Genomic DNA, 52,595 nt, shown 5'->3' on the forward strand with positions numbered 1-52,595 from the left:
TCAAGTCGGCAGTACGGCTAATGTTCACCATCAACTCACCCTTAATAAGTCTATTGCCCAGGGAGGGTATATCTACATCTACCTCTCCAATGAGAGCAACACCAATCACAATGTGTACTTCGATGACCTGAGGATTACCCACACCAAGGGCCAGATACTACAGGAAGATCATTATTATCCCTTTGGCGCTACCATCAGTGCACTAAGTTCAAGTGCGCCACTATCGAAGCCTAATCGTTATAAGCTATCAGGTAATGAAGAGCAGGTAGACTTTGATTGGAATGTCTATGATTTTAATGCAAGAATTTATGATCCACAACTTGGTCTTTTTCTACATACAGATCCATTGGCAGATGTACAGGAGAGTTGGACTCCTTATCATTATAATTATGGAAACCCTATGAGGTTTATTGACCCTACAGGTCTTTATTCTACTGAGGAATGGAAAAAGGATAATGGAATATCTGATGACGATATGGTGACTGTTTATGAGGCTTCTGAGAATGAAAATGAGCCTGATGACTGGATTAAAAATTTGTTATCAGGAGAATATGTTTGGGATAACTCAGTAAAAGGAGATGGTGACACACCAGATGGGTTTAAGTATATTGGAAAATCTATTAGAGATGTAAAAAATGACTTTGATGAGGGAACTTCATGGTTTAACTTTTGGTCAAAACCCAATATAAATTCTAAGGGCTGGCCGGGAGAGATACTTCCAGAACAAAGAAATGCCGCGGGGAGGTTAAAAGATGAAATAGAAGGATCTCCAATGATAATTAGGGTAGCAGGTGGAGCACTTTATGATGTCGCTGATAATTTTTATATCTCTTTTCTACAACTTGGAGGTAACCGATACAGTCTCGAAGGTTACGGTATGTCTAATAATGAGGTAACAGATGCTGGTGTAAATACATTTGTTACAGCAATCCCATATTCTAGAGCAGCAAGAGTAGAAAAGCTCAATGCTGCAAGCTTTAGCAGTATGTTAAAAGGTACGATCTTAAATAAGTGGCTATATAGAACAGGGAATAATATAAGAGGTAAAGTAAATCAAGCTTTCAATTATGTATATTCTCGCCAAATTGATTACTCAATTAAAGTTGTCGTTGGAGCGACTGGAGCAAATAACTAATATTTTATGTTTGATAATATCATAGGCTCAATATTACTTGAATATTTAGGGGCAATAATTAAGTGGGTTATTTCAATACCTGTTTTATTCCTTAAAGGAGAGAAGCCAATATCTTTCGGTCAATATTGGAAAAAACGTAAAAACTCAAATCCAATAGACTCAATTATGGGGGGAGTATCAAATATTTTTATTGGATTGTTGTTTTTGGTCTTATTGATCCTCTTTCTTAATAAGGTTTTATGATGAAATACTGAGAGAGTGAATTAAGATTATCAAATTTGAATCTAGTGATATATAAAACCAGAAACCAGCTTCAGAAATGGAGCTGGTTTTTTTATGCCCTACAGACTCTTAAGTTTAGCTGCTTTGATCAGATTGTCTAGGGTGTAGAAGATGTTGTTCTTGTCCTCTTCGGGCAGCCTCTCGATATCCTCCAGGCGTTGCATGGTCTTTTTGTCCAGGATCTTCAGCTCCGCATCCCCGACCAAATGGTCTAATGAAACCTCCATGGCATCGGCCAGCTTCTTGGCTGTGTCGATGGAAGGCTTCATCTCGTCCCTTTCGTACTTGCCCACGATGTCCCCGTTAACGCCAGGCCGTTTTCCGATCTCGGCCTGGGAAAGCCTCTGTTCCTTGCGACAGAACGCCAGTTTTTGTCCAAAAGTCATGCTGTATAGTTCAGGTTTAAGTAGTAAAAACAGGGTTTTTCACAATATTAGGGGAAGTATTGTTCATAGACAATCGGGATAGTTCTTGTTGAGTTTGGAAGGAAAAGGTAGTTTTACGAAGGGTCATTCAGTAAAAAATATTTTTTCCATGGAAAGAAGTTTAGACACCACCAATGCAAAACACATCACTTACAAAAAACCACCGCTAGAAATCACCATCCTTGGTGGAATACGCCTCGATGGATTAGACCGATTAAGAACCACGCTGAAAATCCAGGTGGAGCACCTGGCCATCCGCCACAACCCCCTAATCCTCGTTACAAACGAAGATTAAAGATTCAACATTTTAAAAGCGGTATTGAAGTGTAAAACCCCGGGCCTACCTCAACTATATTCTATTCGATAAAGATTTTAGATTTGTAGATGCAGGGTATAACCAGATAGGCGATGCTTTAGGTGTCCATCAGTAGCTAATGATTACCAAACCAGTAGAACAAGCCGGCTTCACCTACATCTACCTCTCCAATGAGAGCAACACCACTCACGATGTCTACTTTGATGACTTGGTAATTACCCACACCTCCGCCAATGCCACTTTGCAAGCTGATGACTACTATCCTTTTGGCCTGCCGATGGAAGGGAGCAACTCCTTTTTAGAAGCTGGGGTAGAACCTAATCGGTTCTTGTACCAAGGCAAAGAGTGGCAGACAGAGTTAGGACTGAACCTTTATGACTTCCATGCCAGACAGTTTGATCCGGCTTTGGGAAGGTTTATCTCAGTGGATGCAGCCTCTCAGTTCTCCAGTCCATACTTGGGCATGGGGAATATACCAACAATGGGAGTAGACCCTGACGGGAATATCTTCTTCATATTCCCGAGTATCAGTTTTAATGGAGAGTTTAGTATAAGCCTGACAGTAGGGTTTGGAATCCCAAAACTGTTCGACATATCAGGAACAGTAGGTTATAATTTCAATCAGGATAGGGGATTTGCCTCGGTTGGGGTGACGGCAGGCCCTTTTAGTTTCTCTTACGGTACTGGCGGGCTGAATGCAAGTGTTGGCTATGGGTTCAACCAAAGCGGTTTTAACGCAGGGGTAGGACTGAATTACAATTTCAGTGAAAAAAAGGTTGGTCTGGGCTACTTGGTAGGTTATGGGCATAGGTTTGAGTCTGGGAGGCAACCAAACTTACAAGGTGTGATTTATGAGCCAAACTACCCTGAAGTGCCCCCTGATACTGTTCAGCTAAAAGGAGTGGATGGACTCCCTAGGCTTAGGACAAAAGAATTGCCTGATATAGTAGATACTGATGCGACATACGAAACAAGGGGTTACTATTCAGTAACTATTACAGGAAGGCGTTGGTCACCGCCCTATAGGCTCCTTAACCCAACTGGGTATCATGTCAGAAATGAAGCATCGGGCAGTGGATACTATGGTGCCAGTAGAGACGGTGGTGCAAGAAGGCATTTGGGTTTAGATCTCTTGTCTGCGGTAAACCAGACCATCTCTGCACTTGCTGACGGAGAAGTGTTTTACAGATCTACTGGAAGTAGGAGGGTCAGTTTTAGGCCAGGTGATTCAGAACTTTTAATAGATAGGATGGATTTATTGTATGCAAACCCTCCAGAGGGGGCAAAGCATGGTGTCTGGCTTCCGGTACGAAGGGGACAGAACATTGGAACACAGTTGCCAATGTCTACGTTCGGTTACTCAATAAATGTGACAAGCCATATACATATCCAAATAATATCAAACGGAAACTGGGTCAATCCTTTACCTTACTTCTTTCCTTATCGTTAAATGAAAACAATGAATATGGGTGTTCCCTTTTTTTTGAGCTTTATGCTTCTTTTGACAGGCATCAATTCAAGAATCAATCCTGATCATCAGATTTTTCTGATGGGTGAGTGGCTGATGAAAACAGACTATGAATCGCCTGACTTAATCGTGATAAGGGCGGATGGTACATATTCAGTTTATAACGAAATGGATTTAGTATTCCAAAATGACTATACCACTGTTGATACTACTGCAAAGTCATGGTTCGCTTTCGATTATGGGGGACAAACCGCAAGAACTGAAATTGGTAGATGGTCTTTTAATTTAAATGATAGCACGCTTAAGTTTTTTGAAAGAGGCTTTTTGAAAAGTGAGTCAGAGTTCAATTCATTTTACGGAAAAAATCGAGATCTATTTTTCAAGGTTCAAGTTCACGGTCAAAACCGTATTAAGCTTTGTCCGTCAAATGATGCCAAACGTTGTATGGTCTATGTAAGAAACCCAGAGTATCTAAAAGCTGAAGGACAAACTTTCTATACTTCGTTTTGTAAGAATTATAGTGGCACTGGGCGGGTCACAGAGTCACTCAGTCTATCTGGTTATGAAAGTTCACTACTATTAGAGTATACTTTTTTAAGCAATAGTGGTGAGATCATTTTTACGGATAAAAAGGGCAGAACGGTAAGGACAGTAAAAGTCTCTGAAAAAGTAGAGGAACAAAAAATCGAGATTAGCCTGAGAGGTATAACCCAATTGAATTTTGAAGTTAAAACGGAAGGTTCTTGGCAAGCCAAGATAGATATTAAGTGAAACCTTCAAACCAAACCCATGGCTCAGTAGTGAGCTCTTTATGAATAAGCCTTTCTGGCCTAAGCGTCCCTGATAAATACATCCACCATACGGAAGATATACTGCCTGTCCTCTTCGGATAGTTTAGCTACCTCTTTGAGCCTGTCAAAGGTCTCTTTGTTCGGTTCGGTGTCCGTCTTGCCCACCAGGTAATCCGCCATCTTCGCAGCCACCTCTATGGAAGGCTTCATCTCATCACGCTCATAGCGGCCCTTTTATTCCCCAGAAACTGTACGAGGTCTTGCTGTGACAGCCTTCCTTCTCTTTTCCGTGCTTCCAATAACCTCCCCCTAACCCTCTTTTGTAACGAGGATTAAAGATTTTAAATTTGTAGATGCAGGGTATAATCAGGTAGGCAACACCTCAGGAGCCCATCAGCAGCTTATGATTACCAAACCAGTAGAACAAGCCGGCTTCATCTACATCTACCTCTCCAATGAGAGCAACACCTCTCACGATGTGTACTTCGATGACCTGAGGATTACCCACACCAAGGGCCAGATACTACTGGAAGATCATTATTATCCCTTTGGACTCTCGATAAGTGCACTGAGCAGCACAGCGCCATTGAGCAAGCCCAATCAGTTCAAGTATAATGGGAAGGAGCTTAATACTGAATTTGATATTGGGGTTTATGATTATGGTAAGAGGCAGTATGACCCACAATTAGGTAGGTTTATGCAGGTAGACCCACTTACTGACTTGGCGTTTAATCAAAATCCATATCACTATGTTATGAACAATCCGATGATATTCAATGATCCGAGTGGGATGGCGGCTAAGTTTTACTATGATGATGAATCAGGAGAATATATAAAGGAGAAGAAGAATGGTAAGAAAAAAGTAGTTAGTTGGCAAAGAGCTTTTGCAGCGCATGGCATTTCTACCGGTGGAAACGGTGATAATGATAATGGCAAAAACTCTCAAGAGTCTAATTATATTGATTACGAGATAGATAAAGAAAATGGAGTACATATTTTTCAGTTTACGACAACAACTTCTCGAACTGTGAACGTTCAGACAGGAGCTTATTCAGCTGTACAAAAGAGGGAAAAGACCAATAAGACTATTACAATAAAAGTTAAGGTCGTCAATGGAAAGCCAACTGTGATTTTTGAGTCCTTAACAGTTAATGCTTCAATTGATAAAGTAGGGCTATCTTTTATGGGAGTTGGTAATAAAAACCAAGATGAAGTAACAGTTGAAGCTGATGTGAGTGATAATAATTACTCAGCTTTTACAAAAGCTTTAGTTGATAAAATAAATGCTCAACTAACGTTAAAACCTGATTGGAATCCATTTGAAGAATCGGTGGATAACTCTGTGGTTCAAAATGTAGGTTTAGCATTGGGGCTGGTTACGTTATCGGGGGGTAAGAGTGGGTTGCCAGGAAAAGGTTGGTCAACAGTAGGTTGGTACTTAACAGGTTTTTTGTTGGCAGATCAAGTTGATGATTACCTAAGGCCAATTTTTAGAAATAAGGCAAGAATTTTTACTACTAATACATTGGTAAAGTAATGGAGAAACCAATTAGAGATAACAAGAAACTGTTTCAGCCATTTCTGACCTTGGTGATAGTTTTAATAGGGGTTATTGTCGAAAGTAGGGATGATTACCCTGAATTTTCAATTTGGATATTATTAGGTTGTTTTGCCATTATTAGGATCGTCTGGATTTTGACTACTAAAGAGTCCAAAGACAAAGGATAGTAACGTTTTGAGAAGTCAGATAACTTTTCGTCATACATACAAAGCCCCTTTCGAGGGGCTTTTTTATTGCGCCAGTTTTTGGATCTGTTTTTTGGTGATGAACGCATATATGGGCTTTTGACCACATCTCGGTCATCTCCCCCCCCTAACCCTAGTTACAAACGAAGATTAAAGATTCAACATTTTAAAAGCGGTATTGAAGTGTAATACCCCGGGCTTAACTCAACTACATTCTATTCGATAAAGATTTTAAATTTGTAGATGCAGGGTATAACCAGGTAGGCAACACCTCAGGAGCCCATCAGCAGCTAATGATTACCAAACCAGTAGAACAAGCCGGCTTCACCTACATCTACCTCTCCAATGAGAGCAACACCACTCACGATGTCTACTTTGATGACTTGCTAATTACCCACACCTCCGCCAATGCCACTTTGCAAGCTGATGACTACTATCCCTTTGGTCTACCGATGGAAGGTTCCAATTCCTTCTTAGGGGCTGGGGTGTCAAAGAACAGATTCCTATACCAGGGCAAAGAATGGCATACAGAGCTAGGGTTGAACCTCTATGACTTCCATGCTCGGCAGTTCGATCCGGCTATTGGAAGATGGTTAGCCATTGATCCGCAGGATCAGTTTATGAGCCCATATCTGGGGATGGGGAATGTGCCGACCTTGATGGTCGATCCCGATGGGGAGTTTGGGTTTTTGGCAGCGGTAGCGATTGGCGCATTATTAGGGAGCACAAGTTATACGGCCAGTGTTGCTCTAAGTCCTGGCGGCTTTCAGAACTGGGACTGGGGCCAATTTGGTTTGAGTGCTGGCATAGGTGCTGTCTCTGGATCTGCTGCATTTGGGGTTGGTGTGGCATTTAAGGCAGCTTATGGAGCTAGCTTGAATTTTGGGCAGACTGCTCTGCAATCTGCGGCTCACGGGGTTACTCAAGGTACTATAGGGGCGGCAACGGGCGGAGACTTTCTACATTCAGCAGCATCAGGTTTTGTGGGTTCTATGGCAGGGGCTGGACTTAATAAAGTTGGAGGAAGTCTAGGTGCAGGAGGTAAACTTGGTTTGAGTGCTTTATCTGGAGGTGTTTTAGGTGGTGCAGGATCAGCATTGACAGGCGGGAAGTTTTGGACAGGTTTTGGAAAAGGTGCTATCACCGCAACAGCTAACCATGGGTTGCATGCAGCAGCTAATGAATTAGAAAATAGTGCCCTTATAAGAAGAATTAAGAAAGAAGGGTGGAGCCCCATCGATTTGAGTGAAAACCCGCATAAAGCAACTGTTGAGGGTTATAGAGTTGCTAGACTCTATAGTAGAGGGCGATTACCTCAATTGAATGAGCAATTTCCAGATGGTTTCAGAATTCAAGACTTATTTGATATGTCCTCAATACCTGTTGGCTCAAAAGGATGGACTGATATGTCTGGTGAAAAGATTGGTTCAATCTATATGTATAAGCATAAAGATATGAGTATCAGGATTGACTCTAAATCATTTAATATAGGTGATGTGAGCACCCTGAATAATAACGAGATCAGGCTATTTGATAATTCACAGTACTGGACTGAGCATACTATTAGCTGGATCAAATACAGCTCTGGAGCTCATGGCCGTTGGTTGGGGGCGATAAACTTTATCAATGGGAAAAAATAGCGAAGAATGAAAAAAGTAATCTTATTCATCTTGTCTGTCAATGTTTTCACTGTTGCATGCAAGAACGATTCTTTTGATAGAAAAATACTGGGCTCTTGGTCTGGCTGTTTTTCTGAATCTCAATATTCTGAAATTCATTTTTATGATGATGTGTTTTTTAATTTTTTCCCAGAAGATGAAAGCCCTCAAATCAGAAGATATTCAATAAAAGATGATAGCCTATTTATGTATGAATACTTAGAGTCAGATGAAAGAAAATTCATTTACAAGATGGAATTTAAGGGCAGTGATATACTTGTTTTTAGTGACAGTTCCACATTAATTCATTTGCAGCGCTTGCCAATGCCTGATCAGATCGAAAAGGACATCTCAAAAAAACCGGATTTATTGAATGTATACCTTGGGCAACTGTCAAGACGAGCGGCTAAATTTGATTGTCGAAACTAAATTATAGTATCTCTTCATATGAAGAGGTCGTAGCCTAAATATTGAGTATATAGAGAAAACCAGCTTCGTTACCGAGGCTGGTTTTTTTATTTCGCCAGTTGCTGTTGCATGTCCTTTTGGAAGATAAAGGCCTTGAGCATGGCCTTGATGGCCTCCTTGTCGGTATCGTTAAGCTGCTGTGCTTTAGAGAACATGGAGAGCAGTTCCGAATCCTGGATCTTGGCTTTGGCCTTCTCTTGGTCAGCCCCGTAGACCAGATCGTCCACAGAAACCTCCAGTACATCCGCAAGCTTTTTGATCACATCTACGGACGGTATGGTCTGGTTGCGCTCATAACGGGAGATGTGTATGGAATGTATCCCATCAAGTCCGCAAGCTGCCCTTGCGGAATCCCCTTGCCGCTCCTGATGTCCTTTAAATGCTCGCCAAATGTGCTCATAAATATGCGCTTATGGCTTCAAAAGTATCATAAATGACTATTGAAACAAATAAATCATAACCATATTCAGCTAATTAACTGATCAGGTTAGCGATAAAAGTCTTGCAATGTATAACCATATACTGTAAGGTTGTAGTCAAATATGGTTACCCATGAAAGAAGCCGAAAAATTTAACACCACCAACCCCCAGCACCTTGTCTACGCCCCCCTTTTTTTGCAGATAGCCGTGCTTGGTGGTATAAGGTTAGATGGTCTGGATAGACTAAGAACCACCCTCAAGCTCACGATAGAACAATTAAGTCTCAGACACTCACTAGACCTTTACAACCACGGCCAGGTAATCCGCCATATTCGCAGCCACTTCAATAGAAGGCTTCATCTCATCACGCTCATAACTGCCGATGGCCAGCCCTTTTGTTCCCAGAAACTGTGCAAGGTCTTCCTGTGACAGCCTCCCTTCTTTTTCGTGCTTCCAATAACCTCCCACTAGTCCTCGTTACAAACGAAGATTAAAGATTCAGCATTTTAAAAGCGGTATTAAAGTGCAAAACTCTGAGCCTACCTCAACTATATTCTTTTCGATAAAGATTTTAAATTTGTAGATGCAGAGTATAAGCAGGTAGGCAACACCTTAGGAGTCCATCAGCAGCTTATGATTGAACAAGCCGGTTTCATCTATCTCTACCTCTCCAATGAGAGCAACACCTCTCACGATGTGTACTTCGATGACCTGAGGATTACCCACACCAAGGGCCAGATACTACAGGAAGATCATTATTATCCTTTCGGACTCGGAATAGCTGCGTTATCAAGTACTGCACCATTATCGAAACCAAATAGCTTCATGTATAATGGTAAAGAATTCGATGGAGACCTTGATTTAGGCATGTACAACTATGGGACAAGATTATACGATCCGACCATAGGAAGGTGGAACGGTGTTGATGCTTATGCTGAGAAATATGGTTCATTAAGCCCTTATCATTTTGCAGGCAACACTCCGACCAATGCATTTGATGTAGATGGCAACCTTTTCGTATTTGCAAATGGATTTATGCCTAGTCACTATTGGGCTGGTATCCAACCACAAAGGATTTCAACATTCTCAAGGACGGGTAGGTTAACTTACTTAGGGCCGAACCCCAGCTATTCTCGTTATGCCCCTGACAGAGGTTTTTATGAAGGTGGCCCTAGAAATAACGGACAACAATTTCAAGAGGATTATTGGAACGTAATAGGTGAATTCTATACGAGTACCTATGGTGAAATGGGAGAAACAGTTCTATATACTAATGGATCACATACTCCAAAATCTACGGCTAGTGCCAGGTTTAAGTCAGGGCAAAAAGCCGGTCAGGATTTGATATCACAGCTGGACAACAAGAGTATCTCTCTAAACCCTGGGGAAACGATTAAAATTATTGGGCATAGTAAGGGAGCTGCCTACGCAGCTGGAATAGCTACGGAATTGGCTAAGCATGAAAAATATGGAGACCTACTGGAGTTTGTTCACTATATATCCCCTCATCAACCCGGAGGTTTTTCACACCCAGGAGGAATCCCAGGTATGCAATTTTCTACTTTTACGGATATTGTCTCATCACTATATCATCTAGGAAGACTAGGAGACAACAATGTAATTGCTTGGTTGCAAAAACTTGTCTCTGGCAATACAGGAATGGAAAAGATAGATGGAATAAGCGATGATGATTATCATACTCGAGGGGGTTATGATAGCCCTTATAAAGGGCATGAAGTTGACACTTGGATTAGCTATTTTAGAGGATTAGGAATAAATGTGAACGTCATAGGAGGAAATTGATTAGTTCTAAATATATATATGTGATTTTGGTAGCTCTGTTATTGACAAGTTGTGGACCCAAGAAGACGGAATTCAATGGTGAAGAACTTGACTTCATAGATACCTACCAAGTTGGAGATACGCTTGTGTTTAAATCGGAACACGATGAATATAATACTATGACGATTGTTCACAAGCAAGTATATTATCCTGAGTACATACCTATTGAGGTTCATGGCAAGTATTTACCTCAAACTGCGGATATTAGATATTCTCAGCCAAGTAGAGGTTTTGACAGTTTAAAGTTCATGACCATGAGAAAAAGAAACCCTAAAGAATCCTCATTGTATTTTGGGTTTAATGGTGGCATGGAACTGTTCTTTACGAACTCCGAGATAGGCCTAGGACTTGATGAAATTCTTATAGGCGACACCTTTGTTTTTGAGATGAATGAGCAAAAGGAAGGAAGAGTTCAAACCATTTATTGGCATAAAGACAAGGGGATTGCCAAGTACATTATGGTTGATGGAACAGTCTGGAACCGAATTAACTAATAACTAGAAATAATAATAATATAAACCCAGCTTTTATTTAGGGGCTGGCTTTTTTCATGAATACGCCTGTTTAGCTTTAAAGCCCCATGCAGTGCATCAACAACCCTCCAGAGTCAGTCTTTTCCTTATTAGGAAGAGAGGAAGTATCTTCTGGTCTTTGGCTTCATCTACATCTACCTCTCCAATGAGAGCAACACCACTCACGATGTCTACTTCGATGACCTGAGGGTTACCCACACCAAGAGCAAGATTCTACAGGAAGATCATTACTATCCCTTTGGTGCGAACATATCCGCTCTAAGTAGCACGGCCCCGCTTTAGAGACCAAATAGATTTAAAGCCAATGGAGGCAGTGAGTTTAATTCTGACTTCAATCTCAATAATTATGAGACTTTGTTCCGAGGTTATGACCCGCAACTAGGGCGCTTCAATCAGGTTGACCCCTTGGCTGAACTGTTCTATGCATGGACTCCATATCAATTTGGCTTTAATGACCCTATATTTTGGAGTGATCCACTGGGGTTGAGTCCACAGGGGAATTCTTCGTATGCAATTTGTCCAACATGTCCTGATGATCCTTTTTATGATCCTTATTGTGAATCGAGCGATACATACATTTATGAAGAAGGGTTAAGCATATTTCCTTTTTTGGAGACCGTAACGGTTATTGGTCAAAGAGAGGACGAAGAAGACGATAGTGAATGGTTTGGGTATCTTGGAGATGTAGCCAATTCAGGAGGGTTGGTAGCGGCAGGACTGGCACCGACTTTTAGAGATGCTGCGTCTTTAGCCAAGCACAATCCTTCTGGCTCAGTACCGCTTTGGTTAAAGAAAAACATTTTTGAAGAAACAACGAGATTACCTAATAATAATGCTCTTAAAATAGGTAACCTGAAAGGCTCTGCAGTACTCAAAATAAATAGAGTTACGAGTGTTGCTGGCCCTGCTATGGGTGCCCTCAGTGTTGTTTCAACTGGAGCCGATATAATAAGTGATGGAGAACTGAGCGCAGGAGACGGTGTTCAAGCTTTAATAACTGGAGCACAGATTGTTTTCCCAGTGTTTGGGGTTATTTATGGTGCAATTGACTTAGGGTTTACTGTTTTTACAGATCAAAGCTTAACCTCTAGAATAAAAGAAGGGATTGACTCTAATATTAATGGGAGTATCAAACTAAAGTAGGCATGTATTTATTTAATTACTTATTTTTTAGGTTCTCGAAAAATAGGACAAGTAACCCCAGATTTTATGGGCTTATGTCAATTACTGTCATAGAAGGGTTTTTATTGTTGTCCATTTTTAAAGTAGTTATTATTGAGGTCTATGATTATTCGAAGTTTATAGAGATGCAAGAGAGCGGGCTGCTTAGAGTCCTAATTATTATACCTGTTTTAATTATAGGCTTAATCAATCACTACTATTATTCCGGAAAAAGAATCAAGAGTTTTTTACAAAGATGGGAACATGAAAGTCCTGTAATTATAAAGATTAAGGTTGTTGCTTTTTTGATTTTAGTGATAGGTCTAACCCTGTTTTTACCGACCATTTTTAATGGCATTAGGGGCTATTGGTAAAATATTCCACTAATTGTAAGGTTTGGACTCCCAATCGCTGTTTAGTGGTTGGGAGTTTTTTTTATGAGGCCAGTTTTTTGTGGGCATCGGTCATCTGTGCATCCCTGAGCAGGGAGTCCATGACCAAGAGTATGCGTTCGCGCTCCTCTTTTGAAATGCTGCCCAATACCTCAAGCCTGTAGAGCATCTTTTTGTCGATGACCATATTGGTAGAACCGATCAGGTAATCGAGCGAAACCCCAAGGGCATCGGCCAGCTTCTTGGCCGTGTCGATGGAAGGCTTCATCTCATCCCTTTCGTACTTGCCCACGATGTCCCCGTTAACGCCAGACCGTTTTCCGATCTCGGTCTGGGAAAGCCTCTGTTCCTTGCGGCAGAACGCCAGTTTTTGTCCAAAAGTCATGCTGTATAGTTCAGGTTTAAGTAGTAAAAACAGGGTTTTTCACAACATTAGGGGAAGTATTGTTCATAGACAATCGGGATAGTTCTTGTTGAGTTTAGAAGGAAAAGGTAGTTTTACGAAGGGTCATTCAGTAAAAAATATTTTTTCCATGGAAAGAAGTTTAGACACCACCAACGCAGAACACATCGCCTACAAAAAGCCACCGCTGGAAATCACCATCCTTGGTGGAATACGCCTCGATGGATTGGATAGATTAAGGACAACCCTCAAAGTCCAGGTAGAACACCTGGCCATCCGCCACAACCCCCTAACCCTCGTTACAAACGAGGATTAAAGGTTATAGTATTTTAAATGCGATGTCGAAGTGTAATACCTCAGGAGCCCATCAGCAGCTTATGATTACCAAACCAGTAGAACAAGCCGGCTTCATCTACATCTACCTCTCCAATGAGAGCAACACCACTCACGATGTATACTTCGATGACCTGAGGATTACACACACCAAGAGCAAGATTCTACAGGAAGATCATTACTATCCTTTCGGTGGGTCGATAACTGCGCTGAGTAGTACTGCTCCGTTGTCCAAACCAAACAACTTCAAATACAATGGAAATGAAGAGCAAATAGACTTCGATTTAAACTTGTATGACTTCAATGCTAGGTTCTATGATCCTGTTTTAGGAAGGTTTACTTCTGTTGATCCTCTAGCTGATCATCCACAACAGTACAATCAATCAACTTATCAATTTGGATGGAATAATCCGATATTGTTGAATGATCCTACAGGAGAATGTCCTGACTGCATTGCTCAAGTCATTGGGTGGCTGTATCGTAAAAAATCTCAATACTCAAATATTGCCAAACCAGGTTTGGAATCTGCAAATAGAGTAATCAACAATAAATCAGGAGAGTTGCCAAACTCTATTGATGTCGATTCTTATACTCGTGATATTATTAAAGTGTCTACAACCATTGATGATGTAAACACTACAACAGAATCTTTATCTGAATTGACAGATCAAATTGTCGGGGATTTTGGTGAAGGTGCTGTGAAGACAGGCGATGCGATGCAAAAAACTGGAATAGGGGCAACCTTATTAGGTGCTCCTGAAGTAGGTGTGCCGCTTTCGGCTGCGGGTACTGTTGCTGAGACAATAGGGACAGGCATACTAATTTTCCAGGATATTGCCAAAGGAGATTATAAAAATGCATTATTCAGAGGAGTGACTTTGTTTACGGACAGACAAGTTTCTAGCAAAATCAGACAGGTTATTAAGCAGCAAGAATTATCTAGTCAAGCAGGAGCTGTCTTAGATGCTAATAAGGAAGTTGTCAAAGAAGGTGTTAAAAAAGTAAAGGAAGAACTAGATAATGACAGATGATCTATTTTATGGCTTATTGTTTTTGTTAATTGGAATTGTGGGTATTCTTATTTCGGTCCGAATGGAGAACAATAAGGATGATATGTTTCTTAGTAAACCAGTTAGTTTTTCGGTTAGTATTATGATGCTAATAGGAGGTGTTTTTATACTTCTCAGAATGTTATTCTCCACATGAATAAAACTGGTTCTCTTAGTATCTTTTTTCTTTCTAGCCTTCTTATAGGGTATTTTATTTTATTTTCAACGAATCCACAGTCTATTCTTGAATTAGGGAATATGCCATTATTAGCTTTTAATTTAAGTGGGTTGACTTTGCATGCGGGGATTTCCTTTTTTCTATATGTGTTACCAGGTATTCTTCTTATCTTTTTTTCGTTCCTTTTACCAAAGAAGTTTAACAAAGGTCTTTTACCTGTAGCTTTGAAATTACTTATTCTACTTCTTGGAATAATAATGCTTTATCTAGGTTTGCAGTCATATAAGCCTGACAATGAGGATAAGTACTATCAATTGGTCATAATCATGGTAGGGTATATTTCGTTGTCTCAAATTATTTTACTTCTGTTCTTCCGCTTTTTCATAGTTTATAGCCGATTAAAATGGCCAAAGATCATCACTCTCGGTTGTTTAGTTTTGCTGGTTTTACTTTCAGTGTACCCTTCCCTTTTATGTAGCCTTCCCCGAAAACAGGACAGTTTAAAAATGAACAAATTAGTAACTTAAACTGTCAGAAATGAAACAATCACGATTTACAGAGAGCCAAATCATCAAGGCTCTGAAAGAAAACGAGCAAGGCCGAAAGGCGGAGGATATCTGTCGCGAATTGGGTATCCATAAGGGTACCTTCTACAATTGGCGGAAGAAATATTCTGGTATGGACTCCAGCCAGTTGAAAGAGTTAAAAGAACTCAAAGAGGAAAACAGGAAGCTGAAGCAGATGTATGCTGATTTGAGCCTGGATAACGTCATGCTTAAAGACGTGCTCTCAAAAAAGTTCTAAAGCCCTCTGAAAAGAAGCAACGTGCTGAATATCTTCAAAAGAACCATCAGGTGAGTATTGACAGGTCATGTAAGGTGATGAACCTCTCCAGGTCCATGTGGTACTACCAGAGCAGAAAAGATGACCGGGAGGTGATTGATAAGCTCTCAGAGCTGGCTGAACTGCTGCCTACCAGAGGTTTTGATGAGTACTATGAAAGGATCCGACAGCAGGGCTACAAGTGGAACAGAAAACGTGTTCTAAGGATCTACCGTCTAATGAAGCTGGGATTGCGCAGGAAGCATAAGAAACGACTGCCCGCCAGAGTTAAACAACCTTTGGTACAACCAGATGAATATCTACATACCTGGAGTATGGATTTTATGAGTGACGCACTAGCTGACAAGCGTAAGATCAGGATATTTAATGTGATTGATGATTACAACCGTGAAGCACTTGCTATTGAGCCTATCTTGATTGACACAGTATTTAAAGTCGGTCCAGATTCTTTGTTTGTTCATTTTGAGCACTATTGTTTGAAAGATTCCGAGTTCATTGTTCCAGCTTCTAGCTATGAGATTGCGGGAGATTTTAAAACGTACAACTTTGCTTCAAAATTAGAGGTGTCAAGTCACACAGAGGTTATCAGGAAAGAAACTTTTGATGACTTATTGTTTGAGCGTCTAAGAAATTATGGTGTACTAATGATGCCCTCAATAGCGCTGGTAAGCGAAAATGATAAAGACCTAATTAGGGTTCATTATAGTATTACCATCCCAGGGACAGACGTTGGGACAAGTGCTACTCTCTATCTGAGTCGCTTAGGAGAAAGACGAATAAGTCAATATTAAGTCAGGAAAACTGTGAAGAGCACTTATCGCATCTGGATATGATCCAAAGGAGGCAGTGAATATGACAGATGCAGACTTGATGAAGTTTGCGAATGATCATGAAGAGTCAAGTAATCTTTATTCTCTTACAACAAATACTACATTGAAAGCAGGTACCCTTCCTGCTAATAGCAACTTATCAGTTGGCTCTAGTGGTTTGTTTGAAGGAAAATTTTTGCTACGGTAAATGGAAAGAGGGTGGCTGCGACTGCTAAATTGGGCGGTTTGACAAGGTAGCACGCAAATGGGAATGTGTCGGTGCACATAGCACCAGCTCGCTTTAAAAAGGCTATCAGACTTTACATGACAGTTGGTCACGAATTGCATCATGCTATTCATTTTAGCAGTGGCGCTATCTTTTGGAGGCACGAGCTTTGCAAAAGGGATGACTGAAACTATTGTTCATGGTTGGGCTACAAGCTAGGAAAGTGTATCTTTAGTGAAGCAGGAAGGAACCTATCACGAGTGAACTTTTACAATAAAAGCCTACCTCCGATTTTCAAAATGAGATTTAAATGAAGGTATCTGGAATTTTAAATCTTACGATAATTTTACTTTTGTCGTATCCAATTCAGGCGCAACCACTGCCTTCTGAAGAAGATAGACATAAACTAATTGAAGCAGTATTGAATCCTTTGGGTCTGAAATGCCCTCGGTTGCTGGCAAAAGCCAGACCTCTCAATGATGTATTAGAAGAGGGTTTTTGGGAAAATGAAGTTGTTCTTTCAAACTTTAATGCTAGCGATATTAATTGGATGAGAAGCCAGTCAAATGAGCAATATGGGTGGGATGATGACTATTTTAAGAAAGTCAGAGTCATTAGAAAACGAGGTCTTTTATTCTTTAAAAAGAAAAGGCTAGTGTTTTCTTCCAATCCTGTTTTCTCTCTTGATGGAAGTATTGCCATTGTCCAACTTAGTGAAGTTAATAAAGGGGCTTTTTCTGAGTCGATTGACATTTACCAAAAGACATCCGAAGGTTGGAAGTTTAAAACTAACGTAAGCTCCACCCTGGGAAGCAGATGATAAAAAGGAACTCGAACCTTTGTTAGTGAGAACAACGACAAACAGAAGGAGCGAGTAATGCATGTCGGTCATAAGAGGCTGACCGAGAACTGTTCAGTCCATGAATTGAGGGGGATTAATAGTCTTGATGTCAGGTTCTTATAAGAAGCTTAGGCTGATCGAAGATTGTTTATTTGTACTAGTCCTTAAGACATAGCATTAATCAAAGCCCCCTAGTGGGGCTTTTTTCATTTACAGGCTTTTGAGCTTCACCGACTTGATCATTGCATCGAGGGTGTATAGGATATGCTCCCTGTCCTGTTCGGGGAAAGAGGCGATATCGTTTAGCCTTTTGAGCATGGCCTGGTCCTTTAAAACAGAAGTGTCCTCGGTCTCCCCGAGCAGGTAGCCCACGGTGGTGTCCAGCACAGCGGCCACCCTTTTGACCACGTCCACCGAAGGCTTCACCTCGTCCCGTTCATATCGGCCGATGGCCGGCCCCCTTTGTCCCAGGAGCTGTGTGAGGTCTTCCTGTGACAGCCTTCCTTCTCTTTTCCGTGCTTCCAATAACCTCCCACTAGTCCTCGTTACAAAAGCAGACTGAAGATTCAGCATTTTAAAAGCGGTATTAAAGTGCAAAACTCTGAGCCTACCTCAACTACATTCTTTTCGATAAAGATTTTAAATTTGTAGATGCAGGGTATAACCAGGTAGGCAACACCTCAGGAGCCCATCAGCAGCTTATGATTACCAAACCAGTAGAACAAGCCGGCTTCACCTACATCTACCTCTCCAATGAGAGCAACACCACTCACGATGTGTACTTCGATGACCTGAGAATTACACACACCAAGAGCAAGATTCTACAGGAAGATCATTACTATCCTTTCGGTGGGTCGATAACTGCACTTAGTTCTACCGCTCCTTTAAGCAAACCGAACCGTTACAAATACAATGGCTTCGAAGAACAATCAGAATTCGACCTAGGATGGTATGACTACCAGGCCAGGTTCTATGATCCACAGCTTGGCCGCTTTATGCAGGTAGACCCTGCGGCTGATCTGATGAGAAGACACTCACCTTACAACTATGCTTTTGATAACCCAATCAGGTTCATTGACCCTGATGGGATGATGCCGGAAGATGTAACTGATCCAAATGGAGGATCCAGGTCTAATAGTTTAGACTATAAGTTAGTATCGGATGATAATAATGTACATGAACTCACCCTGACTCAGTCCCATACAATTAAATCGAAGAATAAGACTGAGACAATCACCACCACGACCACCTTCACCACTACAGCAGGTAAAGATGGAAAAGTTAGTACTGCAGTCAACTTAACTAGTACACTTAAGACCACAGAAATGGTTAAAAATAAAAATGGAGATTTTGAAGCTGTGGTGACTTCTTCGGAGCTTCAAAATGAGAGCTTTGATAGTGTTGATGAATTTAAAGAGTCAGCAGGTAGCCAACTTGGAGAATCAAACATAGTAGATGATTTATATAATTATCAAGGAGGTCTAGAGGCTCAACTGTCTATCAAACCGGACTTCAATCCGTTTAATGGTAATGCTCAATTGTACCCTGATGATCTTGGTGACAATGTAGGAGCTATAGGGTTAATAGGAGTTGGAAGAGCATTAGAGAAGATCGGAGCTCCTCCTTTCATTGAGGCTTTTGGTATTGGTCAGTTAGGAGGTAACCTTTACAGAAATACAGCAGACCATTCAGGTAGATCATTCAATATAGCCAAGGATCGTCCTGACAGAAAAGGGGGCTAATACATACTCACAATAAGCATTTAAGAAGGTGAAAAATACTGCGTATATACATATTGTTCTCATCATTTTATTCAGTTTGATTACTGATAGCGATGGTGATTTCTATTCACTTGATTCGTTTTGGGTTTTGCTGGCCTTAGAGTCAGTATTTTCGGTGCTCATTTTTATCAAATTGTATTTGTACTACGATAATACTGGCTTGGCGAAAAGGGTGAGGTCAGCACGTAGTATTCTTTACATGGTGGGCATACTAATTTTATCGTTGAGTTTTATACTCGTATCAGAGAGAATTAGTATCGCAGGGATAGTGGTATTGATCGATTTACTGGTCAATGAGCTTTTTCTAGTAAAACGTCAAAATGAATCAGCCAAAAAAACCTCAATTGATGCTCATTCTTATTGAGTATTATGTTTTTTAGAACTAAAAGCCAGCTTCCTTACCGGGAGCTGGTTTTTTCATGAATACGCCTGTTTGGCTTTAAAACCCCATGCAGTGCATTAACAACCCTCCAGAGTCAGTCTTTTTCCTCATTAGGACGAGAGGAAGTCTCCCCTGGTCTTTAACCAAGTCTATTGGTGCCTTGGTGGCATCTACCAAAACCTCTAAAGAGCAATAACTGTGTGCATCGGGTGAAGAAACCTGAACAAGGGCCACAAAAAGTGGAATAACTCCCGAGCGGAACATAATAGGTACTTCGCAAGGAAGGCAAGGAATAAAATAGCCTCGACCCTGCTGGTGATTCTTGCAAACGTTGCTTCCTATGAACAAGGAATTATCGGGAGATATAATTTCATTGATTTCATTACGCTTTAAGGAATCTTGGTGATGCACAAACGTTTGCATCAAAGTTTTGTAGTACAGCAAAGTTCTGCACCGGCCATATCTGTATTTTTGATATTCCTTAAAAAGCCAGACGCATGAATTTTAAACTTAAGCATCCGTACAAATTTGGTAAAGGCTATGAGAAGCCCGTGGCCTATTTCTCTATGGAATTTGCCATCGACCAGCCCCTTAAAATTTACTCAGGAGGCCTGGGGTTTTTGGCCGGATCGCACATGCGCAGTGCCTATGATCTTAAGCAAAATATGGTGGGTATTGGTATACTTTGGAAGTACGGCTACTACGATCAGGTAAGAAAACACAACAATGAGTTGGATGTACTCTGGCAAGAACGGCACTATAATTTTCTTCAGGAGCTCGATTTCGATATTGAAATTACGGTCGACAACCACCCGGTTAAGGTCAAGGTGTATTATCTGGCGCCTGAAGTGTTTGGCACAGCCCCGTTGTTTTTGCTTTCTACCGACCACCCGCAAAACGACCACCTGGCCCACACCATCACGCATAAACTATACGACAACAATATCGCTACGCGCATTGCTCAATACATTTTGCTTGGGGTGGGGGGAGCCAAACTTCTGGAAAAGTTAGGTCATGAAGTAGAGCTTTACCATTTCAATGAAGCACACGCCCTTCCCGCAGCTTTTCGTTTGTTGGAAAAACTAGGAAGCGTAGAAAAAGTGAGGGAAAAACTGGTGTTTACTACTCACACTCCTGTTAAAGCCGGTAATGAGATAAACGACCCCAATTTCTTACATAAACTTGGGTTCTTCAACGGATTCTCTATTGGCGAAATAGATGGACTCATTGGCTTAGATGAAGGAATGTTCAACCACACTCTGGCGGCCTTGAGACTGTCTAAAATAGCTAATGCCGTATCCAAAAAACATCAGGAAGTTTCATCGGCCATGTGGGGAGGCTACACCAACATCTGCGATATTATTCCAATTACCAACGCTCAGAACAAAACTTACTGGACCGATAAAGAACTGGAAAAGGCCTATGAAAAACGAAGTGTGAAAAAGTTTACTAGCAGAAAGAGGACTTTGAAAAGCGAGCTTTTTCAACTAGTGGCCGACCAGACCGGGAAGATCTTTGACCCCAATATACTCACTATTGTATGGGCCAGACGCTTTGCAGGATACAAGAGGGCCGACCTGATTGCCCGGGATGTGGCTCGCTTTGAAGCCCTGCTCAACAATAAAAACTACCCTGTACAAATGATTTGGGCAGGAAAACCTTATCCGCTAGATCATTCGGCTGTAAGCACCTTCAACTGGCTGGTGCATTTTACACGAAAGTACCACAACGCCACAATCTTAACAGGCTACGAACTGAGCCTTTCGGCCATGATGAAAAAAGGATCCGATGTATGGTTGAACAACCCCAGAATTCCGTTGGAAGCCTCAGGAACTTCAGGTATGACAGCCGCTATGAACGGCTCGCTCAACTTTTCTACCAACGATGGCTGGATTCTGGAGTTTGGAGAGCATGGCAAAAACGCTTTCGTTATTCCGGAGGCCGATACAACCGCTCCGGAAGGCGAGCAAGACCAATGGGATGCCGACCATATGATGCACATACTTGAAGAGGAAATCGTGCCCATGTATTACAAAAACCACGAGCAATGGGTGGAAATGAACTTTCAGAGCATGGCCGATGTGAATAAGTACTTCAGGGCTTCGCGAATGGCCGATGAGTATTATAGAAAACTGTACAACCATCACTAGAAACTAAGATTATTGCTATAATTGTAAGGCAGTTGAGAGACCGTCTTTTTATTGGAGTTTCCAGGAGTACGTGCTCAAGTTGCATGGCTTGAGCTTCTCATACTGGCATTATTGGTGTCTTCACAAATGAGTCTTTTAAGACGTTAAGAAACCGTCAAGCCGGGCTTAGGCTTGCAAAAGGGGTATTAGCTCAGTTGGTTTAGAGCGCTGCCTTGACAGGGCAGAGGTCACTGGTTCGAATCCGGTATGCCCCACAAAATGGGGAGAAGCGCTTAGGCAGGAATACGTGCCCTTGCCTTGTCTAATCTGTAGCTTCTCTGACCCTTCGTTTAATTCTCTACCATACCTTCAACCCAACTTTTGGTATTCCCCAAAAATCCATTCGCAATCACCAAATGATGCCTACAGTGCTTGAGGGGAAAAATCAGGAATTGGAACTAATACAGTGCATTTGGCAAAGCCATAGTTTTAGTTCAAAACCAAGTACTTCTGTAAATAAGACTGCTCGTTTTCTGTGACCTTTTGCTAGACATTCGTCAAAAGGAAAGCTATATTAGAAAGAGAAGCGTAACCGATGAAAACAAGAAAAGCAGTATTAGGATTTCTATGGTGCGTTGTGGTTCAGGCAACCATGGGGCAGTCCAATGAAGCCATTCGAAAATATACTGAAACCATTAGTGCAGGAGTGCCTGTGCAGGTGAGAGGTGAGCTAATTCACAGTGTTCGCTTGCTGCCCGAATTTTATTTTGAAAATGAATTCAGACGGGTGTGGACCCGCCCCCTTCAGGAGTCTTTTCTCAATCTGGTGAATAAGGCCTATGATCATGGACTTACCCCGGCCGATTATCACTTTGAGGTGCTAAACCGCCTTTATGCCGATCCTGTGGAGTCGCAGAGCACCGATGCCGACTTACTGTTTACCGATGCCTTTCTTTTATACGCCAGTCATTTTCTCAATGGAAAGCTAAACCCGGAAGAAGTAGAAGGCGAATGGCAGGCGGTGCGTAGAGAGGGCAATGCAAAAACCTTTCTGAAAAAGTGCCTGCAACAAGGCAATATGGAAGAGCAATTTGAACAGTTGCAGCCCGAAAGCCAAAGCTATCGTGGCTTGGTGAGCGCACTAATGCACTACCGCGAAATAAGACAAAACGGTGGCTGGAATACCATTGAAGCTGGAGAAACATTGAAGCCGGGTATGAGCGGAAGCCGGGTACAATCGCTCAAATACCGACTTTCCATAGAAGGCTATTTTCTTATGGAAGAAGAACCCAACGATCAGTATACACAAGAGCTGGCCGAGGCAGTAAGACGTTTTCAGCAACACCATGGGCTGGAGGCCGATGGCAATGTAGGTAAACAAACACTGGCTACCCTCAATGTGTCGGTAGAAGCCAAGATAGCCAAGATAAAAGCCAATCTTGAGCGGCTTCGTTGGATAAACCAAGACTTGGGCGATCATTATGTGTTTGTAAACATTGCCGATTATAAAATGAAAGTATTTAAGCTTGATTCGCTCACCTTTGAGCAGCGGGTAGTAGTGGGCAAGCCATTTCGGAAAACCCCGGTTTTCAGCGATACAATGACCTATTTTGTGCTGAACCCTTACTGGACGGTACCTCCAACCATTCTTTTTAACGATGTACTTCCTGAAGTGAAAAAAGACGTAAACTACCTGCAAACCAAGCAAATGAAAGTGCTGCAGGGAGGGCAAGAGGTAGCTGCAGAAAGTATTGAATGGGCCAAGCTCTCTAAAAACTATTTCCCCTATACCATTCGGCAAGAACCCGGCCCGGCCAATGCCCTTGGAGCTGTTAAGTTCATGTTTCCCAATAAGTACAACATCTACATTCATGATACTCCCAGCAAAGAACTCTTCAATCGACCCGACAGAGCCTTTAGTTCCGGATGTATCCGTCTCAACCAACCCCTTTCGTTTGTCAATTACCTGATCGCTGAAATGCCCGATTGGAATACAGAGAAAATAAAAGCGGTGTTGGAAACCGGCAGAGATAAAACTGTCATGCTGCGTAAGCCACTCAGTGTGCATATTCTTTACCTCACCGCCTGGGTCGATGAAGATGGCGTGCAATTTAGAAACGATGTGTACCAGAGAGATGCCGCGGTAATTAGTGCCCTTTCGGAAAGTGCTCCCAACCTTAATTAACTCATGGTTAGAATAGCCTCTACACTAATGCTTCTGGTAGCACTTAGTAGCGCTGCCCAGGCAAAAAATAAACTCTCGTTTCATGTGTTGGTCAACGGTGAAGAAGTACCCTATAGCCTCTTTAGTTTTTTTGTAATGCCCGGTGAGGTACTTGATGTTTCGGCCAATACCGATTTTGAGCTGCAGGGCAATGACCTTTCCGTGATCAACATATCGGTTATGGCCTATAAAGTAGAAGCCCCTGCCAAGCCTGGAGCATATTCCGTTGCTATTAGCAAGGGCGAAGAACGAATGGTCTTGAACATTCTGGTGCTTACGCCTATGTCCAATAAAAAGGGAGAATACCTCAACGGATATCGTATAGGCAACTATCCGGCAAGAATGCTCAACAATGATCCAATATATGAACGCCCCAAAGGCTTGTTTGAGGTTACAGAGGCCACGGCCAACCTTCAACTCACTCCACATTTCAACATAAGCCAGTTTTTGTGTAAGCAAGCCGGAGGTTACCCCAAGTACCTAATTGTGAGAGAACGTTTACTGCTCAAGTTGGAATACCTGTTGGCCATTGCTCAGGCAGAAGGTATTGCCATCGAAACCTTTGGTTTTATTAGTGGCTATCGTACCCCTTTCTATAACAAGTCCATTGGTAATGTGCCCTACAGTCGCCACGTGTGGGGCGGGGCTGCCGATATTTTTATTGATCAGAATGGAGACGGACAAATGGACGATCTTAATAATGATGGGGTAGTAAACGATAAGGACGTGCGCTACTTCTATAACCTTGTAGAGGCAGAATACAATAAGCAGGAGTACAAAAAGTTTATTGGTGGCCTGGGCTTTTACAAGAAAAATAGTCGGCATAGTGGTTTCATTCATGTAGACGTACGAGGCAAAAAGGCCAGGTGGTAGCTGTTCCGCTTAATGGCCAAGCTCTTGTATGGCTTCATCCAACAAAGGGTCTTTACCCTCCGGAAATTGGCTTAGCGTAGTATTTATTTCCCGATCCGGGGCAATGCCCAAATAGTCCCAGTTGTGACCATCAGCATCCAGAATTTTCTCGAACGTAAGGGAGAACCACCAGCCATTGAGCATTTCGAATCCCCTCACCGAGCCCTGGGACCCTGCTGTGCGCTGTCCTATTACCGTAGCGTTTTCCAGGAGCTTCATGGCCAGTACAAACCGTTCTCCCGCACTTACTGTATAGCGGCTGGTGAGCACTATCACCGGTTTGTTGTAGTAATAATGAATTGAAGGATTGACGAACCACTGATAGGCCTTATCGAAATCGTTGGGTAGTGGTCCTTTTTTATTGAACGATTGATGCCACAAAAGCTGGTTTTGTGTAAAGTAGGCGGCAAGAGCCTGAGCATATATAGCGCTGCCGCCATCGTTGTTGCGTAGGTCTATTATTAGCCCACTCGTGGAACGCAGGGCGTTCATAGCCTCCTGAATTTCGGGTGGAGGTTGGTTGTAGATTGTCCAGTCAGTAAAGTCAGGCAGGTAGAGGTAGCCAATATTTTGTTCCAACCGACCATAAACTGCCCGACTGTTTTCAGAATATAAGTCCTGCAGATAGTGGTTTTTAATTCGGGCTAAATCAACCGTTCGCTCATAGTTTAGGTAATTGAAGGTAAGAAAGGTGCTGTCGGGTGTTACCAAACGAATGTGCGGATCCTCAAGACTGGCAAGTAGCCGGGAGCAAATAACAAAAAATTCGCTTTCTGTAGTTTGGGCATTTAGCTCGTCTTGTGCCAGCTGGTAAGCCGCTTCAAAATCCGGTCGTTGGTCAAAGTTGGCATAGTATGCCTTGGTGGTTTCATACAAGTGCCTTAAAACCAATTCTTTATTACTCCTTTCGGCTTCTTCCATCAGGCAGCCGTTTAGTAATAGGACGAAAATCAGGGCAATCCATTTTTTCATACTTACAACCGATATTCCAATAGAACCAACCATTGCAGGCGTATGCCTTTAGACACTTTGGGATAATTAATTTTGTAATGCTCGAACATTAGTTCGGAGCGCAGGCTGAGTGCATCAGAGAGCTCCCGAGCATAGAAAACCTGTAAGGTATATTGCCAAAAGCCATTGAAGGGTAATGACCACTCACCGTATTTTACTATACCCTTTTTCTGAAAAAGGTCGGCCAGAAAAACTTCATCTAAAGTGAACTGTGGGCGGTGAAGGTAGGCTAGTATAGGAAGCTGCACCTGCCAGCCTACTTGTTCTTTACCCGGTAAATAGGCGCCACTATACACCGCAAACAAACCGTTGACCGACTCCCAGCTATAGCCGTCCAAAGGAGTATAGACCCTGAAAAAAGTGGTGGAACGCAATGAGCCACCCAGGGAATGTACCCACAGCGATTTTTGTTTAAGGCTGTAAAGTAAGGTATAGCTAATATCCACCCAATGCCATTCCCTTGTTTCAGTACCCACCTTTGTGCGCATGGGGTAGGCGTTGGTTAAAAGACTCGAAGTGGCTTGTATATTGAGCCGGTGCGTGTATTGCCGAGTGTTTAGGGAAGCTCCCAGAGTAAGCGGGAAACCATATCCGGAATAGCTGAGGGGAGACCCGGCTAGATCGTACGACTGCACGGTTTGCACCCCCGTACCCAGGCGTAGAAATGTGCCTTGCTGGCCTATGGCCTTCAGACCAACGCATAGAAAGAGTATGAAGGCTCCGTATTTCACCATTCCTCCAGTTTTCCACGGTCCATTACATGTCCTGATTCTACCCGTTGAGTCATTATAAAAACATCTTCTTCAGGAATGCCCACAATATCCTGTACCAACTCGAGAAAGCTTTTCTGCAGCTGTTTTATGCCCTCAGAGGGCCACAACGTAGGAAGGTTTATTTCAGCCCTCAGGCTGTAGTGTGCTCCGGCTGTCAGATAGTCCGTAAGCAATACAATGTTAATGTCGGCCGGACGGAGCCGATTCAGAATAGACCACGCTTTTACCAGTCGGTTCCAGTCGGCCGGTTCAGCGTATTTTTCAGAAACATAGCAGGTAAGTAAAGGCATAGAGAAATGAGTTTTTGGTTATACATGAGTTGGGAATGTATTCATTGATGGCCGAGACTATATCGCTCCATGAGTTTTCGCAGAGCAGGCGAATCTTCAATGAGTGAATGCTCCAGAGCCGATTCTATGTGCTTTAAGTATTGCTGATTCAGCTTGGTGTCTTTGAGCCAGTAAGAGGCCTTAAGTAACTCTATATAAGCTCCCGGCCGGCTCGGAAACAGTTCGTTGGCTAGTTTCAGATAGGGCAAACCATCTTCGATTTGTCCTGTCCATGTTCGGTCTCTCCCCAATAGAAATAATGGGTCAAAACTCACAAAGTCGGCATCTTTGGCCAATTGTGTTTGCAGAAGCTCTTTGAGCCCACTCCAGCCTAGCTGCTCTTTGAGCTTCACGATTTCCTCCTTTTGAAGAGGAGGAGGCAGCGGAGGGAAATGGGTGAGTTTATCCGGCTTCCGAATAAAGCCAAAAGGCTCCATTATAGTGTCGTTGAGTGAATTGTTGAGGGCTTCTGTGAGTGTCACCTTTAGTTGCAGCAAATGTTGCGAAGCTTCGGCCATATGGGCACTGCGGTACTGGTTAATGGCATGTGGGTATTGAAATAAACCATGAGTGGCCAGGCTGTCAGCCAAGCGAATCCAGTACTGGTTGGCATAGCGGAATGTGCTTTGAAACGAACTATCGATGCGGCTGGTATCTGGCCCATGCACCATAACATAAGGTATGTTGAGTTTTTGAATTTGGTAGTGCAGGGGGAAGAGCTCTTGAAAGTGTTTGGTACTGCCTTTCCAGGTTTCTGTACCGTCAAATGAAATAATACCGTCCAATATGCCGGTGGCCTGTTGCAGCGCGAAGATAACAGCCCCTCCATAACCACTGCCCAAACCTAATAGGCTCTTGTATTTCAATCCCAAATGTGCGGTTATAAAGCGCAGACCAAAAAGCAAATCTTCAACAGAGCTAAGTTCCTGATAAGGCATATCCAGACCATCCACAGCCAAAACAATAAAACCCTTCTGCGCCATGGCTTCGTGGAAGGCCCACTGAGCCTTCACATGCCCTGAATGAATTAAAAGAGGAAAAGCCGATTCTATGGGGTGGACATTCTTAATGGCTAGCGATTTTTCTTCAAAAAGGCTACGGGCCGAGGTCAGGGGGAGTGAGGAGAGCAGGCGCTCCTCTTGCTGTGTACGGCTAGCAGCATCGGGTACTTTTTGTTGCAGAAACTCTTCTACCGCCCAATGGTAGTCTTTATGACTCATGTATTCAGGTTGGGTAGAAGCAATGGCCGGATACCAAACATGAATGAGCAACTTACGGTAACGCTGCTCGGGTGATTCTTTCAAATAATTGTGGAGTGAATTTTCCTGACGAAGCGAATCGACCCATTCAATGGCTCGGTAACCCACGGGATAATGATCTTGGGCATTTAGGGTTGAGAGCGCGAAAGGGCCAAGGGTAATGAGCACTAGAAAGACGCTGATACTTCTTTTCATATCGGTTTAGGGCTATTGTTTCTTAATGCATCGGCAGTTAATGAGCATGTCTGAAGTTGCACTGATGTAGGTTGGCTCTATGGTTGTGCTGTCTTTACCCTGATGGTAGAGATGAAGACCTATGATTTTAAGGCCGTTGTATGGTTGACTTTCGGGGGCAGGGTTGTTCCAGACCGTATCTGTGCGGCTCAGCCAAACTTCCATGGAGCCTCGGGCACGCAGGGGAGTTTCGTTTTCAGCAAGGTAAATGCCCGCCATTTCTATGTTCAAAGGATCCAAAACCTGGCGATGAACCCGTTTGCCTCCCCGGCTATTGGCCTTGCCTTCTAATCCTGCAATCAAGTCTAACAAGTGGGCGAAGGAGGGCAATTGCCAGCCTTCCGGGCAAATTTTGGCAGTGTCGGCCCAGTGGTAAAAAAGTCCCAGGGTATGGCAGTCAGTTTCCACCGGGCAGAGTGCCGAGACTTCAGAGCCTCGGTAGGAAATATTTCTGGTAAACCATTCCTGCCCATTCAAGGGCAAAGTGGGGTATTCCTGTCCATCTCGGGAGTCGAGAGCTATGCCTTGCGCCTGAACAGATGAGGCCAGGAGCAACCCTGAAAACACAAGCATCCACTTACTTTTCATGGAGTGCAGGGTTTAGTGAAATTGGGTTAATCAGGTAGCCATCGTGCAGCGACTTATCGTTAGCCGGGGTACCGGTGAGTGAAATTTCCTCACCATTGAGGTAGAAGCGAATACCATAGGTGTCTTCTTTCAGCGAACCAAAACTCACCACGAGTTGGGTGTTTTTGTCAAAGTGTTGATTGGAAATAACCATTTCGAACTCCCTGTAAGAGCCCATGGTCCAGGTGTTGGCCGTCCAGCCAAAACGTTCATAAAACTCTTCAATAGTATTGACTCCATTCGGATGTTTCTCGTCCCATGAAGCCGGGTCACGATAAATCCATTCGAAGTTTTCCGTTGGTGTGGTTAGTTGTTGGCCGGACCGTTTGTAATCTGCCTGACCCAGAGCGGCTGAGGCATGAAGTATCTTCAGTGAATCATTATTTACCAAATAGGCATTGAGTATGGTGAAGTTGTTGGATCGTATCCCTATGTAGGTGAAGTCGGTCGATTTTTTCACTACATAAAGTGGGGATCGGCTCACTTCCCTCATATAAGTGGTATCGCGAATTTCGTGTATCGAGACACTGCCATCAATGGAGTAGTTTTCCGGTAAGTGCTGTAGGGAAGTCCAGCGAGGCCCTGAGTTAAGTGAAATGGAGTCGATAAGTCCGTTTTTGCCGGTCACAAATAAAGTATTGCTCACCAACAAGGCATCGTGCAGGTGAGGCCATTGATTGGGCAATACTGACCAGGTATTGCCTCCATCTCTGGTTCTGAAAACAAGGGCTTTTGGGCTGTCTTCGTCCAGAGTTCCGCCAATTACAAAACCATCGTTGGCATTCTGAAAAAGTACCTTTCGGAGCACCCACCGGTCGTCCGGCTTAAAACCCGGAAGCAAAGCATTTTCCCAGGTATTTCCTCCATCTTCCGAATGCTGTACCACCCAGTTGTTATTCACCTTTCTGGTCTTCCAAATCTGCCGGTCGTTCAGGTAGAACATCCCGTTCATGTAGGCCGGAGACCCGGCTCTATAATCTTCGGTATTAAGCAACTGACGACTAATCTGATTCCAGGTTTTTCCACCATCGGTAGTGGTAAAAGCTATGGGTGAAAATGAAGGTTTTTCAGCCGATGGCTCGGTGCTAAATCCTGAGATGTAGCCGTTCTGTGCATCTTTAAAATGCATGTCGTAGTAAGCCACAAAAACCCCTTTCGGTTGCTGGTTCTTGCCTGGAATGTTTCGGTAATGTTCCTTAATTCGGCCGGAAACCAACGGGCTTATTTCGGTCCAGTGGTTTCCGCCATCGGTTGTTTTATAAACATAGCCGTAGTCTCCGCATACATAGCCTGTCAGGGAATCCGTAAACTGTATGTCTTCAAAGAACTCTGCCCCTAAATGGGCTTTTTGTTGCCATGACCCACCGAGGTCATTGCTGGCAAAAATATGGCCCCCACCATAGTCTACAGCCCAAAAGGAACCGTTTGACAGGGTAAGCTTATGCAAGGTAGTACCTTCGGGTAGTCCGCTGAGTTGTTTGGCCTTAATGGGTAAGTAGAATAGGTGTAAACAAAAGAGCAAGGCAAAAATTCTCATGGTTTAAAAGTTTAGCGTGGTCCAGTTAATGGTTTGTTTTCGGGTTGAATTGGCCGGGAAGATCACTGGTTGAAAACCTTCCGGCCCAATCATATTGCGGATTTCTATGCGCCATAGGGCATTGTTTAAGTCGAAGTGCTTTTTGCTAAACTGAAACTCCATGCCATTATAGGCTATGTAGCTGCTGGAGTAAGGGTTGACCTCCGGCATACTGTCTCGGGCAAGCTGCATTTTTTTCCTGTCGAAGCGCACGGTGTTGGCCGTCCAGCCAACCGTGTACCCCCAGAGAGTGGGTGGTTCGGTGTCTGTCCAGGTGCTGTCTGGCAATGAGCGTGCACCGAGTTGGGAAGATGCGTGAATATTGAGCAAACCGGAGGCTTGTTGTATAAACACATCGACATACAAGGGTTTAGTTAGCTTACTTTTTACGGCCACATAGTAGTAGTACTCATCCGACTTTGAATAAATGCTATTGAGCGAGTCAAGGGTTACAACGTGGGCATCGGCCCATTCCGTAGTGCTAATTTGCCCATCAATCATAACGGGCCGGCAAAGATCTCCGCTGCAGCCTTGAAGGAGTTGAAAAATTGAGATGGTGCTCAAAAGTAGCCTACTCATTAAACATCGCTTTTAGTGACTCTCTGTATATGTTCAGCCGTTGTTGGTTTTCATATGATCCGCTGTTTACCAGCAGAATAAACGTGGCATCGTGCTCAGGAAAGTATTGGGCAATGGTTAGGAAACCATCGATACCTCCCGTATGACCGCTGGAATTGCCATAGGGGGTGCGGTTGTGTTCTAGCCCCAGACCATTTTGGAAATGGCCAAAATCCTCATCTACCCAATCGGAAGGTAAGTCTTCATAGGCAGTCATTTCTGCTAATGATTGCTCACTAATGATGTCGCCCTTGAGCAATTTTTCGAAAAATAACCCCAGATCGTAAGCATTTATGGCTATGCCTCCATCGGCTGTGTTTAGCTCATCTCTGTAGAGAAACTCACTTTCTACATACTGACCATTGCCATAAATATCTACATAGCCTTTTACAGTACCCGGGGGAATGGGCCGGGTGGTGCTGTAGTATGCACTAGAAAGCCCGGCCGGGATAAAGATTTTTTGCTCGTAGGCTTCTTGAAGCGATAGCCCTGAGGCTTTTTCTATGATCATGCCCAATAGCAGGTAATTGGTATTGGAGTAGTAGTAGGTTTCTCCAATGGCATTGGTGGCTTTTTTGCCGAAAGCATAGGCCAATACTTCTTCCTGAGTCCAGCCGTTGTCTTCGCGGTTAATCCGATCCAATTCAAATTGCAGGGTATAATAATCGGGAATACCACTGGTGTGGTTCAATAAATGGCGCAAAGTACTACCCTTCACGTTCTCGAGTTTCTCGGCTATTTTGCTATCCACCCATTCCGTTACGGGGTCGTCCAATGATAATAGGCCATCATCTTTAAGGGCCATTATGGTGGCGGCTGTAAACGATTTGCTGATGCTGGCAATCAGAAAGGGGCTACAAGGAGCCACATCGATTCCCGAAGCAATATCGGCCTTGCCACTGGCTCCAATCCACACGCCATCACTGTCTTTAATCATCATGGCAGCACCCACAATTCCTGCTTTCCGGTTTCTGTCCAGAATCTCCTGATAAACCGCTGCCCTGGGATGATTTTGGCTGGAATCATTAAAGTTGAACGAGCAGCTATAGTAGCTTTCGGGGTATATATCGGGATTGGCGCAAGCCCACAAAAGAACTATGAAAAGGATCGGAAGTAAATAGGTTCGGTTCATTTCTGCTGAAGTTTTATGTGAGTACCTGCTTTCAGAAATGAGTGTACCATTACGGGGATACCATTGGCAAACGGAGTTTCAATGGCGAAATCCTGGCGTATGAACGGCTCCCAGGCCGATGAGTTCCGATAAGTGAAACCCAGGCCCGCATTGGCCAGCAAGTGAGGTCGGCCCGTTTGTTTTATGCTTTCAAAGGTGCCACTATCGGGGTTTAGCTCATACACTTTACCGGGGTAGAACACGTGCATGTATCCTGCTCCATAATAGACATCGGCTGTAAACGAGTCGCTAATCTTAAAACTCACTGCCCATTCGGCCTTCAGGTAGAAGGCGTTTTCTACTTTGCGGTGAAAATACCAACCCAATTGCAGGTTCATGTTACTGAGCCTGTTGGTGTGTTTTTTTTCATTGAGCTCGTAGCTCATTTCCATACCCGGGTGCAGTGGCGTAAACCGTGTAAACGGAAAGGCCATACTCTCAGTCATGGCGGCAATAGATATGCGTTGGTTGTTTTGAGCTTTTGCAACTTGCATAGAAAGACCTATGAAGATGAATAGTAATAGTCTTCTCATAAATGGGGTTATTTTTCCTTCTTAAATGTTAATAGTACTTCCAGTTGACCGTGCCACTCGGGTTTTTGACCATTGGGGTAGGTCTCATCGTAAAGTTTCAGGCTTAGTGTATCCTGGGTTATCGTAAAAGCATAGTATTGTCGGCCACCTTCAAAACCGGGTACCTTAGCTATGTCCGGAACCGCCAGAAATACATGCTCATCCATGAGGCTGTAGGGGCCACTGTTAAATACTATATTTCTGAAAGCTGTTATGGTTTCCTTGTCGCTTGGGGCAGATAAAGCAGAAAATGCTTTTCGGGCTTTGGCGGTTGGGGTGTATACAATGCTATAGCGGTTGCGGCCAACCAGCAAACTACCTTCCTGACCCTGAAAAGTGTAGGTGGTGTCGGAGTAGATGTAGTCGATTTGCGAGAGCTTCCAAGAGCCTATCAATTGATTTTTCGTGCTGCGTATCTGCTCTATATAGCTTTTTAATTCTTCGTTTCCGTAGCCCAAAGCCAGGGTATAGGCCGTTTCTGAGCCATCGAAGCAAGCTATTGTGTAGCTGGCTCCTTTGTCGAGAAGTAGACGGGCGGCTTTTGTATTTTCGTAGAATATAGCCCAGTGCAAAGCCGTAGATTGGTTGATTACATCGCGATGATCCAAATCTGCTCCTGCTTCTATCAGTGCTTTAATTACATCCAAATGGCCTCCCACAACAGCACCAATAAGCGGAGTGAGGCCATAGCTTTCACCAGCCAGATTAGGGTTGGCCCCGGCTTCTAAGAGTTGAGTAACCAAAGGCAGATACCCGTAACGTGCGGCAATGGCAAGGGGGCTTTGCCCAACCCGGTTCAACAGATTGGGTTGTGCACCGTTGGCCAATAGAAGTGCAACTATTTCCGGGGCATTGATTCTGACGGCATGATGCAGAGGGCCTTGTCCAAGCCCATCGAGCCGATTGATGTAGATGCTTTTTGGAAGCTCTTTTTTCAACCAGTGGCTTTGTCGCGATCGCACAGCCCGGATGAGTTGCTCCAATGGCCGGGGTGTTCCGCTATCGAGTGTGGTACCTTTGAAAACTTGTATGACCGAATCGGCATGCCACAACCTATAAGCTACATCCAGGGCATTGCCGTGCTTACTGTGAATAGATAAGTCGGCTCCAGCGGCTATGAGTTTTTTCATATGGGCTGCATGGCCATAGTATGCCGCCCAGTTCAGGGCTGGGTCTCCATTTGCATCGAGTGAGTTGAGCTCGGCTCCGGCATCCAAAAGTAAGTCCATAACTTTTCCATCGGCAAAGGCACTGGCATACATTAGTACGGAGGGTTTTAGGCCATTGTCGATGAGGGTATTTGGGTTTGCCCCTGCTAGCAACAACTCTTTAGCCCGGTTGTAATCATTGTTTTGCACAGCTAGTGATAGCAGGCTGTCGGTTGAGTTAGTCTGAGCACTGGCAGGCCTTATGCCAAGGATACATATTAAAAGGCAAAGGCTCGTTTTAAGCCACATAGGTGAGTCTTTTAAAGAATACAGAAAAGAGGATGATCCCGGCCAGACAGAAGCCTATGGTATGATCGGCCATGTTGGGAATTACAAACTCCAACGATAACTTGTACCAGTTCATCAGGGCCAGATCGGAGGCAAAGCCTGTTAGCATGGCGGCTAGCAGGCAAGCCAAAAGGGTGGTTCGCAAGTCTTGAGGTTTTACCTGTGCTAAAAGAAGAAAGAGAGCACCAACTGTAAAAAGATTAATGAGGAGGCTTTGCAAAAAATCAGTCGGATTGAACAATTGTGATGGCCCCGATTTGTACACCATTAGAGGGATTCTGGGGCCTGTAGCCAGTTTTTGTTCCAACTTTTGGAGGCTTTCCGGACTGTTGTCTTCCGGAAAACCGGGGTAATGATATACTCCATCTTCCAGACGAACACTACTAAGTTTGGTAAACTCTACCACGGCATCGGGTAGGGGCTGGAGAGACTGCCCGTGAAAGGGCAGCCCCATCCATGAAATGGCATTCCAGGCAAAAAGTGCCAGGGTGGCCAAAACGATTGCAATTGTTTTTCTTTTCATGGTTATGGTTGGTTAAAGACCGCAGTTTAAGGGTTCCGGCAAGGGTTGAGAGCCGTTTACTCCCCCTGATTCAGTGCCTAAAAAGGCCACACGGCATAGATTGTCTACACTGAATTTCCAGCGGTGATAGTTATCGCATAAATCGTAGCAGTCGTGCCACTCAAACACAAAGTCGTAGTAGCGAATGTCGTGGGTCTGATTGTAGTATATTCTGCCCGCACCGGCCGTTAGTAGGTTGGGTTGTGCATTGGTAATATCGCGGTGGCTGGCTTTCAGGGCCCGGGCAAAAGCAGGCATGTTCAACAACCTATCGGTACGAATTACGGCTGTGTGGTTGTTGTACTGTGTTAGACTAAAGCCATATGTTTCCAAAAGTCCGTCTATTGCGGCTATGCCGGTGCTTGTTTCTCCTGAAGCCCAGGCTCGGGCCACTTCAGAGTCTTCATTTACCTGCACAATGCAGCTGTAAACCGCCTGATTATTCACTACATGATGTACACAGTATTGAGAAAAAATGGAATCTCTTTGGGGTAAAGTGCTGCGGAAAATGGCATCGAGTCCACCCCATATTTTATCGGTTACTGAACCGGGTAATTCTATTTCGTGGGCCAGGGGATGTTCTGTTTCTAACATATAAGCTATGGCAATACCGGCCACATCGCGCTCATAGCTTTGTTTAAGTGGGGAAGATAAATCATCACCACAATTGGATGGAGAAACACTGTCGTCTTTCTTACAGCTGCTCAGGCTTAGTAAAAGAATCAAAGCCAATGATGAATATAGTGGTGCCACTTTCATGCTTGTGAAAGTACGTGGTGCGGGAGAGCATTGCCGTTAAATAGGCTTTGCAGTTGTTAATTCCAATTGGGATTAACAACTTTTACGATTGGTACTGGGGTTTTCCTTGCGGTATTGAGAGGGTGTGCAGCCGGCAAATTTTCTAAACGATTGCCCAAATGTGACCTTGTTGTTGAAACCCGCTTTTTGGCCAATGGCTTCAATGGTAAATCGCTTGTATTCCGGATTAGTAAGCAGCTGCTTGGCCAGTTCTATACGGTGACGGTTCAAATGTTCCTGAAACGATTCGTTGATCTCTTCTGAAAAAGTTTGGGAGATGTGGTGGCTTTTTTCTTCAATGTGCAGGGCGAAATCGGAAAGGCTGAGGTCGTTGCGTTGGCATAGTTTCGGATCCTTGAATGCTTCTTCGATCTTTTTGCTAATGCGTTTTTTGTCTTTGGCCGAAATGGTCGACTTCATGTATTTGCGCGTAATCTGCTTTAGAAAATCAGGGTCGGTATAGAGTAGGTAACCAATTAGCAAGGTGAGTGTGGAGGTAATCACATAATACACATCAAAGTCTCTCCAGGTATTGGCAAACTCTGTAAACCAAGAAATGGTGACACAAGAAATAAAGTAAATGGCCGTAATAAGCCAGGTGTAGAGCCTCTCTTTGGGAGCTAGAGAAAACCCTTTGCGAGCCAGAAGTATAATCATAACAACACCATATGTAACAAGGTGCATGGCCCTTACATAGTTCAGGGGCATAATTACCTCCATAAAGTTTTCTTGTATATAAATGAGTTTTTCTATGCCCGACATTTGAAGGATGTCCCATAGGTAGATAATGGCCAAAAGGAAGGGGAGCAAGTGCAGGGCGTGCACCGGGCGCAAGGTGAAAGACTTGCGGATGCAAAGCTGAAGGTGCCAAAGCAGAAGAGGACCAAAGATAAAGCCTGACAGATAGTAATACTGAATGTAGTACTCCGGGTAGAGGTTTATGAACGGGCTGGTACCATATAGAAAGACCAGAATCTCCAGCCCTAGCATAAGAATGAATACCCCCAATGTAAGCGGGGCCTTCCCCGAGTTTTTAAAAAGCAGGCCTCCGGCTACCAAAAACGATAGTATAGCGTAAATGAATAGAAGGTGTTTCAACAAATTGCTGTTAAGCCAGAAAAATAAAAAGGATTACGCAAAACCATTCTTTTACTAATACTTTTATGAAAACAGACAAGCGGCTGGAGGTATTGGTTGTAAGAGAAGCTGAAGTTAAAAAACAAAAGAGGCCAAGTGGCCTCTTTTGTTTTGTCGGGGTGACTGGATTCGAACCAGCGACCCCTTGCACCCCATGCAAGTACGCTACCGGACTGCGCCACACCCCGATCAATAAAACTGCCTGATTAATTCCGGTATCAGAGAGTCTTTACTCTCATCCAACAAGCAGTACGGAGGACTGCCTGCCTGCCGAAGCGTAGCCCAGGCAGGCGCCACACCCCGATCAATAAAACTGCCTGATTAATTCCGGTATCAGAGAGTCTTTACTCTCATCCAACAAGCAGTACGGAGGACTGCCTGCCTGCCGAAGCGTAGCCCAGGCAGGCGCCACACCCCGATCAATAAAACTGCCTGATTAATTCCGGTATCAGAGAGTCTTTACTCTCATCCAACAAGCAGTACGGAGGACTGCCTGCCTGCCGAAGTGTAGCCCAGGCAGGCGCCACACCCCGATTAGTCTTCGTGGAAACCCTTAGCTTCCAACGAGGATGCAAGTTTAACAATTAGATTTTGAATTGGTCAAACGGAAACCACTTTTTCGTGCTTTCCTTTCTTTAAAATTTTAGCCAACACGTAAATTCCCCCAAGCATTACATAAAACCCACCAAACCAGGCAAAGGTATTATCTACATGGCCGCAGCAATGAATATAGTCGTACAACAGAGTGCCGAAGTAGGGTAGGCTGGTAAATAAAAATAGGGGAATAGCCAGTTTGTAGCCCGGTTGCGCTTCTAGTTGATGTCTCTCTTCCACTTTCTCAAAAAATTCCAAAGAGGCATACGCGCTGAAGAACGTGGCGGTTTCAAATTTTGATGAACGGCAGCGGGCTTCGGACTTTAGACCTGAAGCGCTCTCTGACTTGGGTTTTGCAGAATAACATTTCCTTAACCAATATTGCTAATGAACTGCGTAACTTGGGCATTACTAATCTTACCTGTATTCTATGTTTTATAAAAAGACCGTCTTCTTTCTGTTTTCATTTTTCTTAGCACAAAGTGCTTTTTCGCAACAACTAGATATTCAGGGGCATAGAGGTGCGAGAGGGCTGTTGCCTGAAAATACCATTCCCGCCTTTATCAGAGCTTTAGAAGAAGGGGTAACCACGCTGGAGCTGGATGTGGTGATTACCAAAGACAAACAAGTGGTGATTTCGCATGAGCCCTACATGTCGGCCGATATCTGCTCCAAACCCAATGGAGAGGCGGTTAGCAAATCGGAGGCTCATGAGCTGAATATTTATAGAATGACTTATGAAGAAGTGGCTTCGTTTGACTGCGGTAGCCGTGGTAATGCCAGATTCCCTCAACAGGAACAAATGAAGGTAGCCAAGCCGCTGCTTCGCGAAATGATTCGCACCGTGGAAAACTATCTGAAGAAAAACAATCTGCCCCCTGTAATGTATAACATAGAACTAAAGAGCAGCCCCAAAGGTGATGGCATTAGTCACCCTCAGGTATCTGAATTTGCCGATTTAGTGCAGCAGGTTATTGCTCAAGAATTGCCTGAGAGCAGGTATACCATTCAGTGTTTTGATTTTAGGGTGCTGAAGTACTACCATGAAAAATACCCTCGGGTAACCTTGGTGGCCTTAGTTTCGAATGCCCGAAGAGTAGAGGCCACGGTTGAAACACTTGGATTTACCCCGGCCATATATAGTCCCAACCATACATTCTTGAGGAAAAAGGATGTGGAACTAAGCCATAGCTTAGGAATGAAAGTGGTGCCATGGACTGTAAACGACAGGGAGCGTATGGAAAAATTAGTAGAGTGGGGGGTAGATGGTATTATTACCGATTATCCGGATAGAGCAAAAGGGCTGTAGGCATTTTAAAGTTGTTTGAAAACACTAACAAAGAGATTTAATCAGCTTATTTTGAGTGACTTAATTTTTGTTCAGTGTGCAATGTACCTGAGCAAGTACACATAAAACCTTTCATCCTCATTTTATCGTAAGGTATAAGTCTTTATTTTTGGCGACCTTGAGAGATGAAGCTGGTAGAAGTCAACGATAAGTCCACTGAAAAACAATTTCTTTTACTGCCAGTAAGGCTGTATAAGCACGAGAAAAATTGGATTCGTCCGCTAGACAAGGACATCAAGGCTGTATTCGATCCGGCCAAGAACAAAAACTACAAGCAAGGTGAGGCCATTCGGTGGATACTCCTCAACGATAGTAATGAAGTAATTGGCCGAATAGCGGCCTTCTACATTAAAAAAGTGGCACAAGCCCAGGAACAACCTACCGGTGGAGTGGGCTTTTTTGAGTGTATAAACAATCGGGAGGCAGCTTTTGCCTTGTTCGATGCTTCCAAAAAATGGTTGGAAGAACGAGGTATGGAAGCTATGGATGGCCCCATAAACTTTGGAGATCGAAACAATTGGTGGGGCTTGCTGGTCGATGGTTTTCATGAGCCCAACTATCAAATGCCCTATCATTTACCTTATTACAAAGACCTCTTTGAGGCCTATGGGTTTAAAGAATACTTCAAGCAGTTTACCTATCGAAGACCCATGGGCAGCGAGGTAGATTTTACTCCACGCTTCTACGAAAAAGCGCAGAAAACACTCAACGACCCCGACTACGAGTTTCGTCACATTACCAAAAAGGAATACGATGTAGCCCACGAATACTTTTACGAGGTCTACAACAAAGCCTGGGCCGGCCATAGCGGTGTTAAACCCATGTCTATGCAACAGGCAAAAGCCACATTTAAAATGCTTAAACCCATTGCGGATATCAAGCTGCTGTGGTTTGGTTTTTACAAGGGTAGTCCCATTGCATTCTTTATTTCAATTCCCGAGCTCAATCAAATCTATAAACATCTGAATGGGCAGTGGAATTTATGGAGTAAGCTCAAGTTTATGTACCTTCTCAAAAGAGGCGTATGCAAAACAGGCTTGGGTATTGTGTTTGGAGTGGTGCCTGAGCATCAAAAGAAAGGGGTAGAGGGAGGCTTGGTAATTTCATTTGTGAAGAAAATGGCCTGGAAAGACGGTTTTCACTACAACGATATTGAAATGAACTGGATCGGAGACTTTAACCCGAAAATGATGCGCGTGGTGGAGCAAATAGGTGGTGAAATTCACAAAACCCACATTACCTATCGCAAGCTTTTCGACCCCAACAAAGAGTTTAAACGAGCAGCAATTATTCTATAACCTGTTATGAGCAAAAAATACGATGTATATGGCTTGGGCAATGCCCTGGTCGATTTAGAGTTTCAAGTGAACGACCAGTTTCTTTATGATCACAAAGTAAAGAAAGGATTAATGACGCTAGTCGATGAAGCCACTCAATTCAGGTTGATAAATGCCATTAACCAGAACGATTTGGTGAGAAAGTCTGGCGGATCGGCAGCCAATTCTGTGATAGCTGTGAGTCAGTTTGGAGGTTCTTCTTTCTACTCCTGCAAGGTATCGAACGATGAGTATGGCGATTTTTATCTCAAAGACATGAACGATGCCGGGGTAGACACCAACCTGGATGGAAAATCCAGAGATGAAGGAGTTACCGGAAAGTGCCTGGTAATGATTACCCCCGATGCTGAGCGAACCATGAATACCTTCTTAGGTGCTACCACCAACCTTTCAGTAAAGGAGGTAGACGAAAGAGCCATAAAAGACTCTAAATACATTTACCTGGAAGGTTACCTCACCCCTTCCAACTCAGGAGTAGAAGCCATGAAACTGGCTAAGAAAATTGCCGAAGAAAATGGAGTAAAAACCTCCCTTACCCTTTCAGACCCTTCTATTGTTCAGGCTTTCAAAGCCCAGTTCGAAGATGTTATTGGTCCATCGGTCGATATGCTTTTCTGCAATGAAGATGAAGCCATGACTTTTACCGGTAAAGATAATCTTCAGGAAGCTCGGGAAGCCCTCAAGAAAGAGGCCCGTCAGTTTGCCATAACCATGGGTAAAAATGGAGCTATGATTTTCGATGGCGATACTTTCATAGATATAGAGCCATATGCCGTAAAGGCTGTAGATACCAACGGAGCGGGAGATATGTTTGCCGGAGCATTTTTATACGGCATTACCAACGGAATGACCATGGCTGCGGCCGGAAAACTGGCCAGCCTGGCCAGCTCAAAAGTAGTTTCTCAGTTTGGTCCACGGCTCAAAACCCATGAAGTGCAACGACTACTTCACGATTTAAAATAGAGATAAATCAGAGAGGAGAAGCGATTAGAATTTACCAAGCCCCTCAGTTGCATACTGAGGGGCTTTTTTGTGATGCAGATAAGGCTCTCCAGTATAAAAAAAATAATCACCCGGTAACCTTCAGGCGGCATTTGGTTTGAGCTTTATAAGCCAGAACCGGAAACTGTAGAAATGTGCCTCGATTGCATCTGGACTATAATCCGTTCATCCAAAGCCAAATCCTTTAAACATTTCACTGGCTCTTGGCAGTTTTCTGCTTGTTTACTTAGTTTGTAGTTAAACTGAAATAGAAATATGATGAGAAAAATTAGCCTTCTTCTTACACTCAGTTTAGTGCTGTCAGTGGCGATGGCTCAGAACATTGAGTTTGAAGAATACGATCTGGACAACGGACTGCACGTTATCCTGCATCAAGACAATACCACACCTATAGTTACGGTGGCGGTGTTGTATCATGTAGGTTCAAAAAATGAACCTCCCGGCCGAACCGGTTTTGCCCACTTCTTTGAGCACCTAATGTTCGAAGGTTCACCCAATATTGGCAGGGGCGAATACTTTAAAATTATTCAGGCGGCAGGAGGAACACTCAATGCCAATACCTCTAACGACCGCACCTACTACTATCAGACCCTGCCTTCTAATCAGTTGGAACTCGGATTGTACATGGAGTCAGAGCGAATGCTGCATGCCGTAATCGACTCTACCGGAATTGCCACTCAGAAGGAGGTGGTGAAAGAAGAGAAAAGGCTGAGGGTAGATAACCAACCCTACGGATCTATTTTGGAGAAAATGCTTGCCAATGCCTACAAGGGAACCAACTACGAATGGGCTCCCATTGGTAGTTTTGCAGATATAGATGCAGCAACCGAAGCAGACTTTGTAGACTTTTACGAGACCTTTTATGTACCCAATAATGCTACGCTCTCTATAGCTGGCGATATAGATATAGCCCAGACCAAAAAACTGGTAGAGGCCTATTTTGGAGAAATAAAGAGAGGAACCAAAGAGATTCCCCGCCCAACCATTGATGCTCCTGAACTGGACGGTACCGTAGAAGAAACCGTGTTCGACAATATTCAGGTGCCCGCTGTTATTCAGGGATATAGAATGCCTCCGCAAGGAACGGATGATTACTATGCCCTGCAACTGCTTACTCAGCTATTGTCCGGTGGTCAGAGTTCCAGATTCCAGAAAACCCTTGTCGATGAGAAGGGTATGGCATTGGCCGTGCAGGCTATTCCGCTGGGTCTTGAAGACGGAGGACTGTTTATAAACTTTGCTCTTCCTAACGGAGGCTATAGTACCGAAGATCTGGCTGCTGAAATTGATAAACTGGTAGAAGAGGTTAAGAATCAACCGGTACCGGAAAGGGAGTTTCAGAAACTAAAAAACCAAATAGAGAACAACTTTATATCGGGTTATGGCTCGGTACAGTCCATAGCTGAAAGTCTGGCAGACTACCACGTATATTTTGGAGATGCCAACCTCATCAACACCGAAATTGAACGCTACAGAAAAGTAAGCAGGGAAGACCTGATGAAAGTAGCGAAAAAGTACCTGGTGCCGGAAAATAAAATAGTGCTTACCTACAGGCCCAAGTCAGAACAACAAAAACCAGGAGATACCAAGCTTAAGAAGGAAGGAGGAAACAGATAATGAAAAGGTTATTCACTTTAGCGCTTATGTGTCTGTCTTTGGCAGTCACAGCGCAAATAGACAGAACCAAACTACCAGAACCGGCTCCGGCCCGTGAAATAGAAATTGGCGACTACGAAAAGTTCAAGCTCAAAAATGGTTTAACCGTTATTGTGGTTGAAAATGACAAACTACCTACTCTAAGCTGGACCCTAACCTTTGATGCCGGGGTAATTACTGAAGGCGATAAGGCAGGCTATACCGGTATTTTTGGTCAGGTGATGGAGGCCGGAACCAAGAGCAAATCGAAGGAAGAGCTCAACGAGGAGATCGATTTTATGGGAGCTTCGTTTAACGTGGGAGCCACTTCAATAAGTGCTTTCTCACTTTCTAAGTACAAAGAAGACATCCTGAAAATATTTACCGATGTACTGTACAATCCCGCATTCCCTGAAGATGAATTTGAGCGAGCCATAGAGCAAACACTCACCAGCCTTAAGCAGGCGCAAGATAGTCCCGATGCCATTGCGTCCAGCATTGAAGGGGTGGTGAACTATGGTAAAGATCACCCTTTTGGTGAACTGACTACCGAAGAAACAGTAAACAATATTGAGCTTCAGGATCTTAAAAACCATTATGCCAGGTATTTTAAGCCCAACATAGCCTATCTCATTGTGGTGGGCGATATAAAAAAGAGCGAAGCCCAGAAGTTGGTAAAAAAGTACTTTGAAAACTGGAAGCAAGGCAAGGTAGAAAAGGAGGCCTTTGAGCAACCTAAGCCGGTAACTCAAACCTCAATTGCTTTTGTAGACCGTCCATCTTCGGTACAATCGGTGATCAATATCTCATATCCAATAGATAATAAGCCGGGTTCGGAAGATGCGGTTAAATTGTCGCTTCTTAATCAAATTTTAGGAGGTGGAGGTCTTTCAACCCGTCTGAATATGAACCTGAGAGAAGATAAAGGATATACTTATGGAGCCTATTCCAGTATTGGGTCAAGCCGCTATAGCGCCACCTTCAATGCTTCGGCCAGTGTAAGAAATGAGGTTACCGACAGTGCCTTGAACCAATTTATCTACGAGCTCAACAAAATAGCGTCAGAGCTGGTAACCGATGAGGAGTTGGAGCTAGCCAAAAACTCCGCAAAGGGTTCCTTTGCCCGGTCGCTGGAGAGTAGAGGTACGGTAGCCAACTTTGCTCTGAGTGCAGAACTCAATAACCTTCCGGACGATTACTATGCCACCTACCTGAAAAGAGTAGATGCAGTAACTAAAGAAGATATTCTGGAAGTGGCCAAGCGCTATATAAGACCCGACAAAGCCAATATTATTGTGGTAGGCAAAGCAGAAGAAGTAGCCGAAAAGCTTAAACCGTTTGGCCCAATTACTTACTACGATGCTTTTGGCAATATAGTCGATGATCCTACTAAGGTAGTTATCGATGCCAATGTCTCTGTAGAATCAGTTCTTGCCAATTATGTGAAAGCGATAGGTGGAAAAGCAGCTCTGGATAAGGTAGAGACATTGGAATATAAAGCCAACGCTACATTGAGCATGGGCGGGCAGTCTATGGATATAACCAGAACGGTTTATCAGAAAGCACCCGATAAGTTTGTAGATGTAACCGCTGCCCCAATGATGGGTGAGCAAAAACAAATTTATAATTCCGGTGAAGGCAAGATTGTAGTTGGTGGTCAAACCATGCCTGTTACCGGACCTCAGTTGGGGGCCTTAAAATACTCTGCCATACTCTTTGCCGAACGATTCTATGACAAAATAGGCTTTGAAGCAGAATACAAGGGTATTAAGAAAGTGGAAGGCAAAGATGCTCATCGTATCGATGTATCGGTTGACGGCTTCACTGTAATTGAATATTACGATACCACCTCGGGTCTTAAAATTCAGACCGACATGGGAGCCCAGGGCGGTACTGTTAGTTATACTGATTACACTAGCTACGAAGGCATAATGCTGCCCAAAAAGATTATTGTCAAGTCTCCTCAATTGCCGGTGGCTCTGGAGTTTGTAACCCAGGAAGTGAAAATTAATAAAGGAATAGACGACAGCCGATTTAACTAGCCGTCTGTCCTAAGATTCTGAATCCAACTGCTTCGGTTCATGGTTGCGTCTTAATTTAGACCTCATGAGCCGGAGCAGTTCTTATTTTAACTCCAGCCAGCCGCAAAGTAAGTGTTGGTCATGTTCGTTCATATTGGCCTTGGGTTGCACCTCATATACCTGAAAATACTGGCTGTTTGTACTTCTAAGGGTTACGTTTTTAGTAACTCCCATTCGCTGAACTTCCAGATTCAGTAGGTTACAGGCCTCAATAGCCTCTGTAGGTTTTTTTCCGTTTATACTTACGACTAAATCGTTCAGGCAAAGGCCAAGTTCTGCGGGAGAGTTTTCGGCAATCATATCGACCCGGTTTTCAAGTAGCCTAAAGCCAAATAGCCGCTCTTCAACCTTTTCAGCATCTTTCTTTTTAAAATCTAGCCCAACCCACTCCAGAAGAGGAGCCAGGTAATGCTCATAGGGGTGTGTGCCCAGAATGATTTGCTCAAAGTATGTTTCCAGAGAGCCTTCGTATACACTTTCTGCGGCCAATTGGTAATCCGCAAGCGTATATCCACTCATATCCTTACTATGACGCTGCCACAGCAAACGTATTACATCATCTAAAGAGCGAGCGTTATTAAATTTTTGGCGTATGCTAAGGTCAAGTATAAGTGCGGCTAGTGCCCCTTCATTGTAAATAGAAACTTTTCGGCCCGGAACACCTCGCTCGTAGCCATCGAGCCACAGATCGAAAGATGACTGAGCTACTGAATAGGACTTACGGCCCTCATTTTCATAGTGTCTTTTGAGCAGTTTGTTTAGTTCGGTCATGTATTCTTCTACCGAAAATACTCCCGAGCGCACCAGAAATAAATCTCCATAGTATGTAGTAATGCCCTCCGTTACAAATCCCGTTTCATGATAATTCTCACCACTAAAATTGTAGGGCACCATCTCTTTTGGCCTAAGCCTTATTACATTCCAGGTATGAAATAGCTCATGAGAACTTACTCCCAAAAGTTCTTTGTAAAGCTCTCGTTTACCCAAATCTTGCGATGGACCTAAACAGATTACGGTTGAGTTCCAGTGCTCTACACCATGGTAAGCCTTGTATGGTAGACTCTGAATTAGAAAGTGATAGTGCCGGCACGGAAATCCGCCCATTACCTCCATCTGCTTTTCGGTAAATGGCTTAAAGTCCGCAATCAGTTCTTCATCAGTTTGAGGGACATCACCCTGAATGTGAATAAAAAATTCGTGTCCTCCTACTGTATATCCAACCGTTCTTAAACTTGCACTCGCAAAAATTGGGCTGTCGACCAATTGATAGTAAGATTTAGCCGTGAGTTTATGATTGCCATTCGGTTTTAGTCCCGATGCTATTGTGTAGTCCTGAGGTAAGTCCAATTCAATCTCTATCTCCTCATTCATTGATGAGGCTTCGTACATGCAACAGTTAATAGGATTAACATAAAGTTGCTCATCGTCTAGCCAGGTATTCCCTCCATCTAATAGACCGGCAAAGTATTCATACTCAACAGTAAGAGATGTTCTCTCTTGTATGTCTATTGTCCAAGTGTCTTTTGCTGTTTTCTTAAAAGAGAGCTGCTTGCCTCTGTTATCAGCTACTTTGAATCCTCTAATACGTTTTGGAAAGTTTTGAATTTCGTATCTCCCGGGTCTCCAAACCGGAAGTTTGAGGTTTACTTGATCACCATAAATTTTATCAATCTCAAGCTTGAGTTTAAGAATGTGGGTGAGTGGGTTTTTATATGAAATCTGAAATTTTAGCATATCAACGGTTAAGCAAAGTTGAAGCTAAATTAATTCATTATGGACAGCTTTAAGATGTTTAGTTAAAAGCATATCTTCTCCAGCAAAATTGAGTTTTCTTTCTTCAGATAAGCACATTGGCCAATGATGAACTCAGGCTTCTTTGGAGCTTTTCCCAAAAGAAACTGATCTCCTTTTAAGAAAATAACCCGATTGAAATCAGGGACTTGATGTACTTCACATTCCTTTTTTAATCATAGTCAGGTTTTTGAGGAGAAATAAGCAAGGCCTACAATCTTTCTGTTTAAAGAATTCTTGGTACCTGTGGCATACGCGGCTGAACTTGTATTTCCTTCACGAGTAATACAACCATACCCAATATCATCGATGGTAACAGAGCCAGGCTCAGACGTGCACTCCACCTCAATGGTGTCGCGAAAAGTATCAGTACAGCCCGCGTTAGTTCTGAATGGGATAAATGAAAAGCTCGCCATAGCCAGAAGTGCCATTAGTTTTTTCAAAACGGTCGATTTATTGGTTAAGCATATTTTGAATTAGGGTTACTTATTTAAGTCGCAAGAAGTATATTTCTGAACCTTGCCTCCATTTGTGTCTTCACAAATGGCTGTTAAAAGACGCTGTGAGGACACCGCTTGTGGCTAGTATACTGGATCTAACAAATGCGATCTAAATGAGTATCCCTATTTTGAATAAAATTAATATTCATTGAAGAATGTAAATATTAATTAAACCTATGTAAAGTAAAAATATATTAACATTTTAAGTCAAAAATTTATGAAGTGTAATGAGCTGTGATTAGACGACTTAGTAATTGCTCTCTATAACTCAGTGATCTTTAAATTTTAGATGTTGTTGGCAAATAAAAAAAGAGTACCTATCTTTGCAGTCCTTTTGCAATTAGACGCAGTAGATAATGAAAAGAACATTCCAGCCTTCGCAGAGAAAAAGAAGAAACAAGCACGGATTCAGGTCTAAAATGGCCACTCCAAGTGGAAGGAGAGTATTGGCAAGCAGAAGAGCCAAAGGTCGTCATAAACTGACCGTGTCTGACGAAAGAAGACACAAGGGCTAATTCTTATCTGAGGTTTATTAAATTGAACCTCGTGACGGACTTGGCCAAAAATTCGTTGAAGTTTACTTTTCCCAAAAGGGAAAGACTGCATAGTAAAAAATTAATCGAGGAGCTTTTTAACAAAGGCTCCTATTTTTATTTATACCCTATCCGGTTGGCTTACATGGAGTCGCCCCCAGAGCAATCTGCTTCACAGGCTATGTTTTCCGTACCCAAGAAGCGATTCAAGTCTGCCGTTACTCGCAACCGGATAAAGCGACAAATGCGAGAAGCCTACCGACTCAATAAACACAGAGTAGGGGCTAAAGCATATAATATAGCCCTCATATATACGGCCGACAAGCAGCTGCCTTCTTCTATCATTCATAAGAGAGTGGGTAAGTTGCTGGATAAACTCAATACACTTGCCTGAAAATAATCCTCACTGTTGTGTATGAATTTCCACAGTGGCTGGGATGTAACGGTTCCAAAACCGTCACTGGTGCCATTATTCCATGCTTCCAACTTTGGAACACTTTTTTCATGATAAAGAGTGAATTATGGAACTTAAAAACGACAAGCAAATGAATAATACAGCAAAAGTTATTTTAGGAGTAGCCGCTGGTGCTGCTGCAGGAGCAATCACAGGAATACTTTTAGCACCAGACAGTGGTAAGAATACCCGAAAGAAAATCGCCCAAGGAACCACCGATTTAGTGGACGATTTGAAACAAGAGGTTTCAGATAAAGTAGACTCCGCCAAAGAAACTTACAATGAGTCTCTGGAGAAAGCAGCAAATTCTAGCAAGAATGGAATAGATAGAGCCAAAGAAAAATTGAGTATGGCTTAAGCACGGTTATGTGCGGCAAATTAATTCCGACTAGAAAGGCTCACTTTGAAAGTTGTCCTAAAGAAATACGACTTTCAAAGTGAGCTTTTTTGTGCATTATAAACCGTAAGCACGAAATAACTTTCGCATAAAAACATCAAATACTATCTTCCGTTCTTCTATTTCAGGAACTTCAATGCATAATTCATGAAAAAGCTCATCGTCTTTTCTCTGTTCGCCATCGGCCTGCTGAGTGCGGCTGCCATTCGCCAAAACGACAAGTACTTCGAAATACTTAAGAACCTCGACATTTTTGCCACCATGTATAAGGAGGTAAACGCCAACTATGTAGACGACCTCAATCCTAACGCACTCATGCGCACCGGTATTGATGCCATGCTTGGTTCTTTAGATCCGTATACGGTCTATTATTCCGAAGATCAAATAGAAGATGTGCGTACAGAAAATACAGGGCAGTTTGGGGGTATTGGAGCAGTTATCGGAGAGCGTGATGGAGGCAAGGTAGTAGTAGTGTTGCCCAATGAAGGATACCCGGCCCAAAAAGCAGGCCTGAAAAGAGGAGATGAAATAATAGCGATTAATGGCATTGATGTAAAAAATGACTATGACAAAGCAAGCCTCTATCTGCGCGGACAGTCCTCATCCTCCATTAACCTCAAAGTCTTGAGGCCGGGTGAGGGGCCATTAGATTTTAAAGTAGATTTTGAACGCATTGAGCTGCCCAATGTGCCCTACAGTGGTATGGTCGATGCGAAGGTGGGCTACATTAAGCTGACAGGCTTCAGAGAAGATGCATCAAAAGAAGTAAAGAATGCACTCAGAGAACTGAAGAAGGAAGGAGCCGAAAAAATTATACTTGATCTTAGAGACAATGGTGGGGGCTTGCTCAATGAAGCCGTGAACATTTCAAATATTTTCATAGATAAAGGCCAGCTAGTGGTAACCACTAAAGGCAAACTGGAAGAAATGAATGCCACCTACAACGCACTTAATGCCGCCACAGATACGGAAATTCCTCTGGCTGTTCTAATAAATAGCTCAAGTGCTTCGGCTTCAGAAATTGTAGCCGGGGTAATGCAAGACTATGACCGGGGCATACTGGTAGGTAGAAAATCTTATGGTAAAGGGTTAGTGCAGCGCACCTTGCCGCTCTCTTACAACTCGCAAATGAAAGTGACCATTGCCAAGTATTATACACCGAGCGGAAGGTGTATTCAGGCCATAGACTACAGCTCCAGAAACCCGGATGGTTCTGTAGGGAAGATTGCCGACTCACTTAAAACTGCTTTTAGAACCGAAAATGGGCGGCCGGTTTATGATGGTGGAGGCATCGATCCGGATGTTCAGGTAGAAAGGCCAAGACTTTCGCCAGTAGCTATTGGCCTGCTTAAAGAAGACCTTATTTTTAAGTTTGCTAACCAATATTCAGGCACTGTTCCGCAGATTCAGAACGCTCAATCGTTCGAGCTTCCCGAAAAGCTTTATCTCGACTTTAAGAAATGGGTGAGCGATAAAACCTTTAGTTATTCTTCTCCATTACAAACTAAAATCGATGAACTAAAAGTAGCAGCCGAACGATATGGTGAAACTGACAAGATAGGCCAGGCCCTAAAGCAGTTAGAAGCTGCGTTGAGTCGAGATGTGCAGTCCGATATGGAAAAAAGCAAAGAAGAGATTAAATACCTGATCAAGGAAGAGTTTGCCATGCGTCAGCACCTCGAAAGAGGTCAGATAGAAGCCTCCTTTTCTTTCGATAACGATTTAAAAAGAGCGATTCAACTGCTTAACAATCCCATAGAATACAACAAAATTCTTTCAGGCCGGTGACCCTTCCTTTATATCTGTTGCTTTTTGTTATGGGACTTGCCGGTGGTTTTTTAGCCGGGCTTATAGGAATAGGAGGAGGAGTAATGTATGTGCTCATTTTACCCTATATGTTGGGTATAATGGGTTTTCCTGATGAGGCCATAGTGCAACTAACCATTGCTAACTCTATATTTGGAACCATGTTTGCCGCATTGGCCGGCAATATTGCCCTTTGGAGAAAAAGAGAGTTTTACTGGAAAGAAGTAGTGGTTATGGGAAGTTTTGCAACCCTTGTAGGCCTCCTTCTACTGCATTATTTTGTGAATACCCCCGCCTATCAAAAGACTGAATTCAATCTGATAGTAATTCTCCTCATGATTGGTATAATTTGGAGAACATTGAGGCAGGCTCGTAAGGAAGAATCCAACAATTCGGAAAAAAAAGTGGGGTTGCTGGGGTCAGGGTTTGTGGGAGCATCAGCAGGGGCAGTTGCGGCCTTGTCAGGTTTGGGAGGAGGTACCATTATCATCCCCATCCTCAACTCGGGCTTTCAAATGACCATGCAAAAGGCCAAGTCCATCTCTTTGGGGGTTATATTTATAACCGCCTTCTGTATTACACTGCTCAATACTTTCAGTTCCACAGGTTATAGCTCGCAATGGCACACTACCGGATATATTGTATGGCCGCTCGCACTCACCATATCCATGGGTGTAGTCATAGCTTCACCATTAGGGGTATTAGTAGCTAGAAAAATGAGTAGTCGAACAATCAGTTATATCTTTGTGCTCTTTGTAATGGTTGTTATAGCCGATAAACTGATTCAATTACTCTAATGTCTTTCATATTAAGCATAGAAACCGCCACTACCGTTTGTTCCGTGGCAATTACCAGCGGACAAAACATAGTGTGTGAAAAAAAGCTATTCTCAGATAAGTCTCATGCCAATAAGCTAACACTTCTCATTCAGGAACTGCTCAAAAAGGCAGAGCTAAAGATGGTGCAGATGAGTGCAATAGCTGTTTCTATGGGGCCCGGGTCTTACACAGGTCTTCGTATTGGGCTTTCAACAGCCAAAGGCATCTGCTTTGCGCTCAACAAGCCCTTAATTGGAATTAGCACCCTCAAGGCCATGGCCAAAGAGGCCTCCATAAATCATAAGGGCACACTTCTTTGTCCAATGATAGACGCCAGAAGAATGGAGGTTTATACAGCTCTGTATAATCAGTCGCTAACACAGCTTCAGGAACCTCGGCCACTCATTTTAAATCAAGATAGTTTTGCGGAAACCCTCAGCAGTCAAAAAGTGTTGTTCTTTGGCAATGGTGCCGACAAGTTTCAAGACATCATGAATAGCAAGAATGCCAGTTTTCTGAAAGACTTCAGTCCGTCAGCGTGGGCAGTAGGCCTTTTAGCTGGCCATAAGTTAGAGAACACGGAGTTTGAAAACCTTGCTTATACAGAGCCTGGTTACCTAAAAGAGTTTCAGGCTACAACCCCTAAACCACTACTCTAATGGAAGAAAAAGAAATTGTAAATCGGGTAGCAAGCAGTCCACTGGTAACACTAGACCTTGAGCAATACTATCATTCAGGCCAAAGAGTGATTTATGATATCGCTCAACACCTTTTTCAAGGAATGATTCTTAGAGAAAAAGATCTAAGAGACTTTGTAAAAACACACGATTGGTCACAGTATGAAAATAAAAATATTGCGCTCACTTGCAGTGAGGATGCCATAGTGCCAACCTGGGCATATATGCTACTCGCAAGTCGTCTTGAAGGTGTCGCCCATATGGTAGTTTTAGGTAGTTTAGAAACTCTTGAGTTTGCTTTGTACAAAGAAGCACTAAGTAAAATCGATCTTACCCATTACAAAAACAGACCAGTTGTAATAAAAGGGTGCGGAAAATTACCTGTTCCCGAATCTGCTTATGTAGAACTTACAAGAATTTTAAAACCCCATGTAAAGTCCATCATGTATGGCGAGCCTTGCAGTACAGTGCCCCTTTATAAAAAACCCAAGACGCCTATCAGTTGATGATCAGTGGATTAGAAAATTATTTCGAAAAACTCTTCAGAAAGCTTGTTCTAATCAAAAAAGCCTAGCTACATTTGCGTCCCGTTTGCAAGGAACGGGGGGATAAATTGAGAGGCTGTGTGGGATTGGAAATAAATTTTTCAAATTCTTTTGCACTTAATAAAATAAGTTTTTTACCTTTGCATCCGCTTTTGGAACAAGGGAAT

General features: G+C 43.3%; 55 protein-coding genes, 2 tRNA genes and 1 pseudogene. 33 read left to right on the forward strand and 25 right to left on the reverse strand.

The genetic code is table 11. From position 1 onward, the window contains the following. Positions 1-1,135, forward strand: a 1,135-nt coding sequence (locus tag IE164_RS18150) for an RHS repeat domain-containing protein (RefSeq protein WP_229838775.1), incomplete at its 5' end; no start/stop codon positions are given. Positions 1,136-1,141: 6 nt separating this feature from the next. Continuing rightward, the gene (locus tag IE164_RS18155; protein WP_189631702.1) at positions 1,142-1,378 is read left to right on the forward strand and encodes a hypothetical protein; all 237 of its coding nucleotides are present in this window, start codon (positions 1,142-1,144) and stop codon (positions 1,376-1,378) included. A gap of 98 nt (positions 1,379-1,476) precedes the next feature. Here the strand turns inward: IE164_RS18155 and IE164_RS18160 are convergent, their stop codons facing one another. Continuing rightward, positions 1,477-1,803, reverse strand: coding sequence for a helix-turn-helix domain-containing protein (locus IE164_RS18160; RefSeq protein WP_189631703.1), 327 nt, complete (start codon positions 1,801-1,803; stop codon positions 1,477-1,479). Positions 1,804-1,951: 148 nt separating this feature from the next. On the opposite strand from IE164_RS18160, the gene IE164_RS18165 reads away from it, so the two are divergent. From IE164_RS18165 to IE164_RS18175, 3 genes are all read left to right on the forward strand, one after another. Beyond that, positions 1,952-2,137 carry a hypothetical protein gene (locus tag IE164_RS18165; RefSeq protein ID WP_189631704.1) on the forward strand — a complete coding sequence of 62 codons (186 nt, stop codon included), beginning with the start codon at positions 1,952-1,954 and terminating at the stop codon, positions 2,135-2,137. Positions 2,138-2,276: 139 nt separating this feature from the next. Beyond that, positions 2,277-3,608, forward strand: a complete 1,332-nt coding sequence (locus tag IE164_RS18170) for an RHS repeat-associated core domain-containing protein (protein WP_189631705.1) — start codon at positions 2,277-2,279, stop codon at positions 3,606-3,608. 15 nt (positions 3,609-3,623) lie between these two features. After that, entirely contained in the window at positions 3,624-4,397 is a 774-nt protein-coding gene (locus IE164_RS18175; protein ID WP_189631706.1) for a hypothetical protein, read from the forward strand. Positions 4,398-4,456: 59 nt separating this feature from the next. Here IE164_RS18175 and IE164_RS18180 read toward each other — a convergent pair whose 3' ends face one another. Then, positions 4,457-4,597 (reverse strand): hypothetical protein, encoded by a 141-nt coding sequence (locus IE164_RS18180; RefSeq protein ID WP_189631707.1) that lies wholly within the window; start codon positions 4,595-4,597, stop codon positions 4,457-4,459. 223 nt (positions 4,598-4,820) lie between these two features. Between IE164_RS18180 and IE164_RS18185 the strand changes: the two genes are divergently transcribed. The 3 genes from IE164_RS18185 (at position 4,821) to IE164_RS18195 (ending at position 8,250) form a co-directional block, all read left to right on the forward strand. Next, the gene (locus IE164_RS18185; protein ID WP_189631708.1) at positions 4,821-5,954 is read left to right on the forward strand and encodes an RHS repeat domain-containing protein; all 1,134 of its coding nucleotides are present in this window, start codon (positions 4,821-4,823) and stop codon (positions 5,952-5,954) included. A gap of 502 nt (positions 5,955-6,456) precedes the next feature. Further along, positions 6,457-7,803 (forward strand): RHS repeat-associated core domain-containing protein, encoded by a 1,347-nt coding sequence (locus tag IE164_RS18190; RefSeq protein WP_189631709.1) that lies wholly within the window; start codon positions 6,457-6,459, stop codon positions 7,801-7,803. 6 nt (positions 7,804-7,809) lie between these two features. Continuing rightward, positions 7,810-8,250: a hypothetical protein gene (locus IE164_RS18195; RefSeq protein WP_189631710.1), complete on the forward strand. Its 441-nt coding sequence runs from the start codon at positions 7,810-7,812 to the stop codon at positions 8,248-8,250. Positions 8,251-8,336: 86 nt separating this feature from the next. On the opposite strand, the gene IE164_RS18555 is transcribed toward IE164_RS18195, so the two are convergent. Together IE164_RS18555 and IE164_RS18205 are read right to left on the reverse strand one after the other, a co-directional pair. Next, on the reverse strand, positions 8,337-8,693 hold the full coding sequence (locus IE164_RS18555) for a helix-turn-helix domain-containing protein (protein WP_189631753.1): 357 nt from the start codon (positions 8,691-8,693) through the stop codon (positions 8,337-8,339). A 310-nt stretch (positions 8,694-9,003) separates the two neighbouring features. Then, positions 9,004-9,177, reverse strand: a complete 174-nt coding sequence (locus IE164_RS18205) for a helix-turn-helix domain-containing protein (protein WP_189631711.1) — start codon at positions 9,175-9,177, stop codon at positions 9,004-9,006. 165 nt (positions 9,178-9,342) lie between these two features. On the opposite strand from IE164_RS18205, the gene IE164_RS18210 reads away from it, so the two are divergent. Both IE164_RS18210 and IE164_RS18215 read left to right on the forward strand, forming a co-directional pair. Further along, the gene (locus tag IE164_RS18210; protein WP_189631712.1) at positions 9,343-10,512 is read left to right on the forward strand and encodes an RHS repeat-associated core domain-containing protein; all 1,170 of its coding nucleotides are present in this window, start codon (positions 9,343-9,345) and stop codon (positions 10,510-10,512) included. A 20-nt stretch (positions 10,513-10,532) separates the two neighbouring features. Then, positions 10,533-11,045: a hypothetical protein gene (locus tag IE164_RS18215; protein ID WP_189631713.1), complete on the forward strand. Its 513-nt coding sequence runs from the start codon at positions 10,533-10,535 to the stop codon at positions 11,043-11,045. A 96-nt stretch (positions 11,046-11,141) separates the two neighbouring features. Here the strand turns inward: IE164_RS18215 and IE164_RS18220 are convergent, their stop codons facing one another. Next, positions 11,142-11,282 (reverse strand): hypothetical protein, encoded by a 141-nt coding sequence (locus IE164_RS18220; RefSeq protein ID WP_189631714.1) that lies wholly within the window; start codon positions 11,280-11,282, stop codon positions 11,142-11,144. 126 nt (positions 11,283-11,408) lie between these two features. On the opposite strand from IE164_RS18220, the pseudogene IE164_RS18225 reads away from it, so the two are divergent. Then, positions 11,409-12,227 (forward strand): annotated as a pseudogene (locus IE164_RS18225) (RHS repeat domain-containing protein); the annotation flags it as partial. Positions 12,228-12,680: 453 nt separating this feature from the next. On the opposite strand, the gene IE164_RS18230 reads toward IE164_RS18225, so the two are convergent. After that, positions 12,681-13,022, reverse strand: coding sequence for a helix-turn-helix domain-containing protein (locus IE164_RS18230; RefSeq protein ID WP_189631715.1), 342 nt, complete (start codon positions 13,020-13,022; stop codon positions 12,681-12,683). Between the two features lie 148 nt (positions 13,023-13,170). On the opposite strand from IE164_RS18230, the gene IE164_RS18235 reads away from it, so the two are divergent. The 5 genes from IE164_RS18235 (at position 13,171) to IE164_RS18255 (ending at position 17,298) form a co-directional block, all read left to right on the forward strand. Beyond that, the gene (locus tag IE164_RS18235) at positions 13,171-13,356 is read left to right on the forward strand and encodes a hypothetical protein (protein WP_189631716.1); all 186 of its coding nucleotides are present in this window, start codon (positions 13,171-13,173) and stop codon (positions 13,354-13,356) included. A 61-nt stretch (positions 13,357-13,417) separates the two neighbouring features. Then, a complete protein-coding gene (locus tag IE164_RS18240; RefSeq protein ID WP_189631717.1) occupies positions 13,418-14,404 on the forward strand; it encodes an RHS repeat-associated core domain-containing protein in 987 nt (328 codons plus the stop codon). 733 nt (positions 14,405-15,137) lie between these two features. After that, the gene (locus IE164_RS18245) at positions 15,138-15,404 is read left to right on the forward strand and encodes a transposase (protein ID WP_189631718.1); all 267 of its coding nucleotides are present in this window, start codon (positions 15,138-15,140) and stop codon (positions 15,402-15,404) included. A 95-nt stretch (positions 15,405-15,499) separates the two neighbouring features. Beyond that, the gene (locus IE164_RS18250; protein ID WP_189631719.1) at positions 15,500-16,234 is read left to right on the forward strand and encodes a hypothetical protein; all 735 of its coding nucleotides are present in this window, start codon (positions 15,500-15,502) and stop codon (positions 16,232-16,234) included. 554 nt (positions 16,235-16,788) lie between these two features. After that, positions 16,789-17,298: a hypothetical protein gene (locus IE164_RS18255; protein ID WP_189631720.1), complete on the forward strand. Its 510-nt coding sequence runs from the start codon at positions 16,789-16,791 to the stop codon at positions 17,296-17,298. Positions 17,299-17,529: 231 nt separating this feature from the next. Here the strand turns inward: IE164_RS18255 and IE164_RS18260 are convergent, their stop codons facing one another. Further along, entirely contained in the window at positions 17,530-17,892 is a 363-nt protein-coding gene (locus IE164_RS18260) for a helix-turn-helix domain-containing protein (protein ID WP_189631721.1), read from the reverse strand. 128 nt (positions 17,893-18,020) lie between these two features. Here IE164_RS18260 and IE164_RS18265 point away from each other — a divergent pair, with 128 nt between their 5' ends. Then, positions 18,021-19,061 carry an RHS repeat domain-containing protein gene (locus IE164_RS18265; RefSeq protein ID WP_189631722.1) on the forward strand — a complete coding sequence of 347 codons (1,041 nt, stop codon included), beginning with the start codon at positions 18,021-18,023 and terminating at the stop codon, positions 19,059-19,061. Positions 19,062-19,539: 478 nt separating this feature from the next. Here IE164_RS18265 and IE164_RS18270 read toward each other — a convergent pair whose 3' ends face one another. Beyond that, positions 19,540-19,905, reverse strand: coding sequence for a hypothetical protein (locus IE164_RS18270; RefSeq protein ID WP_189631723.1), 366 nt, complete (start codon positions 19,903-19,905; stop codon positions 19,540-19,542). Between the two features lie 74 nt (positions 19,906-19,979). On the opposite strand from IE164_RS18270, the gene glgP reads away from it, so the two are divergent. The 4 genes from glgP (at position 19,980) to IE164_RS18290 (ending at position 24,708) form a co-directional block, all read left to right on the forward strand. Next, positions 19,980-21,632, forward strand: coding sequence for an alpha-glucan family phosphorylase (glgP, locus tag IE164_RS18275; protein ID WP_189631724.1), 1,653 nt, complete (start codon positions 19,980-19,982; stop codon positions 21,630-21,632). A 179-nt stretch (positions 21,633-21,811) separates the two neighbouring features. After that, positions 21,812-21,886 (forward strand) — tRNA-Val (locus IE164_RS18280). Positions 21,887-22,206: 320 nt separating this feature from the next. Then, a complete protein-coding gene (locus tag IE164_RS18285) occupies positions 22,207-23,796 on the forward strand; it encodes a L,D-transpeptidase family protein (protein ID WP_189631725.1) in 1,590 nt (529 codons plus the stop codon). 3 nt (positions 23,797-23,799) lie between these two features. Continuing rightward, on the forward strand, positions 23,800-24,708 hold the full coding sequence (locus IE164_RS18290; RefSeq protein WP_189631726.1) for a D-Ala-D-Ala carboxypeptidase family metallohydrolase: 909 nt from the start codon (positions 23,800-23,802) through the stop codon (positions 24,706-24,708). 9 nt (positions 24,709-24,717) lie between these two features. Here IE164_RS18290 and IE164_RS18295 read toward each other — a convergent pair whose 3' ends face one another. The 15 genes from IE164_RS18295 to IE164_RS18365 all read right to left on the reverse strand — a co-directional run bounded on the left by IE164_RS18295 (position 24,718) and on the right by IE164_RS18365 (position 37,744). Continuing rightward, on the reverse strand, positions 24,718-25,719 hold the full coding sequence (locus tag IE164_RS18295; RefSeq protein ID WP_189631727.1) for a S41 family peptidase: 1,002 nt from the start codon (positions 25,717-25,719) through the stop codon (positions 24,718-24,720). 2 nt (positions 25,720-25,721) lie between these two features. Continuing rightward, entirely contained in the window at positions 25,722-26,492 is a 771-nt protein-coding gene (locus IE164_RS18300; protein WP_189631728.1) for a hypothetical protein, read from the reverse strand. Further along, positions 26,486-26,821, reverse strand: a complete 336-nt coding sequence (locus IE164_RS18305; RefSeq protein ID WP_189631729.1) for a hypothetical protein — start codon at positions 26,819-26,821, stop codon at positions 26,486-26,488. Before IE164_RS18305 ends, IE164_RS18300 begins: the two co-directional genes overlap by 7 nt. 41 nt (positions 26,822-26,862) lie before the next feature. Continuing rightward, positions 26,863-28,314, reverse strand: a complete 1,452-nt coding sequence (locus IE164_RS18310) for a hypothetical protein (protein ID WP_189631730.1) — start codon at positions 28,312-28,314, stop codon at positions 26,863-26,865. 12 nt (positions 28,315-28,326) lie between these two features. After that, complete coding sequence (locus tag IE164_RS18315) at positions 28,327-28,941, reverse strand: FISUMP domain-containing protein (protein ID WP_189631731.1); 615 nt, start codon at positions 28,939-28,941, stop codon at positions 28,327-28,329. Then, positions 28,931-30,517, reverse strand: a complete 1,587-nt coding sequence (locus IE164_RS18320; protein WP_189631732.1) for a WD40/YVTN/BNR-like repeat-containing protein — start codon at positions 30,515-30,517, stop codon at positions 28,931-28,933. The genes IE164_RS18315 and IE164_RS18320 overlap by 11 nt, the downstream gene beginning before the upstream one ends. Before the next feature lie 3 nt (positions 30,518-30,520). Beyond that, a complete protein-coding gene (locus tag IE164_RS18325) occupies positions 30,521-31,135 on the reverse strand; it encodes a hypothetical protein (RefSeq protein ID WP_189631733.1) in 615 nt (204 codons plus the stop codon). Further along, positions 31,128-32,306 (reverse strand): serine hydrolase domain-containing protein, encoded by a 1,179-nt coding sequence (locus tag IE164_RS18330; RefSeq protein WP_189631734.1) that lies wholly within the window; start codon positions 32,304-32,306, stop codon positions 31,128-31,130. The genes IE164_RS18325 and IE164_RS18330 overlap by 8 nt, the downstream gene beginning before the upstream one ends. After that, on the reverse strand, positions 32,303-32,878 hold the full coding sequence (locus tag IE164_RS18335) for a hypothetical protein (RefSeq protein WP_189631735.1): 576 nt from the start codon (positions 32,876-32,878) through the stop codon (positions 32,303-32,305). Before IE164_RS18335 ends, IE164_RS18330 begins: the two co-directional genes overlap by 4 nt. An 8-nt stretch (positions 32,879-32,886) precedes the next feature. Next, the gene (locus IE164_RS18340) at positions 32,887-34,374 is read right to left on the reverse strand and encodes an ankyrin repeat domain-containing protein (RefSeq protein ID WP_189631736.1); all 1,488 of its coding nucleotides are present in this window, start codon (positions 34,372-34,374) and stop codon (positions 32,887-32,889) included. Further along, the gene (locus IE164_RS18345) at positions 34,364-34,936 is read right to left on the reverse strand and encodes a hypothetical protein (protein WP_189631737.1); all 573 of its coding nucleotides are present in this window, start codon (positions 34,934-34,936) and stop codon (positions 34,364-34,366) included. The genes IE164_RS18340 and IE164_RS18345 overlap by 11 nt, the downstream gene beginning before the upstream one ends. Positions 34,937-34,948: 12 nt before the next feature. Further along, positions 34,949-35,734 carry a hypothetical protein gene (locus IE164_RS18350; protein ID WP_189631738.1) on the reverse strand — a complete coding sequence of 262 codons (786 nt, stop codon included), beginning with the start codon at positions 35,732-35,734 and terminating at the stop codon, positions 34,949-34,951. A 72-nt stretch (positions 35,735-35,806) separates the two neighbouring features. Further along, the gene (locus IE164_RS18355; protein WP_189631739.1) at positions 35,807-36,871 is read right to left on the reverse strand and encodes a helix-turn-helix domain-containing protein; all 1,065 of its coding nucleotides are present in this window, start codon (positions 36,869-36,871) and stop codon (positions 35,807-35,809) included. A 153-nt stretch (positions 36,872-37,024) separates the two neighbouring features. Continuing rightward, positions 37,025-37,098: transfer RNA gene (locus tag IE164_RS18360), tRNA-Pro, on the reverse strand. Positions 37,099-37,510: 412 nt separating this feature from the next. Continuing rightward, on the reverse strand, positions 37,511-37,744 hold the full coding sequence (locus tag IE164_RS18365) for a hypothetical protein (RefSeq protein ID WP_189631740.1): 234 nt from the start codon (positions 37,742-37,744) through the stop codon (positions 37,511-37,513). Between the two features lie 190 nt (positions 37,745-37,934). Here IE164_RS18365 and IE164_RS18370 point away from each other — a divergent pair, with 190 nt between their 5' ends. From IE164_RS18370 to IE164_RS18390, 5 genes are all read left to right on the forward strand, one after another. Further along, the gene (locus IE164_RS18370) at positions 37,935-38,813 is read left to right on the forward strand and encodes a glycerophosphodiester phosphodiesterase (protein WP_189631741.1); all 879 of its coding nucleotides are present in this window, start codon (positions 37,935-37,937) and stop codon (positions 38,811-38,813) included. Positions 38,814-38,977: 164 nt separating this feature from the next. Then, complete coding sequence (locus IE164_RS18375) at positions 38,978-40,150, forward strand: hypothetical protein (protein WP_189631742.1); 1,173 nt, start codon at positions 38,978-38,980, stop codon at positions 40,148-40,150. Between the two features lie 6 nt (positions 40,151-40,156). After that, on the forward strand, positions 40,157-41,152 hold the full coding sequence (locus IE164_RS18380; RefSeq protein WP_189631743.1) for an adenosine kinase: 996 nt from the start codon (positions 40,157-40,159) through the stop codon (positions 41,150-41,152). Positions 41,153-41,446: 294 nt separating this feature from the next. After that, positions 41,447-42,808 (forward strand): M16 family metallopeptidase, encoded by a 1,362-nt coding sequence (locus IE164_RS18385; RefSeq protein ID WP_308440978.1) that lies wholly within the window; start codon positions 41,447-41,449, stop codon positions 42,806-42,808. Continuing rightward, the gene (locus IE164_RS18390) at positions 42,808-44,868 is read left to right on the forward strand and encodes a M16 family metallopeptidase (RefSeq protein ID WP_189631744.1); all 2,061 of its coding nucleotides are present in this window, start codon (positions 42,808-42,810) and stop codon (positions 44,866-44,868) included. Before IE164_RS18385 ends, IE164_RS18390 begins: the two co-directional genes overlap by 1 nt. Positions 44,869-44,949: 81 nt before the next feature. On the opposite strand, the gene IE164_RS18395 is transcribed toward IE164_RS18390, so the two are convergent. Together IE164_RS18395 and IE164_RS18400 are read right to left on the reverse strand one after the other, a co-directional pair. Then, complete coding sequence (locus tag IE164_RS18395; RefSeq protein ID WP_189631745.1) at positions 44,950-46,641, reverse strand: M61 family metallopeptidase; 1,692 nt, start codon at positions 46,639-46,641, stop codon at positions 44,950-44,952. Positions 46,642-46,880: 239 nt separating this feature from the next. Continuing rightward, entirely contained in the window at positions 46,881-47,141 is a 261-nt protein-coding gene (locus tag IE164_RS18400; RefSeq protein ID WP_189631746.1) for a hypothetical protein, read from the reverse strand. A 413-nt stretch (positions 47,142-47,554) separates the two neighbouring features. Here IE164_RS18400 and rpmH point away from each other — a divergent pair, with 413 nt between their 5' ends. The 7 genes from rpmH to IE164_RS18435 all read left to right on the forward strand — a co-directional run bounded on the left by rpmH (position 47,555) and on the right by IE164_RS18435 (position 52,389). Next, complete coding sequence (gene rpmH, locus IE164_RS18405; RefSeq protein WP_189631747.1) at positions 47,555-47,713, forward strand: 50S ribosomal protein L34; 159 nt, start codon at positions 47,555-47,557, stop codon at positions 47,711-47,713. Between the two features lie 31 nt (positions 47,714-47,744). Further along, complete coding sequence (rnpA, locus tag IE164_RS18410; protein ID WP_229838779.1) at positions 47,745-48,125, forward strand: ribonuclease P protein component; 381 nt, start codon at positions 47,745-47,747, stop codon at positions 48,123-48,125. 127 nt (positions 48,126-48,252) lie between these two features. Then, positions 48,253-48,543, forward strand: a complete 291-nt coding sequence (locus IE164_RS18415; RefSeq protein WP_189631748.1) for a YtxH domain-containing protein — start codon at positions 48,253-48,255, stop codon at positions 48,541-48,543. Between the two features lie 186 nt (positions 48,544-48,729). Continuing rightward, positions 48,730-50,370: a S41 family peptidase gene (locus IE164_RS18420; protein WP_189631749.1), complete on the forward strand. Its 1,641-nt coding sequence runs from the start codon at positions 48,730-48,732 to the stop codon at positions 50,368-50,370. Then, positions 50,367-51,185: a sulfite exporter TauE/SafE family protein gene (locus IE164_RS18425; protein ID WP_189631750.1), complete on the forward strand. Its 819-nt coding sequence runs from the start codon at positions 50,367-50,369 to the stop codon at positions 51,183-51,185. Before IE164_RS18420 ends, IE164_RS18425 begins: the two co-directional genes overlap by 4 nt. Beyond that, complete coding sequence (gene tsaB / locus IE164_RS18430) at positions 51,185-51,865, forward strand: tRNA (adenosine(37)-N6)-threonylcarbamoyltransferase complex dimerization subunit type 1 TsaB (protein ID WP_189631751.1); 681 nt, start codon at positions 51,185-51,187, stop codon at positions 51,863-51,865. The genes IE164_RS18425 and tsaB overlap by 1 nt, the downstream gene beginning before the upstream one ends. Continuing rightward, complete coding sequence (locus IE164_RS18435; protein ID WP_189631752.1) at positions 51,865-52,389, forward strand: DUF2480 family protein; 525 nt, start codon at positions 51,865-51,867, stop codon at positions 52,387-52,389. The genes tsaB and IE164_RS18435 overlap by 1 nt, the downstream gene beginning before the upstream one ends. The last annotated feature ends 206 nt before the right edge of the window (positions 52,390-52,595 follow it).

This window comes from Roseivirga thermotolerans, assembly GCF_014653175.1.
Lineage (GTDB): Bacteria > Bacteroidota > Bacteroidia > Cytophagales > Cyclobacteriaceae > Roseivirga > Roseivirga thermotolerans.

Bases quoted from the DNA above. Each gene is read 5' to 3' on its own strand.
- IE164_RS18155 (WP_189631702.1), top strand. From the start codon at position 1,142: ATGTTTGATAATATCATAGGCTCAATATTACTTGAATATTTAGGGGCA.
- IE164_RS18160 (WP_189631703.1), bottom strand. From the start codon at position 1,803: ATGACTTTTGGACAAAAACTGGCGTTCTGTCGCAAGGAACAGAGGCTT.
- IE164_RS18165 (WP_189631704.1), top strand. From the start codon at position 1,952: ATGGAAAGAAGTTTAGACACCACCAATGCAAAACACATCACTTACAAA.
- IE164_RS18170 (WP_189631705.1), top strand. From the start codon at position 2,277: ATGATTACCAAACCAGTAGAACAAGCCGGCTTCACCTACATCTACCTC.
- IE164_RS18175 (WP_189631706.1), top strand. From the start codon at position 3,624: ATGGGTGTTCCCTTTTTTTTGAGCTTTATGCTTCTTTTGACAGGCATC.
- IE164_RS18180 (WP_189631707.1), bottom strand. From the start codon at position 4,597: ATGGCGGATTACCTGGTGGGCAAGACGGACACCGAACCGAACAAAGAG.
- IE164_RS18185 (WP_189631708.1), top strand. From the start codon at position 4,821: ATGATTACCAAACCAGTAGAACAAGCCGGCTTCATCTACATCTACCTC.
- IE164_RS18190 (WP_189631709.1), top strand. From the start codon at position 6,457: ATGATTACCAAACCAGTAGAACAAGCCGGCTTCACCTACATCTACCTC.
- IE164_RS18195 (WP_189631710.1), top strand. From the start codon at position 7,810: ATGAAAAAAGTAATCTTATTCATCTTGTCTGTCAATGTTTTCACTGTT.
- IE164_RS18210 (WP_189631712.1), top strand. From the start codon at position 9,343: ATGATTGAACAAGCCGGTTTCATCTATCTCTACCTCTCCAATGAGAGC.
- IE164_RS18230 (WP_189631715.1), bottom strand. From the start codon at position 13,022: ATGACTTTTGGACAAAAACTGGCGTTCTGCCGCAAGGAACAGAGGCTT.
- IE164_RS18235 (WP_189631716.1), top strand. From the start codon at position 13,171: ATGGAAAGAAGTTTAGACACCACCAACGCAGAACACATCGCCTACAAA.
- IE164_RS18240 (WP_189631717.1), top strand. From the start codon at position 13,418: ATGATTACCAAACCAGTAGAACAAGCCGGCTTCATCTACATCTACCTC.
- IE164_RS18245 (WP_189631718.1), top strand. From the start codon at position 15,138: ATGAAACAATCACGATTTACAGAGAGCCAAATCATCAAGGCTCTGAAA.
- IE164_RS18250 (WP_189631719.1), top strand. From the start codon at position 15,500: ATGTGGTACTACCAGAGCAGAAAAGATGACCGGGAGGTGATTGATAAG.
- IE164_RS18255 (WP_189631720.1), top strand. From the start codon at position 16,789: ATGAAGGTATCTGGAATTTTAAATCTTACGATAATTTTACTTTTGTCG.
- IE164_RS18260 (WP_189631721.1), bottom strand. From the start codon at position 17,892: ATGCTGAATCTTCAGTCTGCTTTTGTAACGAGGACTAGTGGGAGGTTA.
- IE164_RS18265 (WP_189631722.1), top strand. From the start codon at position 18,021: ATGATTACCAAACCAGTAGAACAAGCCGGCTTCACCTACATCTACCTC.
- IE164_RS18270 (WP_189631723.1), bottom strand. From the start codon at position 19,905: ATGCAAACGTTTGTGCATCACCAAGATTCCTTAAAGCGTAATGAAATC.
- glgP (WP_189631724.1), top strand. From the start codon at position 19,980: ATGAATTTTAAACTTAAGCATCCGTACAAATTTGGTAAAGGCTATGAG.
- IE164_RS18285 (WP_189631725.1), top strand. From the start codon at position 22,207: ATGAAAACAAGAAAAGCAGTATTAGGATTTCTATGGTGCGTTGTGGTT.
- IE164_RS18290 (WP_189631726.1), top strand. From the start codon at position 23,800: ATGGTTAGAATAGCCTCTACACTAATGCTTCTGGTAGCACTTAGTAGC.
- IE164_RS18295 (WP_189631727.1), bottom strand. From the start codon at position 25,719: ATGAAAAAATGGATTGCCCTGATTTTCGTCCTATTACTAAACGGCTGC.
- IE164_RS18300 (WP_189631728.1), bottom strand. From the start codon at position 26,492: ATGGTGAAATACGGAGCCTTCATACTCTTTCTATGCGTTGGTCTGAAG.
- IE164_RS18305 (WP_189631729.1), bottom strand. From the start codon at position 26,821: ATGCCTTTACTTACCTGCTATGTTTCTGAAAAATACGCTGAACCGGCC.
- IE164_RS18310 (WP_189631730.1), bottom strand. From the start codon at position 28,314: ATGAAAAGAAGTATCAGCGTCTTTCTAGTGCTCATTACCCTTGGCCCT.
- IE164_RS18315 (WP_189631731.1), bottom strand. From the start codon at position 28,941: ATGAAAAGTAAGTGGATGCTTGTGTTTTCAGGGTTGCTCCTGGCCTCA.
- IE164_RS18320 (WP_189631732.1), bottom strand. From the start codon at position 30,517: ATGAGAATTTTTGCCTTGCTCTTTTGTTTACACCTATTCTACTTACCC.
- IE164_RS18325 (WP_189631733.1), bottom strand. From the start codon at position 31,135: ATGAGTAGGCTACTTTTGAGCACCATCTCAATTTTTCAACTCCTTCAA.
- IE164_RS18330 (WP_189631734.1), bottom strand. From the start codon at position 32,306: ATGAACCGAACCTATTTACTTCCGATCCTTTTCATAGTTCTTTTGTGG.
- IE164_RS18335 (WP_189631735.1), bottom strand. From the start codon at position 32,878: ATGAGAAGACTATTACTATTCATCTTCATAGGTCTTTCTATGCAAGTT.
- IE164_RS18340 (WP_189631736.1), bottom strand. From the start codon at position 34,374: ATGTGGCTTAAAACGAGCCTTTGCCTTTTAATATGTATCCTTGGCATA.
- IE164_RS18345 (WP_189631737.1), bottom strand. From the start codon at position 34,936: ATGAAAAGAAAAACAATTGCAATCGTTTTGGCCACCCTGGCACTTTTT.
- IE164_RS18350 (WP_189631738.1), bottom strand. From the start codon at position 35,734: ATGAAAGTGGCACCACTATATTCATCATTGGCTTTGATTCTTTTACTA.
- IE164_RS18370 (WP_189631741.1), top strand. From the start codon at position 37,935: ATGTTTTATAAAAAGACCGTCTTCTTTCTGTTTTCATTTTTCTTAGCA.
- IE164_RS18375 (WP_189631742.1), top strand. From the start codon at position 38,978: ATGAAGCTGGTAGAAGTCAACGATAAGTCCACTGAAAAACAATTTCTT.
- IE164_RS18380 (WP_189631743.1), top strand. From the start codon at position 40,157: ATGAGCAAAAAATACGATGTATATGGCTTGGGCAATGCCCTGGTCGAT.
- IE164_RS18385 (WP_308440978.1), top strand. From the start codon at position 41,447: ATGATGAGAAAAATTAGCCTTCTTCTTACACTCAGTTTAGTGCTGTCA.
- IE164_RS18390 (WP_189631744.1), top strand. From the start codon at position 42,808: ATGAAAAGGTTATTCACTTTAGCGCTTATGTGTCTGTCTTTGGCAGTC.
- IE164_RS18395 (WP_189631745.1), bottom strand. From the start codon at position 46,641: ATGCTAAAATTTCAGATTTCATATAAAAACCCACTCACCCACATTCTT.
- rpmH (WP_189631747.1), top strand. From the start codon at position 47,555: ATGAAAAGAACATTCCAGCCTTCGCAGAGAAAAAGAAGAAACAAGCAC.
- IE164_RS18415 (WP_189631748.1), top strand. From the start codon at position 48,253: ATGGAACTTAAAAACGACAAGCAAATGAATAATACAGCAAAAGTTATT.
- IE164_RS18420 (WP_189631749.1), top strand. From the start codon at position 48,730: ATGAAAAAGCTCATCGTCTTTTCTCTGTTCGCCATCGGCCTGCTGAGT.
- tsaB (WP_189631751.1), top strand. From the start codon at position 51,185: ATGTCTTTCATATTAAGCATAGAAACCGCCACTACCGTTTGTTCCGTG.
- IE164_RS18435 (WP_189631752.1), top strand. From the start codon at position 51,865: ATGGAAGAAAAAGAAATTGTAAATCGGGTAGCAAGCAGTCCACTGGTA.